The sequence below is a fragment of the Sphingopyxis macrogoltabida genome, assembly GCF_001307295.1.
Taxonomy (GTDB): domain Bacteria; phylum Pseudomonadota; class Alphaproteobacteria; order Sphingomonadales; family Sphingomonadaceae; genus Sphingopyxis; species Sphingopyxis macrogoltabida_B.
In genome coordinates this window covers 4,148,595-4,204,752 of the sequence record NZ_CP012700.1, presented here as the reverse complement: position 1 = coordinate 4,204,752, position 56,158 = coordinate 4,148,595, and the positions used below count along the sequence as shown (strand labels likewise).

General features: G+C 66.5%; 56 protein-coding genes (2 of these 56 only partly in view). 26 read left to right on the top strand and 30 right to left on the bottom strand.

The features are described from left to right. A protein-coding gene (locus AN936_RS19490; RefSeq protein WP_054590435.1) for an N-acyl-D-amino-acid deacylase family protein crosses the window boundary here: on the bottom strand, positions 1-286 show its 5' end (the start). The gene continues 1,397 nt to the left of window position 1, outside the view; 286 of the gene's 1,683 nt are visible here — the first part of the coding sequence; the start codon lies at positions 284-286; its stop codon lies off the left edge, out of view. A 123-nt stretch (positions 287-409) separates the two neighbouring features. On the opposite strand from AN936_RS19490, the gene AN936_RS19485 reads away from it, so the two are divergent. Both AN936_RS19485 and AN936_RS19480 read left to right on the top strand, forming a co-directional pair. Then, positions 410-1,051, top strand: coding sequence for an FABP family protein (locus tag AN936_RS19485; RefSeq protein ID WP_054589542.1), 642 nt, complete (start codon positions 410-412; stop codon positions 1,049-1,051). Positions 1,052-1,180: 129 nt separating this feature from the next. Then, positions 1,181-1,798, top strand: a complete 618-nt coding sequence (locus tag AN936_RS19480) for a response regulator (RefSeq protein WP_054589541.1) — start codon at positions 1,181-1,183, stop codon at positions 1,796-1,798. Here the strand turns inward: AN936_RS19480 and AN936_RS19475 are convergent. Further along, the gene (locus AN936_RS19475) at positions 1,784-4,033 is read right to left on the bottom strand and encodes a sensor histidine kinase (RefSeq protein WP_149037728.1); all 2,250 of its coding nucleotides are present in this window, start codon (positions 4,031-4,033) and stop codon (positions 1,784-1,786) included. The two genes, AN936_RS19480 and AN936_RS19475, sit on opposite strands and share 15 nt — an antisense overlap. Before the next feature lie 300 nt (positions 4,034-4,333). Here AN936_RS19475 and AN936_RS19470 point away from each other — a divergent pair, with 300 nt between their 5' ends. Next, complete coding sequence (locus AN936_RS19470; RefSeq protein ID WP_054589539.1) at positions 4,334-9,988, top strand: autotransporter domain-containing protein; 5,655 nt, start codon at positions 4,334-4,336, stop codon at positions 9,986-9,988. A gap of 307 nt (positions 9,989-10,295) precedes the next feature. On the opposite strand, the gene AN936_RS19465 is transcribed toward AN936_RS19470, so the two are convergent. Further along, the gene (locus tag AN936_RS19465; RefSeq protein ID WP_084758546.1) at positions 10,296-11,462 is read right to left on the bottom strand and encodes an iron-containing alcohol dehydrogenase; all 1,167 of its coding nucleotides are present in this window, start codon (positions 11,460-11,462) and stop codon (positions 10,296-10,298) included. Positions 11,463-11,669: 207 nt separating this feature from the next. On the opposite strand from AN936_RS19465, the gene AN936_RS19460 reads away from it, so the two are divergent. Then, a complete protein-coding gene (locus tag AN936_RS19460) occupies positions 11,670-12,269 on the top strand; it encodes a PilZ domain-containing protein (protein ID WP_234715648.1) in 600 nt (199 codons plus the stop codon). A 9-nt stretch (positions 12,270-12,278) separates the two neighbouring features. Here AN936_RS19460 and AN936_RS19455 read toward each other — a convergent pair whose 3' ends face one another. The 3 genes from AN936_RS19455 to AN936_RS19445 all read right to left on the bottom strand — a co-directional run bounded on the left by AN936_RS19455 (position 12,279) and on the right by AN936_RS19445 (position 17,694). Next, positions 12,279-13,460, bottom strand: a complete 1,182-nt coding sequence (locus tag AN936_RS19455; RefSeq protein ID WP_054589537.1) for an alginate lyase family protein — start codon at positions 13,458-13,460, stop codon at positions 12,279-12,281. Positions 13,461-13,470: 10 nt separating this feature from the next. Then, positions 13,471-16,335: a TonB-dependent receptor gene (locus tag AN936_RS19450; protein ID WP_054589536.1), complete on the bottom strand. Its 2,865-nt coding sequence runs from the start codon at positions 16,333-16,335 to the stop codon at positions 13,471-13,473. A 204-nt stretch (positions 16,336-16,539) separates the two neighbouring features. Continuing rightward, positions 16,540-17,694: a glycoside hydrolase family 88/105 protein gene (locus AN936_RS19445; RefSeq protein ID WP_054589535.1), complete on the bottom strand. Its 1,155-nt coding sequence runs from the start codon at positions 17,692-17,694 to the stop codon at positions 16,540-16,542. A 117-nt stretch (positions 17,695-17,811) separates the two neighbouring features. Here AN936_RS19445 and manD point away from each other — a divergent pair, with 117 nt between their 5' ends. The 7 genes from manD to AN936_RS19410 all read left to right on the top strand — a co-directional run bounded on the left by manD (position 17,812) and on the right by AN936_RS19410 (position 22,755). Beyond that, entirely contained in the window at positions 17,812-19,023 is a 1,212-nt protein-coding gene (gene manD / locus AN936_RS19440; RefSeq protein WP_054589534.1) for a D-mannonate dehydratase ManD, read from the top strand. Further along, positions 19,023-19,949 (top strand): DUF4861 family protein, encoded by a 927-nt coding sequence (locus tag AN936_RS19435; RefSeq protein ID WP_054590433.1) that lies wholly within the window; start codon positions 19,023-19,025, stop codon positions 19,947-19,949. The genes manD and AN936_RS19435 overlap by 1 nt, the downstream gene beginning before the upstream one ends. A 33-nt stretch (positions 19,950-19,982) precedes the next feature. Beyond that, entirely contained in the window at positions 19,983-20,729 is a 747-nt protein-coding gene (locus AN936_RS19430; protein WP_054589533.1) for a FadR/GntR family transcriptional regulator, read from the top strand. Positions 20,730-20,866: 137 nt separating this feature from the next. Continuing rightward, positions 20,867-21,346: a response regulator transcription factor gene (locus AN936_RS19425; RefSeq protein WP_234715647.1), complete on the top strand. Its 480-nt coding sequence runs from the start codon at positions 20,867-20,869 to the stop codon at positions 21,344-21,346. Positions 21,347-21,406: 60 nt separating this feature from the next. Further along, positions 21,407-21,784: a hypothetical protein gene (locus tag AN936_RS19420; RefSeq protein ID WP_054589531.1), complete on the top strand. Its 378-nt coding sequence runs from the start codon at positions 21,407-21,409 to the stop codon at positions 21,782-21,784. 26 nt (positions 21,785-21,810) lie between these two features. After that, the gene (locus AN936_RS19415; RefSeq protein ID WP_234715646.1) at positions 21,811-22,227 is read left to right on the top strand and encodes a hypothetical protein; all 417 of its coding nucleotides are present in this window, start codon (positions 21,811-21,813) and stop codon (positions 22,225-22,227) included. Positions 22,228-22,230: 3 nt separating this feature from the next. Beyond that, a complete protein-coding gene (locus AN936_RS19410) occupies positions 22,231-22,755 on the top strand; it encodes a MarR family winged helix-turn-helix transcriptional regulator (RefSeq protein ID WP_234715645.1) in 525 nt (174 codons plus the stop codon). 36 nt (positions 22,756-22,791) lie between these two features. Here AN936_RS19410 and AN936_RS19405 read toward each other — a convergent pair whose 3' ends face one another. The 6 genes from AN936_RS19405 to AN936_RS19380 all read right to left on the bottom strand — a co-directional run bounded on the left by AN936_RS19405 (position 22,792) and on the right by AN936_RS19380 (position 28,058). Beyond that, complete coding sequence (locus AN936_RS19405) at positions 22,792-23,562, bottom strand: sigma-70 family RNA polymerase sigma factor (RefSeq protein ID WP_054589529.1); 771 nt, start codon at positions 23,560-23,562, stop codon at positions 22,792-22,794. After that, entirely contained in the window at positions 23,552-25,675 is a 2,124-nt protein-coding gene (gene flhA, locus AN936_RS19400) for a flagellar biosynthesis protein FlhA (RefSeq protein WP_054589528.1), read from the bottom strand. The genes AN936_RS19405 and flhA overlap by 11 nt, the downstream gene beginning before the upstream one ends. Beyond that, on the bottom strand, positions 25,672-26,493 hold the full coding sequence (locus tag AN936_RS19395; RefSeq protein ID WP_054589527.1) for a transglycosylase SLT domain-containing protein: 822 nt from the start codon (positions 26,491-26,493) through the stop codon (positions 25,672-25,674). Before AN936_RS19395 ends, flhA begins: the two co-directional genes overlap by 4 nt. Before the next feature lie 79 nt (positions 26,494-26,572). Then, positions 26,573-26,878: a hypothetical protein gene (locus AN936_RS19390; RefSeq protein ID WP_054589526.1), complete on the bottom strand. Its 306-nt coding sequence runs from the start codon at positions 26,876-26,878 to the stop codon at positions 26,573-26,575. Next, the gene (gene flgM, locus AN936_RS19385; RefSeq protein WP_054589525.1) at positions 26,878-27,180 is read right to left on the bottom strand and encodes a flagellar biosynthesis anti-sigma factor FlgM; all 303 of its coding nucleotides are present in this window, start codon (positions 27,178-27,180) and stop codon (positions 26,878-26,880) included. Before flgM ends, AN936_RS19390 begins: the two co-directional genes overlap by 1 nt. 359 nt (positions 27,181-27,539) lie before the next feature. Next, a complete protein-coding gene (locus AN936_RS19380; RefSeq protein ID WP_054589524.1) occupies positions 27,540-28,058 on the bottom strand; it encodes a flagella basal body P-ring formation protein FlgA in 519 nt (172 codons plus the stop codon). 281 nt (positions 28,059-28,339) lie between these two features. Between AN936_RS19380 and flgB the strand changes: the two genes are divergently transcribed. The 14 genes from flgB to AN936_RS19310 all read left to right on the top strand — a co-directional run bounded on the left by flgB (position 28,340) and on the right by AN936_RS19310 (position 39,138). Continuing rightward, on the top strand, positions 28,340-28,690 hold the full coding sequence (gene flgB, locus AN936_RS19375; protein WP_054589523.1) for a flagellar basal body rod protein FlgB: 351 nt from the start codon (positions 28,340-28,342) through the stop codon (positions 28,688-28,690). Continuing rightward, on the top strand, positions 28,687-29,094 hold the full coding sequence (gene flgC / locus AN936_RS19370) for a flagellar basal body rod protein FlgC (protein ID WP_054589522.1): 408 nt from the start codon (positions 28,687-28,689) through the stop codon (positions 29,092-29,094). Before flgB ends, flgC begins: the two co-directional genes overlap by 4 nt. 1 nt (position 29,095) lies before the next feature. Then, positions 29,096-29,416 carry a flagellar hook assembly protein FlgD gene (locus AN936_RS19365; RefSeq protein WP_054589521.1) on the top strand — a complete coding sequence of 107 codons (321 nt, stop codon included), beginning with the start codon at positions 29,096-29,098 and terminating at the stop codon, positions 29,414-29,416. A 10-nt stretch (positions 29,417-29,426) separates the two neighbouring features. Next, complete coding sequence (locus AN936_RS19360) at positions 29,427-30,254, top strand: flagellar hook-basal body complex protein (protein WP_054589520.1); 828 nt, start codon at positions 29,427-29,429, stop codon at positions 30,252-30,254. A 35-nt stretch (positions 30,255-30,289) separates the two neighbouring features. Next, on the top strand, positions 30,290-31,027 hold the full coding sequence (locus tag AN936_RS19355; RefSeq protein ID WP_054589519.1) for a flagellar basal body rod protein FlgF: 738 nt from the start codon (positions 30,290-30,292) through the stop codon (positions 31,025-31,027). Positions 31,028-31,039: 12 nt separating this feature from the next. Next, positions 31,040-31,828, top strand: a complete 789-nt coding sequence (flgG, locus tag AN936_RS19350) for a flagellar basal-body rod protein FlgG (RefSeq protein WP_054589518.1) — start codon at positions 31,040-31,042, stop codon at positions 31,826-31,828. After that, complete coding sequence (locus AN936_RS19345; RefSeq protein ID WP_054589517.1) at positions 31,809-32,468, top strand: flagellar basal body L-ring protein FlgH; 660 nt, start codon at positions 31,809-31,811, stop codon at positions 32,466-32,468. The genes flgG and AN936_RS19345 overlap by 20 nt, the downstream gene beginning before the upstream one ends. A 44-nt stretch (positions 32,469-32,512) precedes the next feature. Beyond that, positions 32,513-33,589: a flagellar basal body P-ring protein FlgI gene (locus AN936_RS19340; protein ID WP_054590431.1), complete on the top strand. Its 1,077-nt coding sequence runs from the start codon at positions 32,513-32,515 to the stop codon at positions 33,587-33,589. Then, positions 33,586-33,891 (top strand): rod-binding protein, encoded by a 306-nt coding sequence (locus AN936_RS19335; RefSeq protein ID WP_084758544.1) that lies wholly within the window; start codon positions 33,586-33,588, stop codon positions 33,889-33,891. Before AN936_RS19340 ends, AN936_RS19335 begins: the two co-directional genes overlap by 4 nt. Beyond that, the gene (gene flgK, locus AN936_RS19330) at positions 33,888-35,219 is read left to right on the top strand and encodes a flagellar hook-associated protein FlgK (protein WP_054589516.1); all 1,332 of its coding nucleotides are present in this window, start codon (positions 33,888-33,890) and stop codon (positions 35,217-35,219) included. Before AN936_RS19335 ends, flgK begins: the two co-directional genes overlap by 4 nt. Before the next feature lie 28 nt (positions 35,220-35,247). Continuing rightward, positions 35,248-36,078, top strand: coding sequence for a flagellin (locus AN936_RS19325; protein WP_054589515.1), 831 nt, complete (start codon positions 35,248-35,250; stop codon positions 36,076-36,078). A gap of 88 nt (positions 36,079-36,166) precedes the next feature. Beyond that, a complete protein-coding gene (motA, locus tag AN936_RS19320; RefSeq protein ID WP_054589514.1) occupies positions 36,167-37,030 on the top strand; it encodes a flagellar motor stator protein MotA in 864 nt (287 codons plus the stop codon). After that, complete coding sequence (locus tag AN936_RS19315) at positions 37,030-37,890, top strand: flagellar motor protein MotB (protein ID WP_054589513.1); 861 nt, start codon at positions 37,030-37,032, stop codon at positions 37,888-37,890. The genes motA and AN936_RS19315 overlap by 1 nt, the downstream gene beginning before the upstream one ends. Positions 37,891-38,067: 177 nt before the next feature. Further along, a complete protein-coding gene (locus tag AN936_RS19310; protein WP_234715644.1) occupies positions 38,068-39,138 on the top strand; it encodes a sigma-54 interaction domain-containing protein in 1,071 nt (356 codons plus the stop codon). Positions 39,139-39,263: 125 nt separating this feature from the next. Here the strand turns inward: AN936_RS19310 and fliS are convergent, their stop codons facing one another. The 17 genes from fliS to fliE form a co-directional block, all read right to left on the bottom strand. Next, a complete protein-coding gene (gene fliS / locus AN936_RS19305) occupies positions 39,264-39,653 on the bottom strand; it encodes a flagellar export chaperone FliS (RefSeq protein WP_054589512.1) in 390 nt (129 codons plus the stop codon). A gap of 11 nt (positions 39,654-39,664) precedes the next feature. Further along, positions 39,665-41,041, bottom strand: a complete 1,377-nt coding sequence (fliD, locus tag AN936_RS19300) for a flagellar filament capping protein FliD (RefSeq protein WP_054589511.1) — start codon at positions 41,039-41,041, stop codon at positions 39,665-39,667. Between the two features lie 194 nt (positions 41,042-41,235). Continuing rightward, the gene (flhB, locus tag AN936_RS19295; protein ID WP_054589510.1) at positions 41,236-42,372 is read right to left on the bottom strand and encodes a flagellar type III secretion system protein FlhB; all 1,137 of its coding nucleotides are present in this window, start codon (positions 42,370-42,372) and stop codon (positions 41,236-41,238) included. Positions 42,373-42,376: 4 nt separating this feature from the next. Continuing rightward, entirely contained in the window at positions 42,377-43,159 is a 783-nt protein-coding gene (gene fliR / locus AN936_RS19290; RefSeq protein WP_054589509.1) for a flagellar biosynthetic protein FliR, read from the bottom strand. A gap of 7 nt (positions 43,160-43,166) precedes the next feature. Then, positions 43,167-43,436, bottom strand: a complete 270-nt coding sequence (locus tag AN936_RS19285) for a flagellar biosynthetic protein FliQ (protein WP_054589508.1) — start codon at positions 43,434-43,436, stop codon at positions 43,167-43,169. 4 nt (positions 43,437-43,440) lie between these two features. Then, positions 43,441-44,211, bottom strand: a complete 771-nt coding sequence (fliP, locus tag AN936_RS19280; RefSeq protein ID WP_054589507.1) for a flagellar type III secretion system pore protein FliP — start codon at positions 44,209-44,211, stop codon at positions 43,441-43,443. Then, positions 44,201-44,479, bottom strand: a complete 279-nt coding sequence (locus AN936_RS19275; RefSeq protein ID WP_054589506.1) for a FliO/MopB family protein — start codon at positions 44,477-44,479, stop codon at positions 44,201-44,203. The genes fliP and AN936_RS19275 overlap by 11 nt, the downstream gene beginning before the upstream one ends. Further along, a complete protein-coding gene (fliN, locus tag AN936_RS19270; RefSeq protein WP_054589505.1) occupies positions 44,479-44,811 on the bottom strand; it encodes a flagellar motor switch protein FliN in 333 nt (110 codons plus the stop codon). The genes AN936_RS19275 and fliN overlap by 1 nt, the downstream gene beginning before the upstream one ends. Then, positions 44,804-45,733, bottom strand: coding sequence for a flagellar motor switch protein FliM (locus AN936_RS19265; RefSeq protein WP_054589504.1), 930 nt, complete (start codon positions 45,731-45,733; stop codon positions 44,804-44,806). Before AN936_RS19265 ends, fliN begins: the two co-directional genes overlap by 8 nt. Further along, a complete protein-coding gene (locus tag AN936_RS19260; RefSeq protein ID WP_054589503.1) occupies positions 45,730-46,335 on the bottom strand; it encodes a flagellar basal body-associated FliL family protein in 606 nt (201 codons plus the stop codon). The genes AN936_RS19265 and AN936_RS19260 overlap by 4 nt, the downstream gene beginning before the upstream one ends. A 14-nt stretch (positions 46,336-46,349) precedes the next feature. After that, entirely contained in the window at positions 46,350-47,552 is a 1,203-nt protein-coding gene (locus tag AN936_RS19255) for a flagellar hook-length control protein FliK (RefSeq protein WP_084758543.1), read from the bottom strand. Beyond that, positions 47,549-47,992: a hypothetical protein gene (locus AN936_RS19250; protein WP_054589501.1), complete on the bottom strand. Its 444-nt coding sequence runs from the start codon at positions 47,990-47,992 to the stop codon at positions 47,549-47,551. The genes AN936_RS19255 and AN936_RS19250 overlap by 4 nt, the downstream gene beginning before the upstream one ends. Then, the gene (locus AN936_RS19245; RefSeq protein ID WP_054589500.1) at positions 47,989-49,320 is read right to left on the bottom strand and encodes a FliI/YscN family ATPase; all 1,332 of its coding nucleotides are present in this window, start codon (positions 49,318-49,320) and stop codon (positions 47,989-47,991) included. Before AN936_RS19245 ends, AN936_RS19250 begins: the two co-directional genes overlap by 4 nt. After that, the gene (locus AN936_RS19240) at positions 49,317-49,925 is read right to left on the bottom strand and encodes a FliH/SctL family protein (protein WP_054589499.1); all 609 of its coding nucleotides are present in this window, start codon (positions 49,923-49,925) and stop codon (positions 49,317-49,319) included. Before AN936_RS19240 ends, AN936_RS19245 begins: the two co-directional genes overlap by 4 nt. Beyond that, positions 49,918-50,955 (bottom strand): flagellar motor switch protein FliG, encoded by a 1,038-nt coding sequence (gene fliG / locus AN936_RS19235; RefSeq protein WP_234715643.1) that lies wholly within the window; start codon positions 50,953-50,955, stop codon positions 49,918-49,920. The genes AN936_RS19240 and fliG overlap by 8 nt, the downstream gene beginning before the upstream one ends. Next, positions 50,948-52,609, bottom strand: a complete 1,662-nt coding sequence (gene fliF, locus AN936_RS19230) for a flagellar basal-body MS-ring/collar protein FliF (RefSeq protein ID WP_054589497.1) — start codon at positions 52,607-52,609, stop codon at positions 50,948-50,950. Before fliF ends, fliG begins: the two co-directional genes overlap by 8 nt. Before the next feature lie 3 nt (positions 52,610-52,612). Beyond that, positions 52,613-52,957: a flagellar hook-basal body complex protein FliE gene (fliE, locus tag AN936_RS19225; RefSeq protein WP_054589496.1), complete on the bottom strand. Its 345-nt coding sequence runs from the start codon at positions 52,955-52,957 to the stop codon at positions 52,613-52,615. Between the two features lie 245 nt (positions 52,958-53,202). On the opposite strand from fliE, the gene AN936_RS19220 reads away from it, so the two are divergent. After that, positions 53,203-54,015: a flagellin gene (locus tag AN936_RS19220; protein ID WP_054589495.1), complete on the top strand. Its 813-nt coding sequence runs from the start codon at positions 53,203-53,205 to the stop codon at positions 54,013-54,015. A gap of 333 nt (positions 54,016-54,348) precedes the next feature. Here the strand turns inward: AN936_RS19220 and AN936_RS19215 are convergent, their stop codons facing one another. Beyond that, positions 54,349-56,158: the 3' portion of an error-prone DNA polymerase gene (locus tag AN936_RS19215; protein ID WP_054589494.1), read on the bottom strand. 1,472 nt of this gene lie beyond the right edge of the window; only the last 1,810 of its 3,282 coding nucleotides appear in the window; the start codon falls outside the window, past its right edge; its stop codon occupies positions 54,349-54,351.

Genomic DNA, 56,158 nt, shown 5'->3' with positions numbered 1-56,158 from the left:
TCGGGCCGGCGATCAGCGATTCGGTCGCCCAGCTCAGCATGTTGATGAACCCGGGCGCGACCGCCATCCCGGCGGCCGATATTTCGGTGCGGCCCTTGCCCGCGACCTTGCCGACCGCGACGACGCGGTCGCCATCGATCGCGACATCGCCGACGACGCCCGGCGCGCCCGACCCGTCATAGATGGTGCCGCCGCGGATCACGACGTCATGACCGCCTTCGGCCGCGAGCGCCATGCCCGACGTCGAAAGCAAAAGCGCGGCGCCAAGCGCCAACTGTCGTTTCATGCCCATCGTCCATCTCCCCGATTGCCGCTTGACCTTACCGCAACCTCATCCGAATTCCTAAAAAATCACAAGCGCTTCTTGCGCCGCGGCGCGGCGGGCGGCATTGTAAGGACGGGGGGCACCATGGACATTCCGGACGATATCTTCACCGAGCCCGACGACGTCGCGCCCGATACGCTCGATAATCTCGGGCCGCTACGCCGCCTCGCCGGCATCTGGGAAGGCCATCGCGGCGTCGATATCAATCCCAAGGCCGACGGCCCCGAGCAGCGCGACTATTACGAGCGGATCGAGATGCAGCCGATCGATCCGCAGGCGAACGGGCCGCAGCTTTTCTACGGGCTGCGCTACCATGTCCATATCAACACCCCCGACGAGGACATCGCCTTCCACGATCAGGTCGGATATTGGCTGTGGGAACCGGCGACCGGGCTGGTGCTGCAGACGCTTGCCATCCCGCGCGGGCAGGTGGCGATCGCCGCCGGACATGCCACCGCCGACGCCAGACAACTGGTGCTGAAGGCCGAGCGGGGGAGCAGCGAATATGGCATCTGTTCGACGACCTTCCTCGAACAGGCCTTTCGCACCGACAGCTATGCGATCACGGTCGATTTCCACGACGACGGCTCGTGGAGCTATGTTTCGGACACGGTGTTGATGGTGCACGGGCAGCCCGAACCCTTCCTCCACCGTGATCGCAACCATCTCGCCAAGATCGCCGAGGCGGAGCCGAACCCGCTGGCGCAGATCGTCCGGCGGAGCTGACAATATCTGGCTATGCGCCGGATTCTTGGCCTTTTCTATCCGCCAACCCCAGATTTATTCGGGTTGTAAAAGCGTGTCGTCGCTGATCCATTGCCACCGGGTCGCAAACGGGGGCGAGCGAACGCCGACATGAGTCTGACGCACAATATCCTGATCGTCGACGATCATCCGATCACGCAGAACGGCCTCCGGCTGCTGTTCGCTTCGTACGAACGTTTCACCGTCGTCGGGGCGCTCGACCGCGGCGCGACGGTCGGTGCCTTTGTCCAGTCGCAGCCGGTCGATCTCGTCATCCTCGATCTCAACATGCCCGACGTGCGCGGCATCAATATCCTCGCTGAGATCGTCGGGTCGCGCGACATGACGGTGATCATCCTGACCGGCGAGACGAACCTCGGCGAGATCGATTACGCGCTGAAGCTCGGCGCGCGCGCGGTGGTCAGCAAGGCCGACCCGTCCGACCAGATCATCGCGGCGTGCGACGCGGCGCTGGCGGGCGAAATCCATATCTCGCCGCTGATCGCCGAAGCGCTCGGCAAATATCAGCAGCCGCCGGTCGCGCTGTCGTCGCGCCAGATGGCGATCCTGCACTATCTGGCGCAGGGCGAGAGCAACAAGGAAATCTCCTACCGCCTGTCGATCGCGCAGCCGACGGTGTCGTTCCACATCGCCGAGTTGCGGCGCAAGCTCGATGTCACCCACAACCGCAAGATCGTCGAACGGGCGCAGGAACTAAACCTGCTCTGATCCCCGGCGCAGCAACGGATGGGCGATCAGCTCGCTGCACGGCGGCTTGATCATCATCATCCCGACCATCTCGCTCAGCCGTCCGCGCGTGACGGTGGTGTCGTCATAGGTCAGCGCAACGATCCGGTTCGCGGGCAGCGTCGCGGTGGCGAGCGCCGTCTCGAAGGCGTCGCGCTGGTCGAAATCGACGATCAGCCAGCCGGGCAGCGCTGCCTGCAGCGCGTCGGGCGGGCACGGGGTCGTCGCGGCGAATGCGCAGGGCAGGGTAACGCGTACCATGGTGCCCGCCGATGTCGATGACAGGATTTCCAGCCGGCCCGCGAGGCTTTCGACCAGCCGCCGCGCCGAATGGAATCCCGATCCCGTGCCTTCCTTCGCCTCGTCGGCGCGCAGCCGGGTCGTTTCGCTCGCGTTCAGCGCCTTGCGGACGGCGTCGGACATGCCGCGGCCGGTATCGGTGATCGTGATCGTTGCCGTCTCGCCATCGCGCGCCAGCGAAATCCGCGCGCCGCCGGCATCGCTATATTGATAGCTGTTGCTGAGCAGGTTCGCGAGCGCGCGCATCAGCAGCGGTTTGTCCGAAACGATGACGATATCGTCGTCGCCATCGGCTTCCAGTGTCAGCTTCTTGCGCGCGAACGGGGTCCGGAACATCATCATCAGCGGCTCGACGAGCGCCTGCCCCCTGAAGCTGCTCAGCGCGACAAATCCGGCGTCGCTGCCGACGATGTTCGCGCCCGACATCGTCGTCGAAACAATCTCGTTCAAATAGGTGGCCGAACTTTGCAGCATGTCGATCAGCTCGCCATTGCCCGCCGGGGTTTCGCTCCGCCGCAGCACGTCGACGGCGCTGTTGAGCGCGAGGATGACCTGCTTGCTGTCGTGGCCCGATGCGTGGAGCAACGCGTTCTGGCTGTTGACGGTCGCCAGCGCGAACGCCTTCTCCTCGGCCAGCCGCGTCGCGCGCTCGCTGATCTCCAGCCGCTCCGACAGCGACCGGGCATAGTTGAAGTCGGCGGCGAGCTTGTCGCGCTGGATCTTCTTGAGATTGAGGCCGAGCGCAAGGGTCACCATGACCGCCTCGAACAATCCGACCGGCCCCGAAAGATGCCAGTTGATCGGCAGCCAGGTGAAAAATCCCATCGATGCGATCGCCGCATAGACGATGAACAGCGCGAGGCTGGCCCAGCCGACGAACAGCGGCCAGAGCTGGTTGCCGAGCTGTTTCATCGCGGCGAACCCGACGAAGGGCAGGAACAGCGCGACCGCGATCGCGACCAGCCAGGCGGCGGCGTGCAGCGCAAAGCGCAGCCCGGGCGGATAGAGCGACAGACCCGGCTGGAGCAGCATCACCGCGAGCGAGGCGAGGATGAGCGCCTTCAGTGCCACGTCGCGTTTCGGGAAATTGACCGGCGTATTGACGAAGATGCGGCAGAACTGCGCCATCGCTCCTGCAAAGCCGCATTTGAAGAAATCCTCGACCGCGACCCCCGTCAGCGGTTTGTCGTAGAGGAAGAAGATGGTGATATAGCCTTCGGAGTGCACGGTGTTGAGCGCGAAGAACCCCTCGGCGACGGCAAGCCATAGAAATTCGCGATGCCCGGTGATCGAGAAGAAGAGGAAGTTCAAAAGGAGCAGGATGAAGGCGCCGATGACGACGCCCGACACCATCGAGATATTCGCCCGCCGCTCCTTGAAGAAGGTGCCATAGGTGTTGATGCGCAGCGGCATATAGGTTGAATTTTCGGACAGGAACTCGATCAGCACTAGCTTCTCCTGCCCCGGGTCGAGCACCAGTTCGGAGCTGAAGGCCTGATAGGTCCCGAGATTGCGCCGCGCGTCCTCGGGATCGGTGCCGTCGACGAGCAGCTCGAACCGGTCGCCCGAAGCTTCGTAGAGCCGGAAGAATTTCAGCGACCCGCGCCCCGTGGTGAGGATCCAGCTTCCCTGCGCCGACCCGGCATTGCGGACCTTCAGCAGCAGTGCGGTTTTTACCCCCGGCGGGCCGAAATGGATCGACGATCCCTCGATGCGTTCGAGCGGCTTGGCGATTATGTCGGCGGGGCGGAGACCCTCGAACTCGGGGACGTCCTTCGTGTAGCGGATAAAGGGCGCGACCGAGCCTGGGTCGACGCCGGCGTGCAGTTCGAACGCCGGTAGCACGGTCGGCACCGCACTCGCGGGCGACAGCATCGCCGCGACGACAAATGTCAGAAATGCAACCCAATATCGCATATTGCCCGCCCCGCAGATTTCTTTGCCGAGCCGGGCGCCAACGTCAATCGTCGATGTCGCGCCCCGCAAGCCGCTGGCTGTCCCAAATATGGCAAATGAGACGTTACCCTAAAAAACATTGGGTAGACGGTGCGGCGCGTCGGCAATTATTCCTGCCGTTACAAAGCTGAAGATGCTGGGGGGCATCCGAACAGTTTGACGGGACGCCAAATTCGCGTGGGGGGAACCAGCCGGATGGCCTTTGGGCTGTCCGGCGCTCCCCTGCCTGTGCATGCAGTTTTCAAGGGGAGTTTCCAGCCAATGTCCAAGATTTCGAAATCGCGCCTGCTCGCGACCAGCGCGGTCGCCGGCCTGTCGATCCTGCAATTCGCGCCGCTCGCGCAGGCGCAAGACAGCTTCGGCATCCACAACGACCAGCCCGAGCCGCTGGAAATCACGGTGGCCGAGGACGAAGAGGTCGTGGGCGACGATATCGGCATCTATGCCGACAACGGCGCGGTGATCGTCGACAATCTGGGCGACATCCGCGGCAACGGCACCTTTACCGGCAGTGTCGACAGCCGGCCGAGCGGCGGTATCGTGATCGCCCAGCCGGGATCGTCGGTCACCAATAGCGGCACGATTTCGGGCGGCGCGCATGGCGTCGCGACCTCGCAATTCTTCAGCGAGGACGAGAACGGCGAAAACCTGCCGCCGCGGGCGCTGGTCGCCGACACGGTGGTCGTCAACAGCGGCACGATCGTCGGCGAAGGCGGCTCGGGCGTTGGGCTGGTCGGCGGCGGCAGCGTCACCAACAGCGGCACGATCCAAGGCTATAACAATGTCAACGGCGGCGCCAATGCGAACGGCATCGGCGTCGCGATCACCGAATTCCCCGGCGCGATCGACCCCGACGCGACCGGCATCGGCTCGATCATCAACGACGAGGACGGCACGATCGAGGGGCAGACCTTCGGCATCGTCCTCTCGGGCGGCGGCACGATCGAGAATGACGGCCTGATCCGCAGCACCGGCGCGTTCAATCCTGCGACGGGCAGTACCCCGATCGGCATCGTCCTGGGCGCGACCCCGGAACAGGAAGGCCGGGTCGCGACGCTCGATAATGATGGCGTCGTTCTCGGTTTCATCGGCGTCCTCGCCGGCGGTCCGGTCGATGCGACGATCGATAACGGCGGGATCATCAACGGGCAGTTCGCCGGCATCATAGGCCAGTCGACGGGCAACCTTGTCGTGAACAATGCCGACGGCGCCGAAATCGCCTCGGGCGGCACCGCGATCATCGCGAACACCAGCACGCTGACGGTCAACAATGCGGGGACGATTCGCGGCGCGAATCAGAATGCGATCAACATCCTGACCGCCGATGCGGTGATCGAGAACAGCGGCACGATCGAGGGCGCGCAATCGGGTATCATCACCAACCTCGCGCAGGTCAGTCCGGGCGTGCTCGAGCCCGTCGCCGCGAACACGACCGTCGTCAACACCGGGACGATCGTCGGCCATGGCGGCGCGGCGGTTTCGCTCGCGGGCGGCGGCTCGGTGACGAACAGCGGCCTGATTCAGGGCTTCACGAGCGCCAACGGCAGTGCGCCGGGAATCGGCGTCGCGATCAGCGAGTTCGCGGGCGCGGCCGATCCCGACGCAACGGGGATCGGATCGATCGTCAACGGCGAAGACGGCGTGATCGAGGGCCAGCAATTCGGCGTCGCGCTGCAGGGGGGCGGGACCATCGATAACAGCGGTACGATCCGCAGCACCGGCCAATACGACCCTGCCACCCCGGGGGTCACCCCGATCGGGATCGTCATGGGGGCGAGCGAGGCGCAGCAGGGCCGAAGCGCGATACTCAACAACGACCATGGCGTGGTGCTGGGCTTCCTCGGCGTCGTCGCCGGCGGTTCGCTCGAAACCGCGACGATCAACAATGACGGCATCATCAACGGTCAGGCGCTCGGCATCGTCGGCCAGTCGACGGGGGCGCTTGTCATCAACAATGCCGAAGGCGCCGAAATCGCTTCGGGTGGTAACGCCATCGTCTCGAACACCAGCACGCTGACGGTCAACAATGCGGGGACGATTCGTGCTCAGAACCAGAGCGGTCTCGTTATCTTCACCGCCGATGCGGTAATCGATAACAGTGGTTCGATCGAGGGCGGGCAGTTCGGCATCACCACCAATTCCTTCCAGACCGCGCCCGGGGTCTTCGAGGGCCGCGCGGTCAATACCAGCGTTACGAACAGCGGCACGATCATCGGCAACAATGACGATGGCGTGCGGCTGATCGGCGGTGGCAGCGTCACCAACAGCGGCACGATCGAGGGGCGCGGCACGCCCTTTGCCGACGGTATCTCGATGTTCCCGCACACCGATCAGGCGAACGAGGATTACAGCGCCAGCGTTACCAACGAGGAAGGCGGTTCGATCGCCGGCCAGCGGTTCGGCATCATCCTTTCGGCGGGCGGCGACGTCGCCAACGCCGGCGAGATCACCGGCTTCAACGGCGGCGTCTATATCCAGGGCACGGCGACCAACACTGACGCCAGCGAGGACCGCAGCGGCCTGACCGCGAGCGTCGTCAATTCGGGAACGATCCGCGGCACCGGCGATCTCGGCGGCAGCGGCGGCGACGGCTTCGGCGTCGGTTTCGGCAGCGACATGTCGAGCGCCAGCCTCGACAACAGCGGTACGATCGTCAGCGATTTCGGCGCAGGCGTGTCGCAGGGCTCGCGCGCCGACGTGGCAATCACCAATGCCGAAGGCGGCACGATCACCGGCGCGACGTCGGGCATCTATTCCTTCGCGACCGGCTCGCTCGTCGTGAACAATGCCGGCACGATCCGCGGCGAAGGCAGCTATGACGGCTTCGACGCGGCGCCCGACGCCGGCATCACGATCACCACCGCGGCGTCGGCGGTGACGAACAGCGGCACTATCTCGGGCGCCGGGGCGGGCATCACCACCGCCTATCAATATGACGAGGAAAGCCAGACGCTCGTCGGCATCGCGATCGGTACCGAGATCGAGAACAGCGGCACGATCGCCGGCGAATCGAACGACGGCGTCCGGCTGATCGGCGGCGGCACCGTCGCCAACAGCGGCACGATCAGCGGCACGGGCAGCCAGCTCGCCGACGGCATCTCGATCTATGCCTATGAAGGGCAGGACAGCGCGAGCTTCGCCGCGAGCGTCGTGAACGCCGAAGGCGGTACGATCACCGGTGACCGTTTCGGCGTCATCGTTTCGGGTGGCGGCGATGTCGTCAATGCGGGGTCGATCAGCGGCAATGCTGCCGGCGTGCTCATCCAGAGCGACCTTGCCAACACGCCCGGCCTGATCGGCAATTTCACCAACAGCGGCACGATTGCCAGCGCCGACGGCGCGGCGATTATCGCGCATGTCCAGGCGAATGTTGTCAATGCGGGAACGCTCACCGGCGGCAGCGGCGCCGCGATCGTGCTCGATAGCTATGACGACACGGTGACGCTCCACACCGGCAGCGTCGTCAACGGCGCGATGCTGGCGGGCGAAGGCCATGATAGCCTGATCCTCGACGGCGATGTGCTCGAACTGACCGAGGCGCAGCAGGTCGGCGCTGCGCTCGACTTCGAGGACCTGACCGTTGCGGCGGGTTACTGGTCGACCACGGGCTATGTCGGCGAGTTCAATGCAGTGACGATTGCCGAGGGTGGCGCGCTGCAGGTCAACGAAATCGAATATGACGAAGGGCTGTTCTCGACCCCGATCTTCACCCCGACGATCGCCAACAACGGCCTGCTCGTCGCGAATTTCGACCATGACGACGTCGTGTCGGGGCTCGGTCAGCTCTCGGTCAGCGGCACCGGCGCCGTCAAGCTGATCGGCGAGGGGGTCTTCACGCTCGATACGGCGTCCTTCGCGCACACCGGCGGCACCACCGTCGCGAACGGCGGGCTGATCCTGACCGGCACGCTGCTCGGCGACGTGACGACCGAAGGCGACGGTTTCTTCCAGCTCGGCAACGGCGGGACCGAGGGCGATTTCGCCGGCGACATCGTCAACAACGGCCGCTTCGTCTTCAACCGCTCGGACGATTATGACTTCCTCGGCGCCTTCTCGGGCAACGGGACGCTCGACAAGATGGGCGACAGCATCCTGACCTTCATGGGCGATTACAGCTTCGAGGGCGTGACCAACATCCTCGGCGGCTCGGTCCGCATCGGCGGCACGATCGACCCGACGACCGACTTCAACCTCGGCGAGGGCGGCAGCCTCGACATCAGCGGCAAGGACCAGACGATCGGCGGCCTGGCGGGCGAGCAAGGCTCGAACGTCCAGATGGGCGAAAATAACCTGACCGTCGCGCAGGACGCCAACAGCCAGTTCGGCGGCACCATCTCGGGCAGCGGGTCGTTCACCAAGGAAGGCGACGGCACGCTCAACCTGACCGGCGACAGCGACTATAGCGGTCCGACGGCGGTCAATGGCGGCAAGCTGGCGGTCAACGGCTCGATCGTTTCCGACGTCACCGTCAACAACGGCGGCACGCTGGGCGGTAACGGTACCGTCGGTTCGACGACGGTCGCGGCGGGCGGTACGATCGCGCCGGGCAACTCGATCGGCCAGCTCACGGTGAACGGCGACCTCGCCTTCGCGGCGGGCTCGGTATACGAGGTCGAGGTCAATGCGGCGGGGCAGGGCGACCGGCTCGACGCGACGGGTGCGGTGACGATCGCCAGCACCGCGAGCGTCGCGGTGCTCGCCGAAGAAGGCGATTACAACCCGCGCACCGACTATGTGATCCTGACCGGCGCGGGCGGCGTCACCGGGACCTTCGGATCGGTGACCACCGATCTCGCCTTCCTCGACCCGCTGCTCCGTTACGGCGCGAACAGCGTCACCCTGTCGCTCTATCGCAACGACATCGACTTCGCCGACGTCGCGATCGGCTTCAACCAGGCGAGCGTCGCGACGGCAATCCAGTCGCTCGGCATCGACAATCCGCTGTTCGAGGCGGTGCTCGTCCAGAATGCGGCGACCGCGCAGGCAAGCTTCGGCGACCTGTCGGGCGAGATCCACGCCAATGCGGTGAGCGGCCTTACCGACGACAGCCGCCACCTCCGCAACGCCTTGTTCGGCATGCGGGCGCCGGTGGAAAGCGGCGCGTTCGTCTGGGGCTCGGCCTTCGGCGGCTGGGGCAAGTTCGACGCCCAGCCCGGCGGGCTCGGCATGAGCACCGACCACAAGGGGCTGGTCGCCGGCATCGGTTATGGCGGCAACGGCTTTGCGGCGGCGATCTCGGCCGGGATCGGCGGCTCGGACTTCAAGGCGAAGGGCCGGGGCGACAGCGCCGACGTCGAAAGCAAATATCTGGCGGCGCACGCGACCTATGGCGGGCCCGAGGGCGGCTTCCGCGGTACGATCGGTATCGCTTATGCGTGGCACGACCTCGACAATAGCCGGGCGGTGACCGTCGCCCCGCTCGCGCAGACGCTGACCGCGAAATATGACGCGAGCACGCTGCAGATCTTCGGCGAAGTCGGTTACGACGTGACGATGGGCAAGGCGGCGATCACGCCCTTCGCCCGCTTCGCCCATGTCAAGACCGACAGCGAAGGCTTCACCGAAGCGGGCGGCAACGCGGCGCTGGTCGTCGCCGACGTCGACCAGAAGACGACCTTCCTCAGCCTCGGCGCGCGGGCGCGCTTCAATGCCGGGGAGGCAGGCTTCCAGCCTTATGTCTCGGCGGCATGGAACCGCGCGTTCGACGACCGCGGCGCGATCATGATCTCGCGCTTCGCCGCCGGCGGCACGCCGTTCGGGATCATCGGCACGCCGATCCCGAAGAATTCGGCCGAGGTCGAGGCGGGCTTCGACTACAGCGCCGGGGCGTTCAACATCGGCGCTGCCTACACCGGTACGCTGGCGTCGGACCGCAACAGCCACGGGGTACGCGTTACTGCTCGAATCGCTTTCTGACCAGAAGCGACCCTATCAGGGGCGAGTCCTGCAGTGGGGCCGGAACGACAACCCTCGTTCCGGCCCCTTCGCGTTTTTTGGGCGCTTCGGCCAGTTCGCGCGAGGCTGAGTTACTTGATCGTCACCCCGGACTTGATTCGGGGTCCACACCGGTAAACGCCTCCTGGGGGTCATGGATCCCGGATCAAGTCGGGGATGACGAAGATTGGGGAGGATGCCCCGCCTCCTCGATGAGACGTAGGAGAGAGGGAGACGGGGCGAGCGCGCTTAAGCAGGATATTGGTTGCGGGATGATGAACGGCGCCGGTTATCCCGCCCAGACCTGCGCATAGAGCATCGCCATCTCGTCGGCATCGGGCACGCGAGGATTGTTCGCGGGCGATCCCGACGCCGCCGCCTGCGCGCACATCGTCGGGACCAATGCATCCCAGCGCGCCGCGTCGATGCCCCATGCGGCGGGTCCCGGTACTTCGAGCTCGCGGTTCAATGCCGTCAGTTCGTCGAGCAGCCGCGCGACCGCAGCCTGGTCGCCCTCGCTGTCGTCGGCGACGCCCATCGCGCGTGCACATGTCGCATAGCGCTGGAGCGCGGCGGGCGCCGACCAGGCGGTCACCGCGGGCAGCAGCATCGCGTTCGACAGCCCGTGCGGGACGTGGAAATGCGCGCCGATCGGCCGGCTCATGCCGTGGACGAGCGCGACCGAGCTGTTCGAAAAGGCGATGCCGGCCTGCGTCGCGCCGAGCATCATCGCTTCGCGCGCTGCGGCGTCCGACGGATCGATGCATACGCGGCGCAGGTTCGGCGCGATCGCGCGCATCGCGAGCAGCGCCATGCCGTCGCTGAACGGGTTGGCGCGCTTCGATACATAGGCCTCGATCGCGTGCGTCAGCGAATCGATCCCCGTGTCGGCGGTCAGCCGTCTGGGCTTGGTGAAGGTCAGCTCGTAATCGACGAGCGCGGCGACCGGCAGATAGGCAAGGCCGGGGCAGAGCATCTTCTCGTCGGTCGCCTCGTCGGTGACGATCGTGAAGCGCGTCGCTTCCGACCCCGTGCCCGCGGTGGTCGGGATCGCGATCACCGGCAGGCCGGGGATGTCCTGCACATGCGGCGCCTTGTAATCGGCCATTGCGCCGCCGTGCAGGCCGAGCAGCGCGATCGCCTTTGCGCTGTCGAGCGGGCTGCCGCCGCCGAAGCCGACGACGCAGTCGTGGTCGCCGTCCTTGAGAAACGCCACGCCGGCGTCGATCGACGCCACTGTCGGGTCGGGGACGGTATCGGCAAAGATGCGCGCCGCGATCCCGGCCGCGGCCAGCGCGTCGGCAAGCTCGGCGACGCGGCCGCTGCCCTCCAGCCAGCTATCGGTGACGATCAGCGGCCGCGACAGGCCGAGCGTCGCCAGCACCTCGGGCAACTGACGCGACGCGCCGCCGCCGATGCGCAGGATGCGGGGCAGGGCGATGCTGGCGATACTCAAGCGGCGATCTCCTCGGCCGATCGGGCGCCCCCTGATTGACGTTAGGGAAACCCTAACCATTGCTAAGGGATAATGCGCAGCAATCGAGCGGATGCTGTGGGGACATCCTTCATAACAATGGGCCGCGTGCCGTCAAAGGAATCACTCGCCCGCTGACCTCGGGTGCTGCAAGCGAGGATGAAGGATATGGGAAGTTTTCCCAGCCCCATGGAAGATCCGTCACAGGATATCGAAACCGAAACCGATCGCCGCGCCGCCGATCGCTTCTGCACCGTCTGCCGCATCGCCAAGATCGAACGTCAGGATGACGCCGGCCTGTGGCGGGTGCGCAATATTTCCGACCGCGGCATGATGCTGTCGGCCGACATCCCGGTCGAAAAGGGCGAACGGCTGGAGATTGCGCTCTCCGAAAACATCATCCTGACCGGGCGCGTCGTCTGGGCCGAAAAGGGCCGCTGCGGCGTCGCCTTCGACGAAGAGGTCGACGGCGTCGGCCTGCTGAAGCAGCTTGCCGCCGAACAGCGCGAGGGCGGCTATCGCGCGCCGCGCCTGCCGGTGCGGGTCAAGGCGACGGCCGCGACCGACGACTGGACGCTGCCGATCGAGCTGGTCGACGTGTCGCAGTCGGGCGCGGGCTTTGTCCATGACGGCCGTTTCGAAGCGGGCATGGTGCTCAAACTGACGCTCGAAGGCGGCATCCGCCGTCAGGCGGTCGTCCGCTGGTCGCGCGGCGGGCGCGGCGGGCTGTGGCTCACCGAACCGCTCGAACGCACCGACCTCGAAAGCATCCGCCGCCTCGAAGGCTGAGCGGAGGGGTCAAGCGCGCAGCCACAGCAAGGGCTGGCGGACCGGGAAGTTGCGCACGACCTCGCCGATTACGGGATCGGGATCGAGCCGCTGCCAGAGCGCGAGCCAGTCGGCGCGGTCCAGCGCCAGCCCGCCGAACAGCAGGCTCGGCTGACGTATGGGAAAGTCGCCCGGATAGTCGATGTCGGGGGCCAGCGGCCACGCCTGCTTGTCGGCGATGAACGGCGCCATCCAGCCGATCGCGCCGCCGATCGAGCGGCCGTCGGGCGTCCGCCATGCGATGAGGTCGCCGGTGCCGCCCGCGAGCAGCCATGACGTCGCGGCGAGAACATCGAGGTTGAACAGCGAATAGGCATAGGGCTTGGTCCGCGCGAGTTCGAGCGGCTGGCGGCCGTCGGGTTCGATCTGGGTCGGGACGATCACGGTCTTGAGCCGCTTGCGCGCGGCAGCGAGGGTTTCTTCGCGGCCGAGCAGCGCCGCGAAGGCCGCCGCCTGCAACAGCCAGCAACTGCCATGGTTGTTCCGCTGCTCGCGCTCCTCGATGCCGAAAGGCGATGCGGTGAGCCAGTCGAGATAGTCGGCGAACCAGCGCTCGACGCCGCTTCGGATCTCCGCATAGCCCGGTGCCTCCTTGCGCGCGAACAGCTCCGCCGCGCGCGCGACTTCGACGATCTGCAGCGTGTCGATCACCCCGATCGCGCGGCCCTGGTTCACCCCGATGATCGCCTGCGCATGGTCGAGCGCGGGGGTCATCCGCGTCGCCGGGTCGACGAACCACGCGGCGAGGTGGCGCATCGCCGCCGCGGCGAAGCGGCGGTCGCCGGTCAGCTCCCACGCCGCCGCGAGCGTCGGGACGTCGCGCCCGAAGGCGATCAGCGCGTCGCGGTGGCCGTCGAACTTGCCGGGGTTCGACCGGCCGTCGCTGCGCACATAGGGCCCGCCGGGGTTCGCCGGGTCGGGCCACCAATAATCGCCCTCCGAATAATAATCATGCGGTCCCGCCGGGCTGCGCGGGGCGCCAATCGCGGTGATGGTGCGCGGCGCGGCGCCGAGCAGGGCGGCCGCCCGCGGCAGCAGCCGGCGACGCTCGATCGCCCGGATGTCGGGCGTCACCTGAGCGCCCCCGGCGCGCGCGAACGCCGCCGGGCCCGCGGCGAGCGCGGCGAGGAGGAGGGTGCGGCGGGCGATCACCGGCCCGGCGTCACAGGCGGACGCGGACGCCGAAGAAATATTGCGGCCCGCTGCGCGACACCTCGGCGATGCTGTCGTAGCCGCCCTTGACCATGATGTCGTTGGTGCCGGTGACATTGAGCGCCTGCAGCTTGAGCTGGATGTTCTTCGTCAGATCATATTGCGCCGAGAGGTTGAGATAGGTGCCGCCGCGAATCTCGCGGTTGGTGCCGCCGTTGGGCTTGTAATAACCCGAGCGGTAGCGAAGGTTGGCGCGCAGCGAGAGACCCCATTTCTCGAACCACACCGATCCGCTCGCGGTCCATTTCGACAGTCCGATCAGGTTCGCGGGGTCGACATAGTCGGCGATCGGCGAGGTGTCGGGATATTCGAAATTGGCGAAGGCGCGGTTGACCGAGCCCTGGATGCCGAGCCCGTCGAGCGGATCGGGCAGCCAGGTGAAGGCGTGGCTGGCGGTCGCTTCGAGCCCGTAGAGGTGGCGCGTTTCGCCGTCGTTCGCGGGGGCGACGGGGTTGATGGTGATCGTTTCGGTCACCGGCGCGCCATTGTCGCGGATCGTCGTCACGGTGATGTCGGTGGGGATCGACTCCTCGGCGCTGATCACCGTGCCTTTCGCCCATTTATAATAGCCGGCGAGCGAGACCAGCGTATCCTCCGACGCATAAAGTTCGAGGCTGGCGTCGACGTTCCACGCGCGCAGCGGCTTGAGGTTCGGGTTGCCCGTCGTCGCGTCGAAGATGATATTGCCCGTGCCGGTCCCCTCGGACGGGTTGAGGCTGATCCCGGCGCCGAAGCTTTCGATCCCCGAACGCGCGATCGCGCGATAGGCGGCGAGGCGCAGCTTGACCTGCTGCGACAGGTCGAAGGCGATATTCGCGCTGGGCAGAAAATAATTATAGCTGCCCTTCGCGGTATTCGAGACGAGTTCGCCATCCGGATCGACGTCGACGCTATAGGTGTCGCCCGCGCTTTCGATGGTCAGGATATAGGGCTGGCGAAAGCCCTTCGAGGTGATGTCGGTCTTGACCCAGCGCAGCCCGATATTGCCGCTGACCGGCACGCTGCCCATCTCGGTTTCGAAATTGGCCATCGCATAGGCGGCATAGATGCGTTCGCGGACATCGATATCGCTGGGGTCGCGGCCGTCCGCCGGGGTGGGCAGCGCGTCGTCGCTGCCGGTGAAGGTGCGGAACAGGCAGTCGTTGTCGAAGGTCGCCCAGCGTGTGACGTTGGTCCCCATGCCCTGCATATAGGAGGTGGTGGTGTAAGGCGCGCGGCATTGCCGGTTGGCCTGCGCGATCAACTCGGCCGGGCTGACGCCGTTGACCGGCACCAACGTGTTGAGGTCGTTGTTGCGCGCATTGTCGTTGGTGCGGTGATGGTCGGAAAAGCGGCCGCCGAACTTCACGCTGGTCAGGAAGCCGTCGAGCTCGCGTTCGATGTCGAGCTTCGCGGCCCAGATCGTGTCTTCGCGATTGGTGACGAAGCGGCGGCGGGCATAGACCGAATTGGGCGCGGTGGTGACGAACAGGTCGGGGTCGGCGATGTCGAAGTCGTCGAATTCGACGACCGGTACGACATTGGCGCCCTCATAGCTCAGCGTATAACCGACGCGGCGGTTCGACCGCAGGCGTGTCTGCTTCTGCGTCTCGGTGCGGTGGCTGTTCGAATAGGAGGCGTCGAGCGCGATATTCCAGCGTTCGGGCGACCAGATCAGGCTGACCCCGCCGCCCAGATATTCCTCGTTGCGCTGGCGCGTTTCGAGCTGGTTTTCGAGGTTCGAATTGCCGCGATAGCTGATCAGCGAATATGGCGAATAGCCGTTGGCGCCGGTGCCGACGACGAGCGGTTCGACGCCGCGCAGCCCTTCGGTGATGCCGAGCACGTTACGGTCCTCGCGGCTATTGCGCTTCGAATATTGGCCATCGATGGCGATCTCGAAATCGGGGGCGGGGCGCCACTGGATGGCACCGATGATCGCGTCGCGCACTTCGGACGTCTTCTGGGTGCGGAAGCTGCGCGACGAATTGGCGAAATAGGGATCGACGATCGTCTCGTTGGCGTTGCGTGGCGTTTCGGCGAAGGCGCAATTAAGGCTGTTCGTCGCGCCGTTGGTTGCCGCGGTATTGCAGAGCTGGAAGGTCGAATTGCCGTTGTAATAATCCTCGGGCGCGGTGGTGTCCTGCCGCTGGTAGCCGATCGAGATGCCGATATCGCCGATGCCGGTCGAGAACTGGTCGACATAGGAGATATTGCCGCGATAGCCGAGGCCGTCGTGCTGATAGACATCGTCGTCCTGCGGCTGGAAATCGCCGCGCAGTTCGAACTGGATGCGGCGCCTGCCATAGTCGAGCGGCTTCATCGAGCGGAGTTCGATCACCCCGCCGACCCCGCCTTCAAGGAAGTCGGCGCGCTGCGTCTTGTAGACGAGGACGCCGTTGACGAGTTCGGAGGGAAATTGCTGGAAGGCCACCGACCGGTCGGGTCCGGCGGTTGACACCTCGCGCCCGTTGAAGGTCGAGAAGCTGAGCGTCGGTCCGAGGCCGCGGACCGACAGCTCGTTGGCGTTGCCCTTGAAGCGGTCGGCCGAGACGCCGACGATCCGTTCGAGCGTATCGCCGATCGAATTGTCGGGGGTCGCGCCGATCTCGTCGCTGACGAGGCCGTCGACGACGACGTCGGCGGCGCGCTTATATTCGATCGACGAGCGCTGCGTCGCGCGCGCGCCGGTGACGATGATCTCGTCGCCCGCCACTGTATCGGCAACGTCTGCCGGTGCGGCGGCGCTGTCCTGCCCCCAGACGGGGGCGGCGGCGAGCAGCGTCGCCGATGCGAGCAGCGAGGTGCGGGCGATCAGGACCGATCGTGATGTCATTGTCTCTCTCCCAGTGTCGCCGGTCTACGCGCCGACGCGGCAAAATGCTACCGGTGTCATTCACATGCATCGAAATTGATACCGGTGTCAATTTCGATGCAGTACAACTTTGCCCTTGTCGTCAATCGGCCTGTCGGTGGCGGCGGGGGTCGGCGGCCCTTCCGTGACCGGCGGCGACAGGCCGGGAGCGCCGGAAATGGGTGCTCAGCGTGCGGCTCGCGCTTGCGCCAGATCGTAGAGCGCCGTGCCTGCGAGGATGAACGCGCCCGTGCCGTAGAATTGCGTTTCCTCTGCCGAAACGCTGTCGGGACGGTCGCCGACCTGCTGGACCCAGCCGAGCATGCCGTCGGACTGGATCGCGCGGCCAAGCGCATGCCAGCCGCGGATCGCCGCGGGCTGGTAAACGCGCCGGTCGAGCAGCCCGTTGTCGACGCCCCAGGCAAAGGCATAGGTGAAAAAGGCGGTGCCGCTCGATTCGGGCGGGGTGCCGGGGTCGCTGTCGAGCAACGACGCCGGCCAATAGCCGTCGGCCTTTTGCAGCGTTACCAGCTTCGCCGCCATTTCCCGGAACAGCCCCTCATAATAGGGGCGCTGCGGATCGTCGTCGTCGAGCATTTGCAGCACGCGGACCAGCCCGCCCATCACCCAGCCGTTGCCGCGGCTCCAGAACAGTTTGCGCCCCTTGGCGTCGCGCTGGTCGAAGAAGCGGCTGTCGCGGAAATAAAGGTCTTCGGCGGGGTCGAAGAGATAGTCGGTCGTCGCCTTCCATTCGGCATGGACGAAGTCGGCGTAGCGCGGGTCCGCCGTCGCGCGGCCGATGCGCAGCATCGTCGGCGGCGCCATGAACAGTGCGTCGCACCAGCACCAGCGTTCGGTGCACAGCGAATAGCCGCCGCCGGGTTCGGTGGGCACGAAGGCGAGATCGTTCGTGCGGCGGTTCGTCAGCACATTGTCGAAATAGGCGCGCGCGGGGACAAGCGCTTCGGCGCCGCCGCCGTTCCGCGCCGCCCATTCCCATGCCTGCGCGATCAACTGGTCGTCGGCATGGAAAGGAAGCTTGCCGAGCTGCCAATGCTCGGCGCGGCCCAGTTCGACGACCGGATCGCGGTACCGGGCATCGCGTTCGGCGAGCTCGGTGAGCGCAACCCAGAAGGTCGCCTGTTGCCAGTCGCGCGGATTGCGCACGCTCGGCCGCGCCGCGGGCATCCTGTCCCACGCCGCGCGGTGTGCGAGCTGCCAGTCGGCGACGCGGCGCGTCTCGGCGAGGATCGCGGCGGGTTTCGGCATGACGGGCTCGGCCGGGGCCGCCGCCGCGGGGGCGCTGATCATCACGAGCGGGGCAAGCAGGCGCAGCGGCATGGCATATCCTTTGCGGGGGCCGGGACGGCCGATGGCGTCGACATATCTCTTTCCCTTTCCGCCACGCCCTGTCAATAAGGTTGTCAGACAACTTTGGGAATAGACGAGAGGAAGAGCATGCCGAAGATCGTGTCAGGGCGCGTCATCGTGACGAGCCCGGGGCGCAATTTCGTGACGTTGAAGGTCGCATGCGACGACGGCACCACCGGGGTCGGCGATGCGACGCTGAACGGCCGTGAGCTCGCGGTGGCCAGCTATCTGGCCGACCATGTCGTCCCGTGCCTGATCGGGCGCGACGCGCACCGGATCGAGGATATCTGGCAATATCTCTACAAGGGCGCTTATTGGCGGCGCGGCCCGGTGACGATGGCGGCGATCGCCGCGGTCGACATGGCGCTGTGGGACATCAAGGGGAAAGTCGCGGGGCTGCCCGTCTATCAGTTGCTCGGCGGCGCGTCGCGCGACGGCTGTATGGTCTATGGCCACGCCAATGGCACGACGATCGCCGAGACGATCGAGGCGGCGCTCGATTACCGGCGGCAGGGTTACAAGGCGATCCGCCTGCAATGCGGCGTACCGGGCATGGCGTCGACCTATGGCGTCAGCAAGGATCGTTATTTCTACGAACCCGCCGATAACGACCTGCCGACCGAAAATATCTGGTCGACCGCGAAATATCTCCGCGTCGTTCCCGAACTCTTCGCCGCGGCGCGCGAGGCGTTGGGGTGGGACGTGCATCTGCTCCACGACGTCCACCACCGGCTGACGCCGATCGAGGCGGCGCGGCTCGGCAAGGACCTCGAGCCATATCGTCCCTTCTGGATCGAGGATGCGACCCCCGCCGAGGATCAGGAGGCGTTCCGGCTGATCCGCCAGCATACCACCACGCCGCTGGCGGTCGGCGAGATCTTTTCGTCGGTGTGGGATTGCAAGGCGCTGATCGAGAACCGGCTGATCGACTATATCCGCGCCACCGTGCTGCACGCCGGCGGGATCACCCATATGCGCCGGATCGCCTCGCTCGCCGATCTCTACCAGATCCGCACCGGCTGCCACGGTGCGACCGACCTGTCGCCGGTGACGATGGCGGCGGCGCTGCACCTCGGGCTGGCGATCCCCAATTTCGGTATTCAGGAATATATGCGCCACACGGCGGAGACCGACGCGGTGTTTCCGCACGCGTACCGCTTTGCCGACGGCATGCTTCACCCCGGCGATGCGCCCGGGCTGGGGGTCTACATCGACGAAGCGCTGGCCGAAACCTTTCCCTATGCCCGCGCCTATCTGCCGGTGAACCGGCTCGAGGACGGGACGATGTGGAGCTGGTGATGCGCGGACCGTTGCTCGGCTGCGCGCTGCTTGCTGTGACGGCCACCGCGCAGGATCACCGGCCGCTCCGCCCGGCGACGGCGGAGGAACGCGCCGCACGCGCTGCGGTGACGATCGCCGATTATCGCTACGACGATCTTTTGTGGGAAAACGACCGCATCGCGTACCGCATTTACGGCCGCGCGCTGGAGGCGGCCGAACCGCCGTCGTCGTCGGGGATCGACGCGTGGGGCAAGCGGGTGCGCTGGCCCTATATGGACCGCCAGCTACGAACCGGCGACCAGCATAGCGACCATGGCGAAGGGCTCGATTTCTACAACGTCGGCACCGGCCGCGGGGTCGGGGGGCTCGGCATCTGGTACGACAACAAGCTGTGGACCTCGCGCAACTATGTGCGGCCGGAGATTATCGGCGCCGGGCCTGAGGTTGCCGACTTTACGGTCGATTACGACCCGTGGCCGGTCGACACGGTACGAACGGTGCGCGAGACGCGGCGCTTCACCTTGCCGGCGGGCACCAATTTCACGCGCATGGTATCGACGATCGGTTCGGATGATGAGGCCGAGCTGGTCGTCGGCATCGGCATCTCGAAACGGCCGACGGGCGGCGGGCAGCCGGGCGAGGTGAGCAGGGATGCCGCTGCTTCGCGACTGAGCTGGTGGGGCCCCGCCGACGGCGACAAGGGGCGGATGGCGGCGGCGGTCATCGTCGATCCCGCGGCCTTCGCGGGCTTTGCCGAGGATGCCGACAATATTCTGATCCTCGTCCGGGTCCGGCCGGGGCGACCGTTCGTCTATTATGCCGGCGCGGCGTGGGATCGCGGCGGCGATTTCGCGACGCGCGGCGAGTGGCAGGCCTATGTCGACCGCCAGCGTCCCGACTTCCGCCCGCCCCCCGACTTCCGGCCGGCCGGTGCAGGGCCCTAGCCAGCGCCGGGGGGCGATGATAGGGCTTGCGGCATGGCGGTAACCAAGGCGGCGTCGCTGGCGGACGATCTCGTCCAGCGCTTCGAGGAACAGATCGAAACGGGCGATATGCCGCCGGGATCGCGCTTTCCCACCGAGAAAGCGATCACCGAGGCGTTCGGGGTCAGCCGCACCGTCGTGCGCGAGGCCTATTCGCGCCTCGCCGCGCGCGGCCTGCTCGTGTCGCGGCGCGGATCGGGCGCCTATGTCGCCGACGGCGCACATTACCGCGCTTTTCAGGTGACGCCCGACGAAACCGGCAAGATCGAGGATGTGTTGCAGCTCCTGGAAATGCGTATGGGGTTCGAGGCGGAAATGGCCGAGCTCGCGGCGCGACGGCGAACCGTCGCGGACCTTGCCGAAATCGGCGCGGCGCTCCGGGCGATGGACGAAAGCACCGACGTCGACGGGTCGGTCGCCGCCGACACGGCGTTTCACGCGGCAATCGCGCGCGCTACCGGCAATCCCTATTTCATCCGTTTCACCCAGTTTCTCGGCGTGCGGCTGGTCCCGTCGCGCCAATTATATCTGCAGGGCAGCGACGCCGCGCAGCACCAACGCTATGCCCGGACGATCAACCGCGACCATCGTGCGATCCATGCCGCGATCGAGGCGGGCGATGCCGCCGCGGCGCGGCGTGCCGCCCGGCGGCATATCGAAAAATCGATCGCGCGGTACCGGACCTTGCTCGAGGCCGGCGCGGCGCGCCCGCCGGGCCCGGACGAAAAATTTTCGGGATGACCCCTGCGAACGATCGCATATAATTCGAAACGCGGCGCTTTCCCGTGCCGATGTAACGTTACGATAGGGGTAACGAATAGGTGAATCACCTGTCTGCCCAACTTGATTTCGACTCCTGATGCTCTATGCGGGGGCGCGTGCAAGGTGACCCGGACAATTACATCAGTCTCCTTTCGGCCGCGCAAATCGAGACGTTGCGGCACGTTTTTGAGCACAAAAATTCCAAGGAAATCGCGCGGCTGATGGGGGTGTCGCCGCATACGGTCGACGAACGGGTGCGAAGATCGCTAAAAAAACTTAACGTTTCCAACAGGATAGAAGCTGCGCGTATCCTCGCCCGTAACGGTGTCTTCGACCATGTTACTACTTATCAGCCTTTGACATATCAACTGATCGACCTAGGCGCCTCTCCGCCCGCCGACGATGGCGATGCGGGGCGTAGTGCGACGAGGCGGGTTCTAGATATAGGTTCGCCATTTCCTACCGCGTCCCAGCCGTCCAACCGGCACGGGTTGATGGAAAGGATAATCTGGCCGATCCTGATCGCCTTCGCGACCATTTTGGCCTTTTCCGCCCTCTATTCGATCCTTGTCGGACTGGGTCGTGTCATGACCTGATGTTCGAACGGAATGCTGCGGGGGGGACCGGTGGCATTCTCCTATTCAAGGGACCACCATATGCTGAACGAACGCGTTTCCGCAGCGAAAAAGATCGCTACCGAGCTGCACCAGGCCGAAGATGCCATTGACGAGGCGATGATCCGCATCGCCCAGCTTGCGGCGACATTGCCGACCGCGCGCCGCCAAACCAACATGTCGGCGATCGTCGGCCAAGAAGCGATGTCGAAAGTCGCGCACGCTCTGGCCGCCGCCGGCGAAGTTCGCCAGCTCCTCACCGACGCGCACCTGGCGCTGACCGTGACGCAAAAGGAAGTCGGGCTCGGCACGCGGATGTTCGGTGCCGGCGTCAAGCCGCCCGCTGCATCGCTCGACCAGGGCAGCAACGATCAGCTCGCAGTCGAGGCTGCCGCTCAGTCGCTCGCCAAGGCGTCGTAAGCCGACAGGAAAGGTCGACGAGCCACATGTTGTGGACCGTGGCGTTATATTATGGCGTGTTGCTCATCACGGTGACCGTCGCGCTGCTGCGCGGCGGGCCGCTGGAGAGATGGGCAGCGTATACCGCCCTGATCGCCTCGGTCTCCACAACGGTATTGGCACCCAATCCGGAATGGACCGACATTGAAATCAATATCTTCGTCGTAGACATCGCCGTGCTGGCGAGTTTCTGGTCTATTTCCCTGAAAACAAAGCGTTTCTGGCCGTACTGGATCACCGGATGGCAATTGATCACGATTTTCGGGCATATCCAGAAAATGATGTTTTCGGAGATATTGGCAGGGCCCTATGCGCTGCTTTCAATGTATATTTCCTACCCGATCCTCTTCGTAATTCTTTACGCATCGGGCTCGGTCAGACGGAGGGGTGAAGTTGGGGCGTAACCTATGGAACGCCCCGGGGGGTCCCGTTACATGCAGCAATTTTCGAACGAAGAAATTGCCGAACTCAAGTCGCGTATCGATCAAATCCACGACCTGCTGACGACCCGGGGGGGCGATGAGCAGGCGGTCATGGCGATCCCCGTTTCGCTGACGCGAAGCGAGGCGCCGAAAGCGGTGCTGGTCGACCAGGTGGCGTTCAACATCCAGATGCGCCGGCTGCGCAAGAGCCATTTCGGTGAGGCCCAGCTGTCGGGTCCGGTGTGGGACATGATGCTCGACCTGATGCTGGCCGATACCAACGGCCGCGAACTGAGCGCGAGCGATCTTGCGGCGGGGGCGGGGGTGCCGCTGTCGTCGGGCCTGCGCATGATCGCCTCGCTCGAGGCGCAGGGGCTGGTCCGGCGCTTCATCGACCAGCACGACCGCCGCCGTTCGCTAGTCGAACTCACCGACAAGGGCAGCGAGCGGATGGAAAGCTATTTCGAAAAGATCGGCAGCGCCTGGGAGAGTCGCCAGATCGCTGCCTGACGGTCTGGCATGGACGGTGTGGGGCCGCCCGGCTACCTATTCGGTCATTTCCACCATCATCGCATTGACCTTCGCCATTGCGTCGCGCTTGATCTGGCAGATGCGGGCAGCGCTGACGTCGAGGGTCAGGCCGATCTCCTGCAAATTCAGTTCCTCGAAGAAATAGAGCTGGAGCACCATCTGCTCGCGCTCGGACAGCCGGTCGATGCACTGGCGCAGCGCATCCAGCACATCCTCTTCCTCATATAATGTTTCGGCGCCCGGCCGGTCATCGGCGATCAGGAAGCTGCCGCTCTCGGTCAACTCGTCGAGCGAGGTCGAGCGGCCCTGCGTTGCGCTGCGTTCGAGCGCGAAATATTCTTCGGCTGACATTTCGAACGCCTCGGCCATCTCGGCGGCCGTCGGCGCGCGCATCAGATGCTGTTCGAGCGTCGCCCGGACCGTCTTCAGCCGCTTGTTCGCCACCATCGCCGAGCGGCCGACGTCGGCTTCGCGGCGGAGCTGGTCGATCATCGCGCCGCGAATGCGGGTCGAGGCATAGGTGGCAAAGGCAAAGCCGCGCTCTTCATAGTGGCGACTCGCCTCGATGAGCGCGATCAGTCCCATCTGGATGAGGTCGTCGAGTTCGCTCGTCCGCGACACGCGCGAAAACACCTGCCAGGCGATCTTGCGCACCAGCGGCGCATATTCGTCGACCAGCCGTTCGACGCTGTCGGGATAGCCGCGCGGGCGCAGCGTCCCGCCGGCGGCGGCATATTCCCTCGGACCGGTGGCGCCGGCGAACTGCCCCGCGGGCTCAATTCTCATGATATTCGTCCTTGGTCTGGGCGTCTTCGGCGGCGCCGAGGCGCGGAACTTCCGCGCCGATGGTGGCGACGATTTCGGTCTGCTTGTTCGCCGGGATCTCCAGGTAGGAAATGACGGCGACGTCGGGGAAGGTCGCGCGGACCAGCCGCGACAGCGCCGGGCGGCAGATCGGCGAGGCGACCAGCGCGAAGCTGCGCGTCGACAGCAGCAGCGGTTCGACCGCTTGTCCGATCTGCTCGACGATCTTCATCGCCATGCCATGCTCGAACGGCCATTCGGCGCCGGGATTGGCGCGCACCGCCTGATTAAGCAGCACCTCGATCTCGGGGCTGAAGGTGACGACGGGGAGCGGCATGCGGCCCGGCACGATCGTCTGGACGATCAGGGCGCCGATGCGCTGGCGCACCGCCTCGATCAGGTCGCCGTCGCCGAGCTGCTGCGCCGCCAGTGCGACCATCGCCTCCGCGATCTTGCGGAAATCGCGCAAGGGCACGCGCTCGATCAGCAGCGCCTTGCACAGCGCCGCGACGCGCGGCAGCGCATAGCCCTGCGGGCTCAGATTCTGGGCGAGCTGTGGATAGTGGAGCTTCAGATTGTCGATCAGCGCCTGCGCGTCGTCGATGCCGAACAGTTCGGCGGCCGAAGCGATGATGCTGTTGTTGAGGTGCGTCGCGACCACGGTGGCCGGATCGACGACGGTATAGCCCGCCGCGATCGCATCATTCTGTGCCGCCTTCGGGATCCACAGCGCGTCGAGCCCGAAGGTCGGATCCTTGCACGGGCGTCCGGTCACCTTGGCGACCAGATCGCCCGAATCGAGGGCGAGCATCTCGTTCGGGAAAACCTCATCCTCGCCGACGATCACCCCGGCGACCGAGATGCGATAGACGTTGCCGGGCAGCGACAGGTCGTCGCTGACCTTGACCGGCGGGACCACGAAGCCGAGTTCCTTCGACAATTGGCGGCGGATGCCGGTGATCCGCGTCATCAGCGGCGCACCCTTGCGGTCGTCGACCAGCGCGACGAGCGCATAGCCGATTTCGAGCTGGCAGGCGCTGGCGTCGCTGACGTCGGCCCAGTCGATATGATGCGGGTCGGCAGCGGGCGCCGCGGGTTCGGGCGCCGCGGCCTGATCGGCGGCGGCACGCCGCAATTGCCAGCCGATGACGCCGGCGATCGCGCTGGCGGGCAGGATCAGCATCTGCGGCATCGCCGGGACCACGCCGAGGATGAACAATATGCCGCTGACTGCCATCCAGATCGTCGGCGACGCGAACTGGCTGCCGATCTGGCCCGAAAGGTCGAGCGGCGAATTGACGCGGGTGACGATGGCGGCGGCGGCGATCGAGAGCAGCAGCGCCGGGATCTGCGCGACGAGCGCGTCGCCGATCGCCAGTGTGACATAGGTGCTGCCGGCTTCGGAGAAGCTGAGGCCATGGCTGAAGATGCCGAGGATCAGGCCGCCGACGATGTTGACGAACAGGATCAGCAGGCCGGCGACCGCGTCGCCCTTCACGAACTTCGAGGCACCGTCCATCGAGCCGTAGAAATCGGCTTCGGTCGCGACTTCCTGACGGCGGGCCTTGGCTTCGTCGGGGGTGAGCAGGCCGGCGTTGAGGTCGGCGTCGATCGCCATCTGCTTGCCGGGCAAGGCGTCGAGGGTGAAGCGCGCCGACACTTCGGAGACGCGTCCGGCGCCCTTGGTGATGACGACGAGGTTGATGATCATCAACACGACGAAGACGAACAGGCCGACGACATAGTCGCCGCCGATCAGCACTTGGCCGAACGCCTCGATGACATGGCCCGCCGATGCGGTGCCTTCGTGCCCGTGGACGAGCACGACGCGCGTCGAGGCGACGTTGAGCGCGAGGCGGAACAGGGTCGCGAGCAGCAGGACGGTCGGGAAGGCCGAGAAATCGAGCGGTTTCGACGCCTGCAGCGCGACCATCAGGATCAGCAGGCTGATCATGATGTTGGCGACGAAGCTGATGTCGAGGATCAGCGGCGAAACCGGGATCACCATCAGCGCGACGAGGATCAGCATCCCCGCCGGCAGCGCGGCGGCACCGGCGAAGCGGCCGGCGTTGCGCAGGTTCAGGCCCGGCGTCATGCCGTGCCTCCGAGCGACGCGAGCCGCTGATAGGCTTGGGCGGCGAAGCCCATCGAGAGTTTCCTGGGCATCGGCTGAATATCCATCATCGGAAGCGGCGGCCGCCCGGCGGGGGCGCCGCTGCTGCTTGCCATCTGCATGCGCCATCCGGGCGCGAGGCCGGAACCGCCGCCGGGCAGCGTCGCCGGCGCGCTGCCGTCTTCGAGCTTGAGGCGGAAGCGTTCGCGGATTTCGCCGAGGCTGCGCATGCTGCCGTCGGAGGCATAGAAGATCGAGCGGTTGGCGGCGGCCGCGTCGGGCATCATCGTTGCGCCCGGCAGGTCGGGGTTGGCTTCCCACGCCGCGAGGAATTTGGCGGCGCCGCCGCTACCGAGGAAATGGGCGAGATAAAGGTCGACCGGCTCGGCGCTGCGGCCGATGCGGCTTTCCAGATAGTCGCGGTTGTCCGAGGTCAGCTCGGCGGCCATGCTCGACGCCGCGGCGGGATCGTCGCGCAGGTCGAAGATCTGCTGGCGCAGCGCGGGGTCGGTCACCGACAAGCGCCCCGACGCGTCGCGTCCGATCGCGTTCGCCGCCCAGCCGAGGCCGTGCTCGGCGCCATGGCGCTGCAGGGTGGCGAGCCAGGTCTGTTTGGTGAACTGGTACAGCCCGCGCGCCGACGAGGTCGGTGCCTTGGCGGTCGGATTGAAGCCGCTTTCGACGCGCGCGACGTCGAACAGATAGTCGAAGTCGATCCCCGTCCGCGCCGATGCGCTCTGCACCGCGTCGATGACGGGTGCGGCGATGCGCGGGCTTTGAGGGGTATTGATCGCATTCATGGCTTTGGTTCCGCTGGTTCAGCAGACCAAAAGCAATCATCGTGCCATTTCGGGAAAACGGCCTCGGAAGCAAGTCTTATCAGTAGGTTAGGGCAGGTCCCCGCGTCGCGCCGCCGCGTAGCTGATGGGTGTTGTCAATCCTCTGACGCGTCCAGTTCTTCAGGATGTTGACGCGGATCGCGGCGGCTTCGAGCTGGCCGAGCACCGCCTCGATCAGCGCCCGCGCGCGGCCTTCGCTGCCTTCGGCGACGCGCGCGCCGCGAAACAGGATCACCGACGTGGCGAGCGCCTCGGTCGCGGCGATGATCGCGCCCGCGTCCTGCCCGTCCAGCGCGCCGACCAGCGCGTCGAGCCGCGCCTGCACCTCGTCCATCTCGGCCAGCATCAGGCGCCGCTGCCTTTCTGGAACGCCAGCATCGCCTTGGCGGTGGCGGCCGCATCGGGGGTATAGCTGCCGCCGGCGATGGCGGTGCGCAGCGCCGCGACGCGCGACACGTCGACCGACGGTCCCTGTGCGGCGAGTTCGCCGGCCATCGTGATCAGCCGGGCAACGGGCAGGGCGTCCTGCGCCGCCACGCGGACCGGCGGCCGTGTCGCCGCAGCGCTTTCGCTTGCGATCCTGCGCGTGGCGCCGGTGCGGACAAGGCCGCCGACGGCTTGCACCCCGATCTTGCTGTCACCCGACATGTTCGCCTCCTTGGCCGTCCGTCAGAAAAGTGACGGCGCCGTATCGAAGGCTTTAACGGACGGTGACGGGGAGGATTAAGGGGTGGTGCCGGAAAAATGACACGGACGCGATTATCGGCGCATTACGGCCGAAACGCGACTTTCAATCCTTCGTCACCCCGGACTTGATCCGGGGTCCATGACATCAGCGCCGCAATGGATCCCGGATCAAGTCCGGGATGACGAAGATGGCTTAAGCAGCGTCCCCTCACCACCCCAAGGCCGCCACCGGCCACAAATTCCCAATGCCAACGAGAAAAACCCGGCGGCGTCGGAAAATCGACAGCCGCCGGGCCGATGCGACCAGCAGGGGTGAAATTCTAGTCGGCGAGGCGGGCCCGGCCGGGGCCGGTGACGGTGGCGCTGAGTGTGCTCTTGGCATCGCTGCCCCTGAGAGCGATCGTTTCGCCGACGCGGCCGTCTTCGGACGCGGTTGCGGCATAGCTGATCGAAAAACTTTCGGTGTCGATCGTCACGCGGACATTGTCGCCGCGGCGGATCACCGGTGCGGCGGCCGCGGGGCGGGCGTAGCTCGCCTGCGTCGGGGTGCCGACGGCGGGGCCGGTCATCGGCACGCGGAGGCGCCAGCCCAGCGAAGGGCAGCGGACCGCGAGCGTCTGGGCGTCGATCGCGGTGACCGATGCCTGTTCGGGGCAGCGCGCCAGCTTGATGCGGCGGTCGATCGGGGTCGCCGAGCGGCCCATCGCATTCGCCACCATCGCGGTAAGCACGTCGATCGTCTGCCAGTCCTCGCTGGCTTGCTGGGCATGGGCGGCGGGTGCGGCAGCCATGCAGGCGGCGATGCCGGCAACGCGCCAGGTGCTTGTCTTGCGAACCATGATCCATCTCCTTCAGGTCCAAAATGGTCGCGGATATGAAAGCAAGAAGCGTGCCAGTCGTGGTTTGCCGCGGCTTTGCGCGGCGCCGCGGCGCGCGCCGTCAAACTTTTGACTGACGCTGGAATGCCCGTCGCCGGAGCGCCGGAGGATTCATTCAAATATATGAAAAACATAGGAAAATATCTTTTGGCACGGTGATTGCATTGTTCCTTCTGTTTTTCCGCGCACCCGCGCCGGCGACCGCCGACCGAGGGCCCCGCGGCAAAAGAAGGAATGGTACGATGGCATCCGAAAAGCTTTTTGGCCTGCACGCGACGGCGCTCCAGCTGCGCAGCCAGCGCATGATGCTGCTCGCGTCGAACATCGCCAATGCCGCGACGCCCAATTACAAGGCGCGCGACCTCGATTTCTCGAAAGCGCTCGACCTGGCGCAGCAGGGCGGCTCGGCCGCCGACGCGATGCAGGGTGCGATTGCGTATCGCGTCCCGGTCCAGTCCTCGCTCGACGGCAACACCGTCGAGATGGCGACCGAGCAGACGGCGTTTGCCGAAAATGCGCTCGCCTACCGGTCGAGCCTCGCGTTTCTCTCGGGCCGCGTCAACACGCTGACCCGCGCGATCAAGGGCGAATGACGATGAACAATTTCTCGGTCTTCGACATCAGCGGCCGCGCGATGTCGGCGCAGCTCGTCCGCCTCAACACCACCGCGTCGAACCTTGCCAATGCAGGGACCGTCGCGGGGAGCGAGGCGGGCGCCTTTCGTTCGATGAAGCCGGTGTTCCGCACCGTGATGGACGATCATGGCCGCGCGACGGTGCAGGTCGACCAGGTCACCGTCGGCAAGATGGCACCGTCGAAACGGCACGACCCCAGCAATCCGCTCGCCGACAAGGACGGCAACGTCTGGGAAGCCGCGGTCGATAGCGCCGCCGAGCTGGTCGAGATGGTCGAAACCGCGCGCCAGTATCAGAACAATGTCCAGGTCCTCGAAACCGCGAAGGGCCTGATCAACGAAACCTTGAGGATGGGACAGTAAGATGGCCGTGAACAGCATCACCAACAACAGCAATGTCGTGCTCCAGCCGAAGGGCAGCGGGCAGCAGATGGGGCAGAGCGATTTCCTGCGCCTGATGACCGCGCAGCTGAGCCAGCAGGACCCGTTCAACCCGGTCGATAACCAGGCGATGGTCGCGCAGATGGCGCAATTTTCGAGCCTCGCCGGGATTAACGAGACAAACACGACGCTCCAGCAGATCTCCGACCAGCTCAAGGCGCAGACCGCGCTGCTGCAGGACATCAAGGCCGCCACCCCAGCGCCTGAGACCGACACCATCACCGACACCAACAGCACGCAGTAAGGAAAAGCTTATGTCTTTCTACACCTCGCTTTCGGGCCTCAAGGGCGCCCAGACCGAAATGTCGGTCGTCTCGAACAACATCGCCAACGCCGGCTCGATCGGCTTCAAGCGCAGCAAGGCCGAGTTCGGCGACATCTTCGCCGCGTCGCCGAACCAGTCGACCAAGACGGTGGCCGGGCAGGGCACGCGCCTCAGCGGCATCACCCAGCAGTTCACGCAAGGGTCGTATGAATCGAGCGAAAAGACGTTCGACATGGCGGTCATCGGCGACGGCATGTTCGTCGTGAAGGGCGAAGCGCCGCGCAACCAGGTCACCTATACCCGCAACGGCTCCTTCTCGCCGCTCGAGGACGGCCGGGTCGTCGATTCGACCGGTGCGACGCTGCAACTGCTGCCGGTCGACGCCGACGGCAACGTCACCAGCCGCGATCTCGCCTCGACGCAGGATTTCATCGTGCCGCAGCACGCGCCGGGCAACCCCGACGCGGCGCTCGTCAACGTCTCGATCGGCCTCGACGGCCTCGCCACGGCGACCTTCGCCGACGGTTCGGACCAGACGCTGGGCAAGATCGCGATGGCGACTTTCCCTGCGATGGAAGGGCTGCGACCGATCGGCGATTCGCACTGGCAGTCGACCGGCGACAGCGGCCAGCCGACGATCGACGCCGCGACCAACGGCCCGATGGGCTCGATCCAGTCGGGCGCGCTCGAACGCTCGAACGTCGATATCACCGAGGAATTGGTGATGCTGATCGCCGCGCAGCGCAATTTCCAGGCGAATGCCAAGGCGATCGAGGGCGCGTCCGCGCTGACCCAGACGATCATCGGCCTCCGCTGATCACGCTGTAATCGCCGTCTGCCGGGAGCAACCATATGGACCGCGTCATCTATACCAGCCTCACCGCGATGCGGGGCAGCATGGCCCGGCAGACGGCGACTGCGAACAACCTCGCCAACGCGCAGACGCCGGGCTTTCGCGCCGACATGGCCGAATCGCAGGCGCTGTGGCTGAACGGCAAGGGCGGCCGGGCGATGTCGTCCGAGGAAGTGATCGGCGCCGACATGCGCGCCGGCACCATCGCCGCCACCGGGCGCGACCTCGACATCGCGATGCAGGGCGATGCGATGCTCGTCGTGCAGGCGCCCGACGGCGAAGAGGCCTATACGCGGCGCGGCGACCTGATGGTCGCGCCGAGCGGGCTGCTTTCGACCGGCGACGGCCATCCGGTGCAGGGCACCCAGGGCCCGGTCACCATCCCGCCCGCCGATTCGGTGACGATCGACGACGAAGGCCGGGTCTTTGTCGTCCCCGCCGGCGGCGATCCCCAAAATCCGCAGCAGGTCGACCGGCTGCGGCTGGCGACGCCGACGGGGTCGGAGATCGTCAAGGGGCTCGACAATCTGTTCCGCGTCAAGGGCGGCGGCATCTTGCCCGACGACCCCGAAGCGCGGGTCGTCACCCGCTCGATCGAAGGCTCGAACGTCACCGCGACGGTCGCCCTCGTCGACATGATCGAGGCCAGCAAGGCCTGGGATTCGCAACTCAAGCTGATCGACGACGCGCGCGAAATGGACAGCGCGACGGCGAATCTGATGCAGCTACCCCGTTAAGGAGATAAGAAAATGAGCTTCGGTGCCTTGCACGTCGCGCGGACCGGTCTGGATGCCCAGGGCTTCCGGATGCAGGTGATCGCGAACAACCTCGCCAACGTCAACACGACGGGTTTCAAGCGCGACCGCGCCAATTTCGAAACCTTGAGCTATCAGATGATGACCCAGCCGGGCGCGCCGTCGTCGGCAGAAAACCGCTATGCGATCGGGCTCAACCTCGGCACCGGCGTCTCGCTCGCCGGCACCGCGCGCATCGACACGCAGGGCAGCTTTGCGACGACCGGCAACGGGCTCGACGTCGCGATCGACGGCGCCGGCTTCTTTCAGGTGCTGATGCCCGACGGGCGCACCGGCTATACCCGCGCCGGCAATTTCACGACGTCGCCCGAAGGGACGATCGTTACCTCGGACGGCAAGCCCGTCCAGCCGGCGATCCAGATCCCTGACGGCGCGACCGGCATCACGATCGGCGCCGACGGCACCGTCTCGGCGCAGCTGCAGGGCGATGCCGAAACGACCGAACTCGGCAAGATCGAGATCGCGCGCTTCGCCAATCCCGCGGGGCTGCAGGCGATCGGCGACAATATGCTGATCGAAACCGCCGCTTCGGGCGCGCCGCAGGTCGGTGCCGCCGGCGAGGAAGGGCGCGGCACGCTGCGCGGCGGCATGCTCGAGGGATCGAACGTCAATGTCGTCGAGGAGCTCGTCGACATGATCGAGACGCAGCGTGCCTATGAGGTCAATTCGAAGATGATCCAGGCCACCGACGAGATGATGAAAAATGCGACGCAGACTCTCTAAGGGCCTGTTGCTCGTCCTCGCGCTGGCGCCGGCCATGGCGCAGGCGAAGGACAAGCTCGCGCCCGACGCCTTTTCGGTCACCATGCCCGCGCCGCCGCCGGCGCCGCCGGCGAACGGTTCGATCTTTCAGGGCGCCTATGTGCCGCTCACCTCGGGCGGACGCGCGGGGCAGGTCGGCGACATCATCACCATCCAGCTCGTCGAGCGCACCGCGGCGACGAAGAGCAACGCGGCGGGGACGCAGCGCGACGGCAATATCGGCCTGACGCCGCCGTCGACCGGCCCGCTGTCGCTGTTCAACCCGAGCGACGTCGCGATGGGCGGCGGCCAGCAGTTCAAGGGCAAAGGCGACGCGTCGCAGTCGAACGCGCTGTCGGGCGAGGTCAGCGTGACCGTCGCCGCCGTCTATCCGAACGGCACGATGCTGGTGAAGGGCGAGAAACTGCTCACCCTCAACCGCGGCGACGAACGCGTCCAGATTGCCGGCATCGTTCGCGCGATCGACATCAGCCCCGACAACCGCATCCTGTCGACCCGCGTCGCCAATGCGAACATCCGTTACGTCGGCAAGGGCGAGATCGCCCGCGCCAGCCAGCAGGGCTGGCTGCAGCGCTTCTTCTCGATCATCAGCCCCTTCTAAGGAATAGTGAAGTGACCCAGCGTCCCGCCCTCATCGCCTTCCTGATGCTGCTCCTCGCCAGCTTTGCCTTCGCCGCACCGGCATCGGCGCAGCGGATCAAGGATATGGGGCAGTTCCAGGGCCTGCGCGCCAACCAGCTCACCGGCTACGGTATCGTCGTCGGCCTCGCGGGGACGGGCGACGACAGCCTCGACTATTCGACGCTCGGCATGAAGGGCGCGATTTCGCGCTTCGGGCTGACCTTGCCGCCGGGGCTCAACCCGGCGCTGAAGAATGCCGCGGCGGTGATGGTTACCGCCGAACTGCCGCCCTTCGCCAAGCCCGGCCAGCGCCTTGACGTCACCGTCTCGGCGATCGGCAAGGCCAAGAGCCTGCGCGGCGGCACGCTCGTGCTCGCGCCGCTCTATGGCGCCGACGGCCAGATCTATGCGATGGTGCAGGGCAATCTTGTCATCGGGGGGCTCGGCGTCGATGCCGCCGACGGGTCGAAGCTGACGGTCAATGTCCCGTCGAGCGGCCGGATCGCCAATGGCGCGACGGTCGAGCGCGCGGTCGACACCGGCTTTGCGACCGGCGACTGGCTGACCTTCAACCTCCACCAGTTCGATGCGACCAATGCCAAGCGCGTCGCCGACGCGATCAACGCGGCGATCCCGGGCAGCGCGTCGATGATCGACGGCGCCAGCATCGCGATCCGCGCCGTCGGCAATGGCGACGAGCGGATGCGGCTGATGTCGCAGATCGAGAATCTGGGTGTCGAGCGCGCCGATCCACCCGCCAAGGTGATCGTCAACGCGCGCACCGGCACGGTGGTGATCAACGGCGCAGTGCGCGTTGGCACCGCTGCGGTAACGCAGGGCAAGATGACCGTGTCGATCAAGGAATCGCCGATGGTCGTCCAGCCGGCGCCGTTCAGCCGCGGCCAGACGGCGGTCGAAGAATCGAGCGATATCGAGGTCACCGAAGAGGCGCGCCCGGTGTATCTGATGAAGCCGTCGGCGTCGCTCGCCGAACTGGTCGATGCGATCAACCGCCTCGGCGTTGCTCCCGGCGATCTTGTCGCCATCCTCGAGGCGCTGAGCCAGGCCGGCGCGCTCACTGCAGAACTGGTGATCATATGACGACGCCTATTTCTTCGGTTCGTGCCACTCCGGCCCCCGCGGCTGCGGGCGGCGGCGACGGCGGTCTGCGCAAGGCGGCCGAGGCCTTCGAAGCGGTCATCCTGCGTCAGCTCCTCGCGTCGATGCGCCAGGCGAAGCTCGGCGACGATATCTTCGGGTCGAGCGCCACCGACAATTTCCGCGAGATGGCCGACGCCAAGACCGCCGACAGCATCGCCGCGATGCGCCAGTTCGGCATCGCCGATATGGTCGAGGCGCAGTTCCGCGGCCGCGCCGCGAGCCAGGCCGGAGCCGTGCAATGAGCGACCTGCTGGGCATTGGCGCGAGCGGGCTGCGCGCCTATTCGCGCGCGCTTACGACGGTCGGCGACAATATCGCCAATGCGCAGACGCCGGGCTATGCGCGGCGGACGCTCCAGCTCGGCGAGGCGCTGGGGGCGGGCGATACGCCGTTCGTGCGCGCCAATGTCAGCCCCGGCGGCGTGGCGATCAAGGGGCTCAGCCGCTCGGTCGATGCCTGGCTGACCGCCGATGCCCGCATCTCGTCGGGCGACGCCGAGCGCGCCGGGACCAAACTGGCCTGGCTCGACCGCGTCGAAACCGCGCTCAGCGACGAGACGAACGGCATCAAGACGGGGTTGACGGAGGTTTTCACAACCGCCGACGAACTGACCGCCGATCCGTCGAACCGGACGCTGCGCAGCCAGTTCCTGCAGGCGGTCGACGATGTCGCATCGGGCTTTCGCACCGCCGCGGGGCAGCTTTCGGACATGGCGGACGGGATTTCGGACGCCGCGACCAGCGCGGTTGACCAGTTCAACGCCGACCTGAATGCGCTCGAACAGATCAATGTCGGGCTGCGCAAGGCGCGGCCGGGTTCGACGGGCGAAGCGACTTTGCTCGATGAGCGCGACCGGCTGATCGACCAGCTTTCGGCGCAGGGCGGGGTGACCGCCAGCTTCGACGATCACGGCGCGGCGACGCTGCGTGCGACCGCGAGCGGCGATGTCCTCGTCGGCGGGGGCACGGTAACGCCGGTCACCGCGACCACGGCCGCCGACGGCCGTGTCTCTTTCTCGCTTGCCGGCGGCGCACCCTTCACCACCGCGACCGGGTCGCTCGCCGGCCTTGCCGAAGCGTCGAACCATGTCGCCGACCAGCGCGCGGCGCTGGACACGATGGCGAGCGATTTCGCCGGCCAGCTCAACGCCGCGCATCAGGCCGGAACCGACGCCGATGGCAATCCCGGCGCCGCGCTGTTTACCGGGACGGGCAGCGCCGCGACGCTGACCGCCGCGCCACTCACCGCCGATCAGGTCGCCGCCGCCGACGCGAGCGGTGCCAACGGCAATATGCTGGCGTTCGGCGCGATGCGCGGGGCGAACGACACCGAATCGAAATGGGCGGGGCATATGGCGTCGCAGTCGCAGGCGACCGCTTCGGCGCGCGCGCAGGACGCCGCCGCGACAACGCGCGCCGATGCCGCTGCGGCCGCGCGCAGCACGGTCAGCGAAGTCGATCTCGATCGCGAGGCGGCCGACCTCATGCGCTTCCAGCAGGCCTATTCGGCGGCGGCGCGCACGATCCAGGTCGCCCGCGAAACGATGCAAGCGCTGTTGAGCGCGATCTAGGCCAGAGATTTCAGGAAAGGATCAGGTCATGATCAACGCCGTGGGCAATCGCATGACGCGCGAAATCGCGCGCCAGCGCAGCGTCGCCGACCAGATCGAGCGAACGCAGACGCAAATCTCGACCCAGAAAAAGCTGCTCCGGGCGTCGGACGATGTCGTCGCGTCGCGGCGGATCGCGACGATCGGTACCGCGCAGGCGAGCACCAACACCTGGGCGCGCAACGTCAAGGCGGCCGAGGCGCAGGTCGCGCAGGCCGACACCGCGCTGGGGACGGCCGGCAACCTCCTGTCGCGCGCCCGCGAACTGACGCTGTCGGCGGCGAGCGCATCGATGAACCCCGCCGACCGCGCGAGCGTCGCTGCCGAACTGACGGCGATCGCCGAAGAACTCGACAGCCTCGCCGCGACGCGCGACGTCAATGGCGAGCCGCTGTTCGCGGCCGGCGACGCCCGGACGATGCGCTTCGATTCGGACACCAGCTTTGCCCCGGTGCCGTCGGCGGCGAGCGCCTTTGTCGTGGGCGGCAATCCGATTTCGACCGCGCTTCGCGACGCGGCCGCGGCGGTCGGCAGCGGCGACAGCAGCGCGATCGGCGCCTCGCTCGAAACGCTCGGGGCCGGCATCGCGCATGTCGCCGACCAGCGCGCGACGCTGGGGCTTGCGGCCGGGCGCCTCGAACGCATCGGCGACAGCCTCGCCAGCCGCAGCATCTCGCTCTCCGACGAGCGCTCGTCGCTCGAGGATACCGACCTGTCGGTGGCGATCGCGCAGCTCAACGCCCAGAATATGACGCTCGAGGCCGCGCAGGCGGCCTTCGCACGCATCAACCGGCAGACGCTGTTCGATATTTTGAGCTGAGGCGCTCAAAGTTTCGGCGGCGCTGCCGTTAATCATCAAGACGTCCCGTTTTGCGGGGGGCCCGGCCCCCCGACTGGAGTAGGTTTGCATGTTCCCCGTTGTCGGCATCATCGTCTTGATCCTGCTGGTGTTCGGGGGCTTCGCGCTGACCGGCGGCAATCTCGAGCCCGTGCTCCACGCGCTGCCGCACGAAATGCTGATCATCGGCGGCGCCGCCATCGGATCGCTGATCATCGGCAATTCGGGCAAGGAGCTGAAGGCGCTCGGCGGCGGGCTGGGGAAGGTGTTCAAGGGGCCGACCTATCAGAAGGCCGACTATCTCGACTGCATCCTGCTCGTCTCGACGCTGATGAAGATGATGCGCACCGAGGGCCCGGTCGCGGTCGAACCGCATATCGAGGACCCGGCGAACTCGCCGCTCTTCCAGCAGTACCCCAAGCTTTTGAAGGACGAGACGCTCGTCCACCTGATCTGCGACACGCTGCGGCTCGTCGTCGTGTCGTCGGGAACGCTCGACCCGCATGCGGTCGAGGAGGTGATGGACAATGCGGTGAAGAGCCACCACCATCACGCGATCAAGCCCGCCGACGGATTGCAGAGCCTCGCCGACGCGCTCCCCGCGCTCGGTATCGTCGCCGCGGTGCTCGGCGTCGTGAAGACGATGGGCTCGATCGACAAGCCGCCCGAGATCCTCGGCGCGATGATCGGTTCGGCGCTGGTCGGGACCTTCCTCGGCGTGCTGCTCGCCTATGGTCTTGTCGGCCCGTTCGCGACGCGGGCGCGCACGGTGATCGAAAGCGACGCCGCCATCTATCATACGGTGAAGCAGCTCATCATCGCGTCGCTGCACGGCCACCCGCAGCCGCTGGTGATCGAGGCGGCGCGCTCGGGCGTCGACCATAGCAACCAGCCGAGCTTCGCCGAGGTGTTCGACGGAATGCGCGGTCGCTGATGGCCGCGCGTCCGAACAGCCCGGTGCGCCCGATCATCGTCAAGAAGGTGATCGAGGCCGGCCACGCCGCACATCATGGCGGGGCGTGGAAGGTCGCCTATGCCGACTTCGTCACCGCGATGATGGCCTTCTTCCTCCTGATGTGGCTGCTCGGCGCGACGACCGAGAAGCAGCGCAAGGCGCTCGCCGACTATTTCGCGCCGACGATCGTCAAGACCAAACAGGAAAGCGCCGGGTCGAACGGCATGTTCGGCGGCGATTCGATCGTTTCGGCCGACGACTATCCGCACGCCGCCGGCCAGACCGGAACGCGCTCGATCACCATCCCCAAGGACGCCGTCGGCGGACCCAAGGAAGCGTCGGGCCGCGAAAGCGAGCGGATGAAGTTCCAGCAGGTCGCAAAGTCGCTGATCGATCGGGTCCAGAAGAAAGGCGACCTGAAACGCCTCGCGCGCAACCTGCGCTTTACCGAGACGACCGAGGGGCTGCGGATCGACGTGGTCGATGATGCCGACTTTTCGATGTTCGTCATGGGCACCAGCCAGCTCACCCCCGACGGCGCGCGGCTGTTCCGCGAGATTGCGGAGCCGATCGCGCAGGTTCCGAACCGGCTGATGATCCGCGGCCACACCGACGCGGCGCCCTGGTCGGCGAAATCGGGGACGAACAACTGGCGCCTGTCGGTCGACCGCGCCGAGGTGACGCGCCACTTCCTCGAGTTTCGCGGCATCGGCACCGAGCGCTTCTCGCGCATCGAAGGGGTGGCCGATCGCGAGCCTTATCTGCCCTCCGACCGATTCGATCCGCGCAACCGCCGCATCTCGATCACGCTCGGCTGGGGCGGTGCCCCCAACAATTAGTGCCAATCTGGCAGCATTGGGAATCCTTGCTGACGCAATCGCGTGGGCATTGCTGCCAACTTGGCAATAACCCTTTGTTTTGAAAGGGTTAGGTTAAAATGGATAATCTTTTGTTTACCATTTTCCTCAATCTCTAAATCCATCGAAGGCGCCGATTTGGGGGGCGCGGTGGAGACGATGATGACCGAGGTGGGGCAAAATAACGGCGGCCAGGCCGCGCTGGAAACGCTGATCATCGGGACCAGCCCGGCGACGCAGCGGCTGCGCGAAATGATCCGCCGCGTGGCGCGGTCGAACGCATCGGTCATGCTCTGCGGCCCGTCGGGCTCGGGCAAGGAACTCGTCGCCCGTGCCATTCACAACGAAGGCGTCCGTTCGGGCAAGCCCTTTGCCGCAATCAACTGCGGCGCCATCCCCGGCGAGCTCATCGAATCCGAACTGTTCGGCCATGAAAAGGGCAGCTTCACCGGCGCCACCGCGCGTCGCCTCGGTCATTTCGAGGCGAGCGAGGGCGGCACCGTCTTTCTCGACGAAATCGGCGACATGCGTTTCGACATGCAGGTCAAACTGCTCCGCGTGCTCGAAGACCGGACGATCGTCCGCGTCGGCAGCAGCGACGTCCGCCATGTCGACGTCCGTGTCATCTCGGCGACGCATCAGGATCTCGATGCCGCGATCGCCGAAGGCAAGTTCCGCGAAGACCTGTTCTTCCGGCTCGGCGTGGTTGTGTTGCAGGTCCCCAGCCTCGCCAGCCGCGTCGAGGATATTCCGGCGCTGATCCGCCACTTTCAGCGCAAGATGCCCGGCGAAGCCAAGTGCCGCTTCGACGACGAGGCGATGATGCTGCTGATGCAGCACCGCTGGCCGGGCAATGTGCGCGAACTCCGCAATTTCGTCGAACGCGCCAGCGTTCTGCACGGCGGCGAGACGCTCGGCGCCCATGACGTCGCGCTGCTTTTGAACCCCACCGCAGCGCTTGCGCCGCGACAGGCCGTCCCCAGCGGTTTCGTCGCGGTGCAAGCAAGCGCGGAAGAACTGGTCGCCCCGGCCGCGCCGCACGCCAAGACGCCGGCGCCGGGCCGCCCGATTGACCTCAAGCGCGAGATCGAGACGATCGAACTCGAACAGATCCACGTCGCGCTCGACCTGGCCGACGGCATCATTTCCGAAGCGGCGCGCCTGCTCACGCTCAAGCGCACGACGCTGATCGAGAAGATGCGCAAATATGGCGTCCAGCAGGCGGCCTGAGCCGCGCCGGACAGAATTTCAGCATGGCTGAAAACGGGGGCTCTGGTCCGCCCTTGTCAAGCACCCGGCCGTCCGTCCCCACCTTGGACGGCCGGGTGCATCCCTCTCCCACGCAGCAAAGCCGACTAGCGCAATTGCCGCCAGGCGTTGCTGACCGTCAAAATCCCGTCGAGCAGATCCTTCAGCCCCGCTTCGTCGTTCGCCGCGACAACCTCGTCGAGCTTGCGGCGCATGCTGCGGTAGACGCGCGAGAGCGCCTCGGCGACGTCGCCGCCTGCTTCGCGGTCGAGCCCGGCATCGAGGCCGATGAGGATCGCGCGGGCGCGGTGCGCGGGTTCGGTCGCCGACACGCGCTGGCCCTGCCGCACCATCGCGGCGAGCACGCCGATCGCAACCTCCAGCTCGTCGTAGAGCATCGTCACCAGCTCGACCGGATCGGCGGCGGCGGCGCGGCTTTCATGCTGCAACCGGCGATAAAGCCCGGTCGCGCGGACGGTCGAGGCGGTGGCGGTCATCGGGTCGGACTCTAATTGTTATTCTGGTTGTTCCACATCTCGATCTGCTGTTCGAGATAGGTCTGCGTCGCCTTGAAGGCCGCGAGCTTGGCGTCGAGCCCGCCGAACTGCTTCTCGAGCCGGGCGCGGTAGCTATCCTCCCGCTCCTCGATCTTCCCGAGCTGTTCGGCGAGGGCTTCCTTCCGGGCGTCGAGCGACTTGGTCACGCGGTCGATCACGCCGTCGGTGGCGACGGCCTTGTCGCGGATCGCGTCGAGCGCGAAGGCGATGCCCGGATCGGTCGTTTCGGTATGCGTCGCGTCGCGTCGCGGGTTGAACAGCGCCTCGACCGCACCGGCGTCGGCGGCGAGCGCCTTTTCAAGCTTGGCGCTGTCGAGCGACAGGAGGCCGTCCTTGGTCGAACCGATACCGATGTCGCTGAGCTTGTTGATGCTGCCGTGGCTGGTCAGCACCTTGCCGACGAGCGCCTGCAATTCGCGTTCGAGTTCGCGCAGCCCCGTCGTCGGGCCCGACATCGCCGACGCCGACTGTAGGCTTTTCTTGAGCTGGTTATAGACATCGACGAAATCACCGACGGTCTGCTTGATCATGTCGAGCGGCCGGCTGGCGCCGATATCGACCGGTTGGCCCGGCGCCGCCTTCTTGAGCGTCAGCGACATGCCGGGGACGACATCGTCGACGATATTCGAGGCGCGGCTGAACGCGACGCCGTCGATCTTGAACTCGGCATTCGCGGCGCTCTGGCCGAGCGTCATCGCGCCGCCCGAACCATAGGAAAAGGTCGCAAGGCCGGGGTCGGCGCCGCTGTCGACGGTGAGGGTGAAAGCGCCGGCTTCGCCGGTCGGGCCTTTCAGGATGATCCGGTGGCCGCCCTCGTCGGCGACGATCGACGCGGCAACCCCGGCACCGCTGGCGTTGATCGCCTTGGCGAGGCCGTCGAGGCTGTTGTTCGTCGCGTCGATGGTGATCGTCTTGTTCACCCCTCCGACGGTCAGCGTCATCGTTCCGGTGCCGATCGCCGCGGCCTTGTCGGCGACGACGCCCGAATAGGCGGTCTGGGCGCGCGCGAGCTGCGTCACCTCGATCGTCGCGGCGAAGCTGTCGGCCGACAGGCCAGCGCGCGACGTGGCGGAGAGGATGCTGTCGTCCGATACGGTGGGCGTGCTGCGCAGCGTGCCGTCGGACACCATCTGGCTCAGCGAATCGGCGAATCCGTCGAGGTTGGAGCGCGCCTGCGCCAGCGCGCTGATCCGGGTCTGGTTCTGCTGCGTCAACTGGGTGACGCGCTCGATCTTCGGTTCGCGCGACGCCGCGGCAAGGTCGGTGACCAATTGTTTGGTGTCGATCCCCGATCCGAAACCGAGGCTGTTGGCGATGGAACTGACCATGTTCGATATCCTTCGAACCTCTTAACGGCCCGATGGTCGGGATATTAAGTTGAGGATGGACTTTCCGGGCGAAGTCGTCGGGGGTTCGCCAACCTTCGTCATCCCGGACTTGATCCGGGATCCATGACGACGGCCGTTGCTGGACCCCGGATCAAGTCCGGGATGACGAAGAAGGAGGTGTCCGGGCCGCGCGGCTACTGCCGCCGTCCGTCGGGATCGAAATGATGCGATTCGGGCACGTCGACCGCGGGCTGTGTCCGGCCTTCGGCCATCGCGCGTTCGAGCTGGAAGACGAAGGCGAGGATCGTTGCGACGGCGACGAACAGCTCCTCGGGGATCACCCGCCCGGCGCGCGCGGTGAAATAGATGGCGCGGGTGAGCTGCGGATATTCGAGCAGCGGGACATTGGCGCCGCGCGCCAGTTCGCGGATCGACAGCGCGACGTCGCCGCGCCCGCGCGCGACGACCACCGGCGCGGCGTCGATGCCGGGACGGTAACGCAGCGCGACCGAAAAATGCGTCGGGTTGGTGAGCACGACCGTCGCTTCCGACACCGCCTTGCGCGCCGAGCCGCTCAATATATCGTGCGCGCGCTGGCGCTGCGCCTGTTTGAGCTCGGGGGCGCCGTCGGACTGGCGCATCTCTTCCTTGATCTCCTGCTTGCTCATCATCAGCCGCTTGTTGCGCTGGAACCAGACCGACGGAACGTCGATCAGTGCGATGACGACCAGCCCGCCCGCCATCGTCACCATCGCCTGGCCGATCGCCTGGCCCGCCAGCCCGATCGCGGCGCCCAGGTCGGTTGCCGCCATCGTCATGATCGCGGGCAGGTTCACCGCGACGAGCCAGTATCCGATCGTGCCGAGCAGCAGCACCTTGGCGATCGTCTTGCCGAGTTCGAGCGCGCCGTGCAGCCCGAACATGCGCTTCAGCCCGTTCATCGGGTTGATACGGTTGCCCTTGAACTCCAGCGCCTTGCCGCGCCAGCCGAACGAACCGAGCAGAGCGGGGCCCGCGATCGCGGCGACGAGCGCGAGCGCGAACAGGCTGGCGAGCGGCAGCAGGATTTCGACCCCGTTGCGGAGCAGCGCTTCGCCCGGCGCGAAATCGGCGACGTCGGCGGCGGTCAGCGTCAGCCCGCGGCGGACGAGCTCGCCCGCCGACTGGACGAACCAGCCGCCCGCGGCGATCAGCCAGCCGGCGGCGGCGAGCATCATCAGCGCGGTCGCCAGTTCGCGCGACATCAGCACATCGCCCTCTTTCGCCGCGTCGGCGCGCTTCTTCGGCGTCGGGGCTTCGGTCTTCTGGTCCTTTTCGGTTTCGCCGGCCACGCCGTCAGCCCCCCGATGCGAGCATGCGCGCGGCGTCGAGCGCGTCGGACAGGATGCGCGCGACCGCTTCGGCCATCACCGGGGTCGCCATGCCGAGCAACACGACGCCGGCGAGCAGCGTCGCGGGAATGCCGACCGCGAACAGGTTGAGCGCGGGCGCCGAGCGGCCGATGACGCCCATGATCATCTGGACGAGGATCAGCACGAAACCGACCGGCAGCGCGATGGTCAGCCCGGCGGCGAACATCAGGCTGCCGAAACGCAGCAGACCGCCGATCGCCCCGAACGAGGGAAAGGCATTGCCCGGCGGCAGCGCACTATAGCTGTCGACGATGATCTCGATCAGGATCAGGTGCCCGTCGGCGGCAAGGAAGAGCGCGGTCGCCAGCATCGACAGGAACTGGCCGATCGCCGAACTCGCCGCGCCGCTCAGGGGGTCGACCATCGATGCGAAGCCGAGGCCCATCGCGTTGCTGATCGCTTCGCCCGCGAGTAGCGCCGCGGCGAGGCCCATCTGGAGGACGAAACCGATGCAAAGGCCGATCAGCGCTTCGCCGAGGATCAGCAGGAAGCCGGGAAAGGACACGATCCCTTCGGGCGGCAGCACCATCCCCGACGCTGCGACCGCCGGCACGCCGACCGCGAGCGCGATGACGAGGCGAAGCTGGACCGGCACGTTCGTCGCCCCGAACACCGGCGCCGCGATGAACGCGGCGCCCGGCCGGATCATCCCCAGCATCCAGAGCTGGAGCATCGCCTCGATATTGGGGACGTCGGCGGGGTTCATTGATGTCCTAACGGACGAGCGACGGGATCTGCGCGAAGATTTCGCGCGTGAAATCGGCGAGCAGCACGAGGATGCTGCCGCCGAAGATCGCGAGGCAGATCGCCGCGACGATCAGCTTCGGCACGAAGGTCAGCGTCTGTTCGTTGATCGAGGTCGCCGCCTGCACCATACCGAGCAGCACACCGATCACCAGCACCGGGATCAACAGCGGCGCCGAAGCGAGCGCGAGGATCCACAGCGCCTGCTGCGCCACGCCGATGAAATAATCCGCTTCCATTACCCTAACCCACGAAGGAGGAAGCGAGCGATCCCATCGTCAGTGCCCAGCCGTCGACGAGGACGAAGAGCAAGAGCTTGAACGGCATCGAGATGATCGTCGGCGACAGCATCATCATACCCAGCGACATCAGCGCCGACGCTACGATCAGGTCGATGACGAGGAAGGGCAGAAAGATCAGGAAGCCGATCTGGAACGCGGTCTTGAGCTCGCTGGTGACGAAGGCGGGGAGCAGGATCGAGAAGGGGACGTCCTTCGGGCTCGCATAGGTCGGCGCCTTGGCGATCTTGGCGAACATCATCAGGTCGGTCTTGCGCGTCTGTTTCATCATGAAACCGTGCAGCGCGACGCCCGAGCGCGAAACCGCTTCGCCGATGTCGATTTGCTCCTGGCCATAGGGTTCGATCGCGACGCGGTTCACTTCGCTGATCACCGGCTGCATGATGAACAGCGACAGGAACAGGCTGAGACCCACCAGCACCTGGTTCGGCGGCGTCTGCTGGAGCCCCAGTGCGTGGCGCAGGATCGACAGCACGATGATGATGCGGGTGAAGCTGGTCATCATGAGCAGCAGCGACGGCAGCACCGTCAGCAGGCTCATCAGGACGAGGATTTGCAGCGACAGGCTCAGCGGCCGGCCGTCGCCACCGATCTCGGCGACCGCGCGGTCGAGACCGCCGGACGCCTGCGCCCAGGCGGCGGGCGCGGCACAGAGCAGCGCGAGGCCGCCGATCAGTGCGGCGCCGCGCAGCCAGCGTTTGCGATCAGTCGGCATGGAAGTCGCCCTCGCTGTTATCGGCCAGCCGGGTGATGCCGTTGCGCGACACCGCGACGAGGATCTGCTGGCCGGCGAATTCGACGACCGCGAGCTTCGATCCGGGACCGAGCGGCAGCACGCCGACCAGTTCGACCGGGCGCGGCTGCTTCGCTCCGCCGGTAAGCGGCACGCCCATCTGGACGCGCTTCCACAGCCACAGGCTGCCCCATGCGAGGCCGCCGATCATCGGCAGCAGGATGAGGAGGCGGAGGATATATTCGAGCATCAGACCCTCCGCTCGAAGCCCGCGATACCCCGGTCGGGCGCGACGACTTCGGCGACCTGGATGCCATAGCGGCCGTCGACGCTGACGATTTCGCCCTTCGCGATCAGTGTGCCGTTGGCATAGATGTCGAGCAGGTCGGTCGCAGCGCGGTCGAGTTCGATCACGCTGCCCTCCGACAGGGCGAGCAGTTCGGCGAGCGTCATCGAGGTCGATCCGACCTCGACCGAGACGCGCAGCGAAACGCCGGCGAGCAGGTCGAAATTGGGCGCGGCGGCGATATCCTTGTTGTCGCGGCGGTCGCGGCGCGCGGGCGCCTCGCTCACATCAGTCATGGTCCGGTCCTTCCTCGATTTGTTCGATCATGATGGCGGCGTTGCCATTGGCCTCGCCGATGCTGCCATAGGCAAAATTGCGGCCCGCGACGGTCACCGGCACATGGCGCGGCATCGCGAGCGGGATGATGTCGCCGACCTCGAGCGCGAGCAGCTTGACGAGGCTGATCTCGGGCCGCGCGAGCACCGAACGGACGGGCAGGCGCACGTCGCGCAGCGCCTTGTTGAGCGCACTCGCCCACACCGGGTCGGCGGCGGGTTCGCGCGTATCGTTCGCGGGTTCGGCGCCGGCGATGCCGCGCAGCGCGGCGAGCGGATAGGCGCAGGCCATCGTCTGACCCTCGAACGGCGCGCCGCGCAGCGTGAAGCGCTGGACGAGCAGCTCGTCGTCGGCGCGCACCGCGGCGAGCCGGGCCGGGTCGGTGGTGACGCAGTCGAGTTCGGGCGCCATCGGCAGCTTGTCGCCCCACGCCGCGGCGAGCTGCAACCCCATGTCGCGGCCGAGGCGCGCGGCGAAGCGCTCCTCGGCATCGGTCAGTTCTTCGCGTTCGGCCGCGAGCTGTCCCTTGCCGCCATAAAAGATGTCGACGAACTGGAGGATCAGCGGCCGCGGCGCGGCGAGCAGCACCGGTCCCTTGAGCGGCTGGGCATGATAGCGCCAGAAGATCGCGGGCGCCGCGCCGGCGCTCCAGTCGGCGAACGCCACCTGTTCGGTGCCGGCGCGTTCGACCTGGACCAGGGGCGCGCCGAGCGCGCGGACGAGTTCGCGCAGCGAACGTGCGAATTGCGTCGCAACGGCGTCGAGCGCCGGGAAGGCATAATTGCCCTCGGCGCGGCGCAGCAGCAGCGACGCCTTGCTGTCGGACGCCTCCGCGGCCGCGGCTTTCGGCACCGCCTTGACGGGTTTAGCCTGGAGCGTCACTGGATCACCAGGCTCGTGAAATAGACATTATCGATCCCCCCGAACCCTTCCTTGTCGCGCAGCACATCGTTGATCGCGGCGGTCAACTGACGTTGCAGCCGCTGTTTGCCCTGTGATGTGGAGAGCAACGCCGGGTCCTGTTCGGCGAGCACCATAAGCACGACCGAACGGATCGGCACTGCCTGTCGTTTGATATTATTGATAACCTTGCCGTCGTAGAAGGTCGAAAGGCTGATACCGACCTGCAGGAAGCCCGATCCGTCGGCGAGGTTCGTCGTGAACGCGTCGGTGATCGGATAATAGGTGATTTCATATTTGCGCGGGTCGACCTTGTACCGGTCGTTGGGCACCGATACGGTCCCGACCTTGGGCGGGGCCTCGCCGCTTTCGCCTTCGGCGGCCGGTTCGGCTTCACCCTTGCTGCGCAGGACGAGCTTCGGGAAATTATCCTCGGGCTTGGCCTCGTGCGCCGACAGTGCGCCGAAATATATGCCCGCGCCCGCGCCCGCGCCGATCAGCGCAAGGGCCCCGACGCCGATGATCAGCAGCTTCTTCAGCTTGCCCTTCGGCTTGGCTTCGGTTTCGACTTTATCCTTGGACATGGCTTGGCTCCTGATCAGGCAAAGCGGCCGCCGCGTGTCGCGGCGCGCTCTTCGTCGCGCGCCTCGGCACGCTCGGGGGCGGTTTCGATGAGATGGGCGGCATCATGGGCGCCGCCGCGGCCCTGACCCTGATGCGTTCCCTGCTGGGACTGCGACTGGCGGCCGGTTTCGCCCGGGGTGCAGGTTACTTCGGCGCCCGCGACGCGGACGCCCTGCTGGCGGAGATCCTCGACGAGGCGGCCCTGCGCGGCGTGGACGACGGCCGCGGTCGCTTCGTGCTGGGTGTCGAGCTTCAGCGACACGCCGCCCTCGTCCTGCCGCATCGCGACGTCGAGGCGGCCGAGGTGGCGCGGCATCAGGCGAAAGCTGATGTCGCCGCTTTGCGACTTGGTCGCGGCGATGTCGCGCGCGAGCTGCTCGATCCATGCGTCGTCGCTGGTCAGGTCGAGCACGCGTTCGGCGACCGGCGCCATCGGGGCGGCTTCGGCGATCGCGCCCGCTGCCGGCGCGGCAGGCTGGGTGAAGGCGACGGTCATCGACGGGCCGGCATCGACGATCTTTGCCTTGGGAAGCGAGGGATCGACCGGCATCGCTGCTGGCTGCGCCGCTTCGCGCGGCTTGGCAGCGGCGGGAAGCGCGGGGGCGTCGCCCTTGTCGGCGGTAATCGCGGCGTTCGCCGCTTTTTCCGGCTTGTCGGCCGGCGCCGTGCTGGTAGGAACGGGCGGCATCCACACGGCGGCGGGTGCGGCGGCGTCGCCGGTCTCGACCGCTTCGGTTCCGCCATCGCTATCGCCTTCGCCCTCGATCCGGATCGCTGCGACGGGCTTGGAGACCATGATCGCGCTGGGCAAAGCGGGGGACGCGGCGACCTGATCCGTCACCGGCGCGGCGATGCGACCGGTCGCGGCGAGCAGCAGCGTTACGGCCTTCGCGGCGGCGTCATCGGGTGCTGCGAGAGCTTCGGCCGCCGTCACGGTTTCGGATTTGGCGTCCGGCACTATGGCGACGGCTTTGCCGTCGGCCGGTTGCAACGGCATCGCAGCCGCAGGCGGCAAGATGGTGGTGAGCGGGGCTTTGCCGGCCCCGGCCACCGGCGCCGCAGCAACGAGCTGGTCGAACGCGGGCATTTCGCCCCCGGCCGAGCCGGGCGCGCCGAGCGCCGCAAATGCGGGCAGCAGGCTGGCGGGCGCCGGACTTTGGGTCAGCGCGGCCATCATGAAATCCCGCCTTCGATCAGGCGCAGGCTCATCGTGCGGCGGCGATGCGGACGGTTGGCGTCGTTGCGGCGTTCGGCTTCTTGCTCGGCCGACTTGCGGCTGCGCTCGTAAAGGCGCACCGCCGATTCCTCCTTGATCAACGCGCTCTGCGCAAGCGCGCCCATCTGGTCGCGGCGGGCGCTCGCACCCGCGAGCGGTGCGGCGAGATTTTCCTTCGCCATGTCGAGCCGCATGGCGAGTTCGCCCATCGTGTTCAGCGCGCGCCCGGCGACGGCACCCTTTGCCATCGCAAGGTCGGTGCGCAGCGTTTCGAGCCGCTTCGCCAGTTCGACGAGGCTCGCCAGTTCGCCGTTGGCGCGGGCAAGGTTCGCCTCCGCCATCTGATGTTCGACGGTGCGCACGCGAATGATCCGTTTGCGGCGTGCGATGCGAGCATTCATGCAGAAAATCCTTCGATAAGCGTCTGGCGCGAGGTGGGAAAGTCGACCTGCGCGGCGGCAGGCTGGGAAACGAAGGCAAGCTGGTCGGCGCGCGCGGCAATGGCTTCGTCGAGCACCGGATCGTTGCCGGCGACGTAAGCGCCCATCAGCATCAGATCGCGATTCTCTTCATAGGCCGACCACAGCTTGCGAAAGCGCGCGGCGGCGGCGGCGTGCACCGGATCGACCGAATCGGCCATGGTGCGCGACAGCGAGCGTGCGACGTCGATCGCGGGGTAGACGCCCTGTTCGGCGAGCTGGCGCGACAGGATGATATGCCCGTCGACGATCGCGCGGGCGCTGTCGACGACCGGGTCTTCGATATCGCCGCCGTCGGCGAGCACGGTGTAAAGCGCGGTGACCGATCCGCCGGTCGCCTTGTCGATGCCGGCGCGTTCGCACAGCGAGGGAATGAGCGCGAAGACCGAGGGCGGATAGCCCTTCATCGTCGGCGGTTCGCCCAGCGTCAGCCCGATCTCGCGCTGCGCATGCGCGACGCGGGTCAGGCTGTCGATCAGCAGCAGCACCTTCTTGCCCTCGTCGCGGAAGGCTTCGGCGATCGCGGTCGCGCGCATCGCGGCGCGGAGGCGGAGCAGCGGCGGGTGGTCGGCGGGGACCGCGACGACCACCGATTTCTTGCGGACTTCGGGCGGCAGCTTGGTTTCGACGAAGTCGCTGACCTCGCGGCTGCGCTCGCCGATCAGCCCGACGACGATGACGTCGCATTCGGTACCGGCGATCATCTGGCCCATCAGCACCGACTTGCCGACGCCCGAGCCCGCGATGATCGCGACGCGCTGGCCTTCGCCGACGGTGAGCAGGCCGTTGATCGCGCGCACGCCCATGCCGAGTGGCTTGGTGACGCGGCCGCGGCGCAGCGGATTGACCTTGCGTCCGGCGAGCGGCCACTGGAATTGCGATTTGATCGGCGAGCGGCCGTCGAGCGGGTTGCCCTGCGCGTCCATGATGCGGCCGAGCAGCGCCTTGCCGACGGGAACCATCGAGCTGGCGCCATGCGGTTCGACCGGCGCGCCGGTGACCAGCGGCTTGTTCGTGTCGAAGGGCAGGACAAGGCTGCGGTGACCGCGAAAGCCGACGACCTCGCCATAGACATAGTCGTTGTCGGCCGACTTGATGCGGACATTGCTGCCGAGCGGCTGCGGGAAGCCCGACACTTCGAGCATGATCCCCTCGTGCGCGACGAGCGTGCCGATGCGGCGCGGGCTCGCCTTGGCGAGATCGACCGGCGCGAGCAGTTGCTGCGCGGTGATGGCGAGGCGGCGTGTCACGCGGCTTCCCCCGCGCGGCCAAGGGCGGCAGTGAGTTCGTTCAGATAGACAGCGCGGCCGTGCTCGATCCAGCCGGCGGAGCTTTCGACGCGGACGGTGCCGCGAACCATCGCGGCGTCGGCCTCGACGGGCAGGCGAAGCTCGGCGTCGACGAGCAGTGCGGCGTCGAGCGGGTGGACCCAAAGGGTGCGGGCCTTGTCGGCTTCGGCGACCAGCGCTGCGGCGGCTTCGGCCTGATCCTTCAGCCATGCGGCGTCGATCGGCGCTTCGGCGACGATCTGGCGGACGAGCCGCTCGACCGTTTCCGCGATGAGCTGCGCCAGTTCTTCGCTGGGTTCGTCCTGCAGCGCCTCGGCGCCGGCGATCAGCGCGAGAAGCTGGTGGCGTTCGGCGGTGTAGGCGCTTTCGGCGAGGCGCTGGCCTTCGGCGAGGCCGCGCGCGAACGGGTCGTCGGCGAGTTCGGCCTCGACCGGCGCGCCGGCGACGGCAACATCGGCATCGCGGACCGCCGGCGCGAAGGACAGCGGGCGAAAGCCGCTGCCGCGCGCCATGGCGGCGGCGAGCGCGACGGGCGCAAAGCCGGTTTCGGTGGTGCGATCAGACATAATCGTCGCCCGCGCCCGCGATCATGATCTCGCCCGATGCCGCCATCTGGCGTACCACGAGCATGACCGCCTTCTGCGCTTCGTCGACATCGGTGCGCTTGACCATCGTCATTTCGGCCATTTCGTCGCGGATCGTTTCCGATGCGCGCTTCGACATGGTGGCGAGGCAGAGGTCGACCATTTCCTCGTCGGTGCCCTTGAGTGCGATCGCGAGTTCGGCGGCGTCGACCGAGCGCAGCACGGTGCCGAGGCTCTTCTTGTCGAGATCGCGGAGATTCTCGAAGATGAACATTTCTTCCTCGATCGCCTGCGCGAGCAGCTTGTCGGTCTTCTTGAGCGCGCGGATCGTGCGTTCGGAAAGCTGCTTCGGCATCTTCTTCATGATCTTCGCGACATCGCTCGGCCCGCCGATCGCCTGCTTGGCGACCCGCTGGCCGTCGACATTGGCGCTGGCGAGGACCGATTCGAGATCCTCGATCGCTGCGGCGGGAACCGAGGTGAGCTGCGCGGCGCGGAGCACGAGGTCGGCCTGCAGCAGTTCGTCGAGCGTTTCGATCGCGCGCGCCGCGACGTCGGGGACGAGCACCGAGAGGATCAGCGCGCCGACCTGCGGATGTTCGCTGGCGAGCAGGCCGCTGATCGCGTCGACGTCCATCCAGCGCAGCATCTCGAGCGACGCGGCGCTCCGCTGCGGTGCGACGGCGGCGAGGATATTGTCCGCACGGACATTGCCGACGGCCTGGTTGATCACGGTGCGGATGCGCGTGTCGGCGCCGATCGCCAGTGCGCTGACGTCGCGGCTGCGCACGACGAAGCGGTCGAGCGCCTGTTCGATCTGCGCTTCGCTGGCGTTCGCGGTGTCGAACATCGCCTTGGCGAGCCCGCGCACTTCATCGGGGCCGAGATGCTTGAGGATCGTCGCGGCTTCGCTCTCGTCGAGCAGCATCAGCAGGATCGCGGCGGCGGACGATCCGTCGATCGCGGCTTTGGGTGCCGGGGCGTCGAGCGTCATATTGTCGGTATCAGCCACGGGCGCCCTCCTGCATTAGCTGGCGGACGACAAGCGCGGCGCGCGCCGAATCCTGACGGACGAAGGCGCGGACGAGGTTGGCGCGCGCTTCGTAGCTCGGCGCCTGTTCGATCATCTCGAGCGTGATTTCGCGGCGGTTGGAACCGCCGCCGGGCAGCGCGGGCTGGCCGTCGGTGGCGGCGAGCAGCGAGGCTTCGAGCGAAGCGCTCTGCTCGGCGCGTGCGGCGGCGCGTTCCTTCGCGGCCCGGATCAGCGGGCGGCCGATGAAGAAGAAGGCGAGCAGCGCGGCGACGATTGCGCCGATCTGCTTGACCAGCGGCAGGAACCAGCCTTGATCGTAAAAGGCGGGGCTTTCGTCCTCGACCTTGACGAAGGGGCGCTGGCTGATCGCGACCTGATCGCCGCGCGTCGCGTCGAAGCCGACGGCGCCTTTCACCAGGCCGTCGATCTTGGCCATGTCGGCTTGCGTCAGCGCCTTCTTGCCCTGATTGAGCGCGACCGCGACCGACACGCGGCGAAGCTGGCCCTGCGGCTGGTGGGTAACCGAAATCTCGCGGCCGACCTCATAGGCGCGAGCGGCATTTTCGTTGCTCTGCGTTTCAGGCGCACCGGCGGTGGCGGGGGCGGCAACGGGCGCTTCGCCGGTCACCGTCGTCGCCTGCGGCGGCTGGTTCGACAGCGCGCCGGGGATGCCGACCGCGGGAGCGGGGCCTTGACCGCTGACCTGGCGAGTGATCTGTTCGCTGCGCAGCGCGCGGTCGTCCTTGGGAAAGCTTTCGCGCGTCGCCTGGCTTTCCGACATGTCGACATCGGCATGCACTTCGACGGTATAATTGCCGTTGCCGAGCATCGGGCCGAGCAAGCTGTCGAGCGCGCGGCGGAAACGATCCTCGATCTGCGTCTGGAGCTGGAAGGCCTTCATGTCGCTCGAGGTCGCGCTGTCGGACAGCAGCGCGCCGCGCTGGTCGATCACCGATACCTGGTCGGCGTTCATGCCGGGCACCGACGAGGCGACGAGGAAACGGATCGCCTGCACCTGTCCATCGGACAGCGAACGGCCGTTCTGCAGCGTCAGCATGACCGATGCGGTTGCGGGCTTGTCTTCGCGCACGAACAGGCTGGGTTCGGCGGCGGCGATATGGATGCGGGCGCTCTTGACCGCGTCGATCGCCTCGATCGTGCGGGCGAGGTCGGCCTCGCGCGCGGCGCGCAGCGTCTCGCCCTCGATCGCGCGGCTCGCGCCCATCGGCAGCGATGCGATCAGATTGTCGCCGTCGGGGGCCGCCTTGGGCAGTCCCTGTCCCGCGAGCGCGATGCGCGCGGCATGCATCTTGTCGGCGTCCACAGTCAGCGCGCCGGTCACCGGGTCGATGCTGTGCGCGATGCCCGCGGTCTGCAGCGCATCGGCGACCGCCGACTTGTCGGCGTCGGCCAGCCCGGCGAAGAGCTGCGCCTGCGGCGCCGACTGCATGGTGAAATAGGCGAGCGCGGCGAGGCCGATCGCGGTCGTCGTGGCGATCGCGGGCAGCGCGCGCTGGACGGCGGGCTGGCGGACGAATTGCTGGATCGGTGCGAAGCGATTGCCGAATGCGGGAACGGGCAGGCGGTTCGCCTGCGCGCTGTCGATTGGGGTGAGGGTCTGTGCGTCGGCCATGGGTTACACCGGCATGTTCATGATGTCGCGATAGGCGGAGAGCAGCTTGTTGCGGACCTGCAACGTCGTTTCGAAGCCGAGCGAGGCCTTCTGCCGTTCGATCATCACGCTGACGATGTCGTGGGTGTCGCCGCGCTCATAGGCTTCGCTGAGTTCGCTCGCCTTCGTCTGCTGGGCGTTGACCTGTTGCAGCGCATTGTTGATCGCAGTGCCGAAGTCGGGCGTGCCGCCGGCCGCATCGACGCCGGCGCCTTCGCTGCCGCGCCCCGCGGCGCGTTGCAGCGCCTGGTTCTGATTGAGGATCGAACTGCGCATCTGCAGCAGCCGGCTCTGGTCAATCATGCTCATTGCATCTCATCCGTCCTGGGCGCGGCGGTGTGCCGCACGCAAAGAGTAATGCAAAGCGCGTGCCAAAAATTTTATTTCAAATAATTCAGTTAGATAGTTTGAATAATCCGCCCACCCGATGCCGTTTCGGCGTTTTTTTGACGGACCGGCTTAATCGCCGCTGCCGCCCGCCGTTACTGCTTTTCGTGACCGCTCGCCGAGCCCTCACACCACGGGAATGGCCATAGGGGCCGGAAAGGAACATTATGACTGTCATCAACACCAATGTGAGCGCGCTTCGCGCCCAGAACAACTCGCGTGTTGCGGGCCGCATGCAGTCCGAAGCCATGGAGCGCCTGTCGAGCGGCAAGCGTATCAACAGCGCCAAGGACGACGCAGCCGGTCTCGCCATCGCGACCCGCATGGACGCCAGCGTCCGCGGCCTGAACCAAGCCGTCCGCAACGCCAACGACGGCATTTCGCTGTCGCAGACCGCCGAAGGCGCGATGGGCGGCATTTCGAACATGCTCGTCCGTATGCGTGAACTGGCCGTTCAGGCCTCGACGGGCACGCTGGGCGACGACGACCGCGAAGCGATCCAGACCGAAGTCACCGCGCTGATCGCGCAGATCGACGACGTTGCGACGCGCACGACCTTCAACGGCACCGCGCTGCTCGACGGCACCGCCGACCTCGACATCCAGACCGGCCTCAACGACGGCGAAGTCGTGAACATCGCCATCGCCGACATGCAGGCCGCTGGTCTTGGCGTCGATGGCCTCGACTTCTCGACCGCTGCCGGCGCCTCGGGTGCCTTGGCGACGCTCGACACGGCGATCCAGACGGTGGCCACCGAACGCGCCAACCTCGGTGCGCAGCAGAACCGTCTCGAAGCCACTGTCGACAATTTGACGTCGACTGTCGTGAATCTGGCGGACTCGAAGTCGCGCATCGAAGACACCGACTTCTCGGCGGAATCGACGAAGCTCGCCGCGGCCGGCATCCTGGCCCAGGCGTCGACGGCGATGCTCGCCCAGGCGAACCAGAGCCAGCAGGGCGTGATGAACCTGCTCCGCTAAGCGGAAGCTCTCGAAAAATTCAGGCTATGTTGGTTGGTCCCTTGATAGCCTGATCGGATGCCCCGGCCCCCACAGCCGGGGCATCCTCTTTTGTGGCGTAAGACTTCTGCGCGGGACGGCCGTTTTCGGCCGGTTGCGGTCGTTCGCTCCTCCCTGTCGCGCAGCGATGGGGAGGTGGCAGCGCGAAGCGCTAACGGAGGGGCCTATGGCGCGACGTCGCGGCCCCTCCACCATCGCCTTCGGCGACGGTCCCCCTCCCACGGCTGCGCCGCAGGGAGGATTTTACGTCCGCTTCCCACCCCAAAACGGCTGTTCGGTGCCCCTCACACCCCCTCAATGAAAATCGCGCGATTTGGGTAGGATGCGGACGTTGCGCGGATGGCCGTGGCGCTGGGCATGGCCGCGCGGGATCTGCGGGTGCCTGACCTCGTCGGCCCGGCAGACCTCGGGGTCGAAGCGCCGGTCGCTTCCCAGCGCATCGAGCATCGCCGTGCGGTCGACGATGCGGTTCGCCATCAGGTGGATGACCCCCTCCTTGCTCCGCTGTACCTCGCCCTCGGCGAGCATCAGCCGCGACGCCATGACGGCGCGGCGATAGCGTTCGAACTGCCGCGCCCACAGCAGGATGTTGACGATCCCGCTCTCGTCCTCGAGCGTGATGAAGATCGCATTGCCCTTGCCGGGGCGCTGGCGGATCAGCACGACGCCTGCGGTGCGGACGAGTGCCCCGTTCTTCGCCGCCGCGACCCCGGCGGCGCTCAGCACCCCCTCGCGTTCGAAATCGCGGCGGAGGAACGCCATCGGATGGCCTTTCAGCGACAGCCGCGTCGTCTGATAGTCGGTGAGCACATGCTCGACCATCGGGGTCGGCGGCAGGATGGCATCTTCCTCGGCCCCCAGTTCATCCGCTCCGGCGGCGTCGAACAGCGGCAACACCCCCTGCCGCACGCGGCGGGCGTCCCACAGCGCCGGCCGCCGGTCGAGCCCCATCGACCGGCACGCATCGGCATCGGCGACGAGGCGCAGCGCGCGCGAGGGCAGGTCGGCGCGGCGCGCGAGTTCCTCGACCGAGGCGAAAGGCGCCGCGGTCCGTGCGTCGGCGATCTGCGCAGCCCACGCCTCGCGAAACCCGTCGACCTGCCGGAAGCCGAGCCGCAGCGCGAGCGCGCCGTCGGCCCGCCGTTCGAGGCTGTTGTCCCAGCCGCTCGCATTCACATCGACCGCGCGCACCTCGACCCCATGTTCGCGCGCGTCGCGGACAAGCTGGGCGGGGGCATAAAAACCCATCGGCTGCGAATTGAGGATGCCGCAGGCGAAGACGGCGGGGTGATAATGCTTGATCCATGAGGAGACGTAGACGAGCCGCGCAAAGGATTGCGCATGGCTCTCGGGAAAGCCGTAGCTGCCGAAGCCTTCGATCTGGCTGTAGCAGCGTTGCGCGAAGCTACGTTCATATCCTCGCGCCACCATCCCCTCGACCATCTTCTCTTCGAAATTGTCGATTGTTCCGACGTTGCGGAAGGTTGCCATCGCGCGCCGCAGGCCATTTGCTTCTTCAGGAGTAAAGCCGGCAGCAGTGATCGCCAGATTCATTGCCTGCTCTTGAAAGAGCGGTACGCCGAAAGTGTTGCCCAAGACGTCGAACAGTTCGTCTTGGGGATATTGAGGGGCGGGTGACGGGTATTCGACCGGCTCTTCCCCATTCCGACGGCGGAGATAGGGATGCACCATGTCGCCTTCGATTGGTCCCGGACGCACGATCGCAACCTGCACGACCAGATCATATAGTTTTCGAGGACGGAGGCGCGGCAGCATGTTAATCTGCGCGCGGCTTTCGACCTGAAAGACGCCGATGCTGTCGCCCTTGCACAGCATGTCGTAAACCGCCGGATCCTTAGAATCGATATCGAGTTCGAGCGTGTGATCTCCTAGCCCGTGCTCGCGCATCAGGTCATAGCATTTGCGGATGCAGGTCAGCATGCCGAGCGCGAGAACGTCGACCTTCATCAGCCCGAGCGCGTCGATGTCGTCCTTGTCCCATTCGATGAAGGTGCGATCTTCCATCGCGGCATTGTGGATCGGGACGAGTTCGTCGAGCCGTCCTTCGGTGAGGACGAAGCCGCCGACATGCTGCGACAAATGG

Bases quoted from the DNA above. Each gene is read 5' to 3' on its own strand.
- AN936_RS19485 (WP_054589542.1), top strand. From the start codon at position 410: ATGGACATTCCGGACGATATCTTCACCGAGCCCGACGACGTCGCGCCC.
- AN936_RS19480 (WP_054589541.1), top strand. From the start codon at position 1,181: ATGAGTCTGACGCACAATATCCTGATCGTCGACGATCATCCGATCACG.
- AN936_RS19475 (WP_149037728.1), bottom strand. From the start codon at position 4,033: ATGCGATATTGGGTTGCATTTCTGACATTTGTCGTCGCGGCGATGCTG.
- AN936_RS19470 (WP_054589539.1), top strand. From the start codon at position 4,334: ATGTCCAAGATTTCGAAATCGCGCCTGCTCGCGACCAGCGCGGTCGCC.
- AN936_RS19460 (WP_234715648.1), top strand. From the start codon at position 11,670: ATGGAAGATCCGTCACAGGATATCGAAACCGAAACCGATCGCCGCGCC.
- AN936_RS19450 (WP_054589536.1), bottom strand. From the start codon at position 16,335: ATGACATCACGATCGGTCCTGATCGCCCGCACCTCGCTGCTCGCATCG.
- AN936_RS19445 (WP_054589535.1), bottom strand. From the start codon at position 17,694: ATGCCGCTGCGCCTGCTTGCCCCGCTCGTGATGATCAGCGCCCCCGCG.
- manD (WP_054589534.1), top strand. From the start codon at position 17,812: ATGCCGAAGATCGTGTCAGGGCGCGTCATCGTGACGAGCCCGGGGCGC.
- AN936_RS19435 (WP_054590433.1), top strand. From the start codon at position 19,023: ATGCGCGGACCGTTGCTCGGCTGCGCGCTGCTTGCTGTGACGGCCACC.
- AN936_RS19430 (WP_054589533.1), top strand. From the start codon at position 19,983: ATGGCGGTAACCAAGGCGGCGTCGCTGGCGGACGATCTCGTCCAGCGC.
- AN936_RS19420 (WP_054589531.1), top strand. From the start codon at position 21,407: ATGCTGAACGAACGCGTTTCCGCAGCGAAAAAGATCGCTACCGAGCTG.
- AN936_RS19415 (WP_234715646.1), top strand. From the start codon at position 21,811: ATGTTGTGGACCGTGGCGTTATATTATGGCGTGTTGCTCATCACGGTG.
- AN936_RS19410 (WP_234715645.1), top strand. From the start codon at position 22,231: ATGGAACGCCCCGGGGGGTCCCGTTACATGCAGCAATTTTCGAACGAA.
- AN936_RS19405 (WP_054589529.1), bottom strand. From the start codon at position 23,562: ATGAGAATTGAGCCCGCGGGGCAGTTCGCCGGCGCCACCGGTCCGAGG.
- flhA (WP_054589528.1), bottom strand. From the start codon at position 25,675: ATGACGCCGGGCCTGAACCTGCGCAACGCCGGCCGCTTCGCCGGTGCC.
- AN936_RS19395 (WP_054589527.1), bottom strand. From the start codon at position 26,493: ATGAATGCGATCAATACCCCTCAAAGCCCGCGCATCGCCGCACCCGTC.
- AN936_RS19390 (WP_054589526.1), bottom strand. From the start codon at position 26,878: ATGCTGGCCGAGATGGACGAGGTGCAGGCGCGGCTCGACGCGCTGGTC.
- flgM (WP_054589525.1), bottom strand. From the start codon at position 27,180: ATGTCGGGTGACAGCAAGATCGGGGTGCAAGCCGTCGGCGGCCTTGTC.
- AN936_RS19380 (WP_054589524.1), bottom strand. From the start codon at position 28,058: ATGGTTCGCAAGACAAGCACCTGGCGCGTTGCCGGCATCGCCGCCTGC.
- flgB (WP_054589523.1), top strand. From the start codon at position 28,340: ATGGCATCCGAAAAGCTTTTTGGCCTGCACGCGACGGCGCTCCAGCTG.
- flgC (WP_054589522.1), top strand. From the start codon at position 28,687: ATGACGATGAACAATTTCTCGGTCTTCGACATCAGCGGCCGCGCGATG.
- AN936_RS19365 (WP_054589521.1), top strand. From the start codon at position 29,096: ATGGCCGTGAACAGCATCACCAACAACAGCAATGTCGTGCTCCAGCCG.
- AN936_RS19360 (WP_054589520.1), top strand. From the start codon at position 29,427: ATGTCTTTCTACACCTCGCTTTCGGGCCTCAAGGGCGCCCAGACCGAA.
- AN936_RS19355 (WP_054589519.1), top strand. From the start codon at position 30,290: ATGGACCGCGTCATCTATACCAGCCTCACCGCGATGCGGGGCAGCATG.
- flgG (WP_054589518.1), top strand. From the start codon at position 31,040: ATGAGCTTCGGTGCCTTGCACGTCGCGCGGACCGGTCTGGATGCCCAG.
- AN936_RS19345 (WP_054589517.1), top strand. From the start codon at position 31,809: ATGCGACGCAGACTCTCTAAGGGCCTGTTGCTCGTCCTCGCGCTGGCG.
- AN936_RS19340 (WP_054590431.1), top strand. From the start codon at position 32,513: ATGCTGCTCCTCGCCAGCTTTGCCTTCGCCGCACCGGCATCGGCGCAG.
- AN936_RS19335 (WP_084758544.1), top strand. From the start codon at position 33,586: ATGACGACGCCTATTTCTTCGGTTCGTGCCACTCCGGCCCCCGCGGCT.
- flgK (WP_054589516.1), top strand. From the start codon at position 33,888: ATGAGCGACCTGCTGGGCATTGGCGCGAGCGGGCTGCGCGCCTATTCG.
- AN936_RS19325 (WP_054589515.1), top strand. From the start codon at position 35,248: ATGATCAACGCCGTGGGCAATCGCATGACGCGCGAAATCGCGCGCCAG.
- motA (WP_054589514.1), top strand. From the start codon at position 36,167: ATGTTCCCCGTTGTCGGCATCATCGTCTTGATCCTGCTGGTGTTCGGG.
- AN936_RS19315 (WP_054589513.1), top strand. From the start codon at position 37,030: ATGGCCGCGCGTCCGAACAGCCCGGTGCGCCCGATCATCGTCAAGAAG.
- AN936_RS19310 (WP_234715644.1), top strand. From the start codon at position 38,068: ATGATGACCGAGGTGGGGCAAAATAACGGCGGCCAGGCCGCGCTGGAA.
- fliS (WP_054589512.1), bottom strand. From the start codon at position 39,653: ATGACCGCCACCGCCTCGACCGTCCGCGCGACCGGGCTTTATCGCCGG.
- fliD (WP_054589511.1), bottom strand. From the start codon at position 41,041: ATGGTCAGTTCCATCGCCAACAGCCTCGGTTTCGGATCGGGGATCGAC.
- fliR (WP_054589509.1), bottom strand. From the start codon at position 43,159: ATGAACCCCGCCGACGTCCCCAATATCGAGGCGATGCTCCAGCTCTGG.
- AN936_RS19285 (WP_054589508.1), bottom strand. From the start codon at position 43,436: ATGGAAGCGGATTATTTCATCGGCGTGGCGCAGCAGGCGCTGTGGATC.
- fliP (WP_054589507.1), bottom strand. From the start codon at position 44,211: ATGCCGACTGATCGCAAACGCTGGCTGCGCGGCGCCGCACTGATCGGC.
- AN936_RS19275 (WP_054589506.1), bottom strand. From the start codon at position 44,479: ATGCTCGAATATATCCTCCGCCTCCTCATCCTGCTGCCGATGATCGGC.
- fliN (WP_054589505.1), bottom strand. From the start codon at position 44,811: ATGACTGATGTGAGCGAGGCGCCCGCGCGCCGCGACCGCCGCGACAAC.
- AN936_RS19260 (WP_054589503.1), bottom strand. From the start codon at position 46,335: ATGTCCAAGGATAAAGTCGAAACCGAAGCCAAGCCGAAGGGCAAGCTG.
- AN936_RS19255 (WP_084758543.1), bottom strand. From the start codon at position 47,552: ATGATGGCCGCGCTGACCCAAAGTCCGGCGCCCGCCAGCCTGCTGCCC.
- AN936_RS19250 (WP_054589501.1), bottom strand. From the start codon at position 47,992: ATGAATGCTCGCATCGCACGCCGCAAACGGATCATTCGCGTGCGCACC.
- AN936_RS19240 (WP_054589499.1), bottom strand. From the start codon at position 49,925: ATGTCTGATCGCACCACCGAAACCGGCTTTGCGCCCGTCGCGCTCGCC.
- fliF (WP_054589497.1), bottom strand. From the start codon at position 52,609: ATGGCCGACGCACAGACCCTCACCCCAATCGACAGCGCGCAGGCGAAC.
- fliE (WP_054589496.1), bottom strand. From the start codon at position 52,957: ATGAGCATGATTGACCAGAGCCGGCTGCTGCAGATGCGCAGTTCGATC.
- AN936_RS19220 (WP_054589495.1), top strand. From the start codon at position 53,203: ATGACTGTCATCAACACCAATGTGAGCGCGCTTCGCGCCCAGAACAAC.